Genomic DNA, 57671 nt, shown 5'->3' with positions numbered 1-57671 from the left:
GCTGCATGTATTTGGCTCATCATTCCTGCATTAGGGCAGTTTTTATTTCAAATTAATGATTTTGTATTATCTATATTGATGTCAATTTTAGACATCTTGCAAAATATTGCACCGCATTTATATGGGGTAAGTTATACACCCTTAATGATGGTATCTTTAATCCTTGGTATGCTTATTTTATTTATGCCGAGGGGAACGATTCCTAAAGCTTGGGCATTGATTTGTTTTTTACCTATATGTATAGGTGTAAAGACTCAACCTACGGTTTTAAATATTTTAGATGTTGGACAAGGGCAAGCTGTATTTTTACAACATCCCGAACAAATCTTTATGATTGATACAGGGGGCTCTTACAATGAAAATAAATTTAGTTTAGGAGAGCGGGTTGTTATTCCATTTATACGGCAACAAGGTGTACGCCACATCGACCATGTAATCTTATCTCATCTTGATCAAGACCATAGTGGTGCTTTTCCTATTATTCAAAAAAACTTTGAAATATCCCAAGTTCAGTCAAATGAATATGACCAAAAAATGCAGTTCAAAAACAATTTCTCATTTTGTCAGCAAGGTCAGCATTGGTCATATGAAAATCTAAAAGTTGAAATTCTATCCCCTAAATCAGATGAGCTTATTCATGCAAAGGATCAGCAAAATGAGTATTCCTGTATGGTGTATTTGCAGTTTCTAAATGCCCAACCTTATCAAAAATTTTTAATCATGGGAGATGCAGGTTGGGAGGCTGAATATAAATTAATGCAACAATATCCCGACTTAAAAGTAGATGTTTTGATCTTGGGACATCACGGGAGTAAACATAGTTCTGCTTATGATTTTTTAGCGACTTTAAAACCGAAACTTGCGATTGCTTCGGCAGGGTTTGATAATCGTTATGGACATCCTAGTCAAGAGTTGAAAAATCGTCTACAGGCGCTACAGATTCCATTGTTAACTACGGTTGAAGCAGGAACAATTCGTTTTGTTTTTGAAAATGGTCAGGTTGAGCTCAGACAGCAAAGACAACAAATTAAATGGTTGGAAAGAAAATAACTTAAATATTGTAATATTTTCATATCACAATATTTATAGGATTAAAGTTGAGTATTTTCTTGCCGACGAACTTCAGCAACTTTTGCTAAAGCTTCGTTGACGTCAATATCATAAATTTTGCGTAAGCTAGGGTTCGCACTGAATCGTTTATAACTCCAGTGATAATGCATTGGAAGACGTTGGATTAAATTTTCCAAAGTCTGATGAATAATAAGCGTACCATCTTCGGCATTGCCTTCATAAATTTTAGGATTGATACGCTCGATATGCATGTCGAATCCACCTTGGTCATTCCTCAAAGCATAAAGGAATAAAGTTCGTGCTTTTGTTTTTTGAATTAACTTTGCGCTTAAACTACTCGATGCCAATGGAATACCAAAATACTTAATCATTTCACCACCGTGATCAGGGGTGTGATCAGGTAAAATAACAGTTGTACCACCTTGTTTTAATGCTTTAAAAATCTGACGAACTCCACTTTCATCAGTGGGTACTAAATTCGCTTGATTACGGCTACGTGCATCACGAACAAAACGATCAGCATCAGGATTTTTCACTGGCTTATAAAGGATGGTCATTTGAGTATGTTTGGATAGCCATGCATTCATCACTTCCCAAGTACCCAAATGAGGCATAATCAGGACAAGTCCTTTTTTCTCTGCGAGGGCTTCGTGAAAATAATGCTCATTATGAATTTTGTGAATGCGCTGAATATTTTTCTCATTTGAAGCTCCCCAAATGCTCACAAATTCAAAATAAGAGGTTAGTTCATTTTTAATTGCTTGTTTTTTTAATTGATTTATTTCTTGTTGAGATGCTTCAGGGAATGCGATCTGTAAATTCAATTGTATAATTTTTGAGAGTTTAGAAAGCTGGAAACTATTGAGCAATCGTGCAACAAAACCTGCGATAAAACGACCTAATTGAAGTGGTTGATGACTCAGAAATTGTATGAGACGGTAATTACTATTTGTTGATTTGGGGTGTGCCATATATCAAACATTAAAAAAATTACAAGAGGAGAGTATAACGTATAAAATAATTATAAGTTAAAACAAGTTATTTAAACAGTTTTCTATAAATCAGCGTATATAATAAATTCACTTTACAATACATTGGATTGGAATCTTATGTCCGATTGGCCACCAAAACCACAAAATGAACCTACAAATAGCAATAATGTGACAGGCAAAGAATGGCAGATTTTAGAAAAAGCTGTTTTGGCTTCTGTCGAAGAACAACGCCGTAGTCGACGCTGGAGCATCTTTTTTAAATGCTTAGGTTTTGCGTATTTATTAATCGTACTGATCGCAATGAGCAAAGGCTGCTCAACTTCTGTAGAAAAATCAAATACGAATGTCAGCTCTGATCATTTAGCTGTGATTGATATTGTTGGAACTATTGATTCTTCTAGTGGTCAATCTACTGTCAATAGTGAAGACACCAATAAAGCATTAAATCGTGCATTTGAAGCCACTGGCAGTAAAGCGATTGCATTGAATATTAATTCTCCTGGTGGCTCACCCGTGCAATCTGATGAGATTTGGCAAGAGATTCGCTACCTTAAAAAACAACATCCAGATAAAAAAGTCTATGCCGTGATTGGTGATATGGGTGCATCGGGTGCTTATTATATTGCTTCTGCGGCAGATGAGATCATTGTAAACCCATCAAGTTTGGTTGGTTCAATCGGTGTGATTATGCCGAACTATGGTTTGAGTGGTTTAGCGCAAAAACTTGGTGTTGAAGACCGTACTTTAACTTCTGGTAATAATAAAGACATTCTAAGTATGACTAAGCCAATTAATCCAGCGCAACAAGCACATGTGCAAGCTGTTTTAGATAATGTTCATACACATTTTATTAATGCAGTCAAAGAAGGTCGTGGAAAACGATTAAAGTCAAATGATCCTGCGGTATTTTCTGGTCTATTCTGGACGGGTGAACAGGCAATTGCATTAGGTGTTGCAGATCGTAGTGGTAGTATTACAACATTGATGCGCGATCTTAAATTAGATCAGAAATTAGATTATACTGTTCAACGCAATCCTTTAGAGTCGATTTTAGGACGTATGGGTACAAAGATTGGTGAAGGAATTAGTAGTTCACTTTCTGCACAATTACAAACCCAACAAAATGCAAAAATACAATAATCATCAAGACTAGGCTGTGATCATTCACAGCCTTTTTTATTTTTAAACATAACTGGGCAGTTCTCCCTTTTAAATTGCAAAGCATTTGCAGCGCGAGATAATCGACCAATCAATATATAAATTGAAAGAAACACTTATGAAACCTTTGATTCATTTTGCACATGCTAATGGTGTTCCATCTAAAGTTTATCAGAAGCTATTTGAGCTGTTAAAAGATCAATATGACATTATCTATGTTGCAGAGATTGGCACTGATAAACGTTATCCAATTACACATGGATGGAGGCATTTAGTTGATCAAATCATTGATAGTATCGTGCAACAATCACAAGGTCGAAAAGTAATTGGCTTGGGACACTCGTTAGGTTCTGTATTAACACTAATGGCATCTTATCGTCGTCCTGAGTTGTTTTCTCAAGTGATTATGCTTGACCCACCATTTATTATAGGTAAAGCATCATTTGCTTTTCATCTTGCTAAAGTTTTTCAACCTAAATTGGTCGATAAAATTACGCCAGCAGGTCTATCTGTACGTCGCCGTGATCATTGGGAGTCTCGTGAACAAGCAGCAGAACTTTTGGGCTCTAGAGGATTTTATCAACACTTTGATCCAGATTGCTTCCAAGCTTATATTCAGCATGCTTTGAGCAATGATCCATTGAAGGGTGGAGTGACTTTAACCATTCCGAAAGTGGATGAGGTTGCAATGTTTAGAACCACACCATCAATGTGGTGGTTACCTATGCCAAAACCTAGAGTACCTGTTCATTTGGTTGTTGGTCGTGATAGTGTGTTCTTAAAAGAAAAACTTCCTCAAGTCGCTAAAAGGAAATTGGGTATTCCTTTTTCAATTGTTAATGGTGGACATATGTTCCCATTAGAGCATCCGACTGAAACTGTGGAAAAAATCAGAAGTTTGATTGATAAATAAGCTAAAAAAATACGAAATTCAACCAAGTATCAGGTGATCAAAACTTGGTTGAATTAATGGACAATAAGAAATGCGCTTTATTCAAATAATTTATAAAGAAGAACGATGGAAAACTTATGGTGTAGCTGTATACATGTTAGGTATTCTATTTTTCTATGGGATAGAATATTTTTATTATCAAAATAACCAACAATTGTTATGGCTAAGTTTGAACACCTCTGTTGGGCGCTTGGTTCAACACCCTTACATTTACTTATTCTTAATTGTAGATGTTCTTCCAATCTTAGCCTTATTTTTGCTTTCGCAACAACAATTTGAAAAATATTTTAAGTGGTGTGTTTATTTTTTTATTATTCCGATTGATTTGTATTACTTTTGGGAAATTGGTCTTCCTCTAAACCTATTATGCTTCAATTTATCTTCATTATCCTTATATAGAAAAACAGTGAAAATTTAAAAATTGAATTATAAAAAACACATCCGAAGATGTGTTTTATTTTTAGAATTGAGCAAATTGAATTGGTCGTTCTAAAGGTTTTTTATTGAAATATGCTTGACCATTTGTCCAAGTGAGTTGACCATTACATAACCATTCTGCAACCTGAGGGTAGATGAAGTGTTCAAGCTCATGCACACGTTGTGCTAGGCTTTCTACATTATCATGCAAACTCACTTGAATGGCGGATTGCGCTATACTTTGTCCAGCATCTAGTTCAGCAGTGACAAAATGAACGGTACAACCATGCAAGCGATCTCCAGTATTTAATACACGTTGATGTGTATTAATTCCTTTATAAAAAGGCAGCAGAGAAGGGTGAATATTTAACATTTTACCTTGCCATTGACTGACAAAGTTTGGCGTTAAAATACGCATAAAACCTGCAAGGATAACTAAGTCAATTTCCCAAGCAAGCAATTGCTGATGCATAGCATCGTCAAAGCTTTCTCGATTCGGATAATCTTTATGTGAAATAACAGCGGTTGCAATATTGGCTTTCTCAGCACGCTGCAATGCATATGCATCAGCTTTATTTGATAGGACACCAATGATTTGCCCTGACAGATTTGCATCTATCAGGGCCTGTAAGTTGCTACCGTTGCCTGAGACAAGGACAGCAATTCTCATTATGCAAAGATCACGCGAATTTTTTCGTCTGCGCCTTCAACTGATTCAGCATTTTCTTGGATATGACCAATTTTCCATGCTGTTTCACCTTGCGAGTTAAGTACTTCGATTGTTTTATCAGCATCATCAGCATCAACAGCGATGATCATACCAACGCCACAGTTAAATGTACGATACATTTCAAAGCGTTCTACATTACCTTCACGTTGTAACAACTGGAATAATTCAGACCATTCCCAGCTTGACTCGTCAATTACAGCTTGAGCGCCATTCGGAAGAACACGCGGTAAGTTACCCGGTAACCCACCACCCGTGATGTGAGCCATAGCATGAACATCAACTTGTTTGCAAAGTTCAAGTACTGGTTTTACATAAATACGTGTTGGTTCCATTGCAACATCTGCAAGTGGGCGACCATCAACGATTTGAGTTAAATCAACGTTCTTAACATCTAAAATTTTGCGTAGTAATGAGTAACCATTAGAGTGCGCACCACTTGATGCAACCCCGATCAGTACATCACCAGATTTTACTTTAGTGCCATCAATAATTTTACTATGCTCAACTACACCAACAGCGAAACCAGCAAGATCGTAATCTTCGCCTTCATACATACCTGGCATTTCAGCAGTTTCACCACCAACAAGTGCACAGCCAGCAAGTTCACAACCTTTACCAATACCCGTTACTACATTTGCTGCAACATCAACATTTAAGTGACCTGTAGCGTAATAATCTAGGAAGAATAATGGCTCTGCACCACACACGAGTAGATCGTTTACGCACATTGCGACTAGGTCTTGACCAATTGTGTCATGACGATTTAAGTTAAGCGCTAAACGTAATTTAGTGCCTACGCCATCGGTGCCAGACACCAATACAGGTTCTTCATAACCTTTTGGAATTTTACATAACGCACCAAAACCGCCAAGTCCGCCCATAACTTCAGGACGTGTGGTACGTTTAGCGACTGATTTGATACGATCGACCAGTGCGTCGCCCGCTTCAATGTCGACGCCCGCATCTTTATAGCTTAAACCAGTATTTGGGGTAGAAGTTGAGTTGCTCATAGTGAAGTCTCCGCATTGGCGGCAGATTATAACCTGAATATACGAAACTCTTATGTTATTTATGCTCGAAAATGCTATCTTTATTAAAATTTTTTTCTATTTATAACGATTACACAAAAAAAGGCTGGATTTTATGCAAGATCAGGTATTGCGCCGCATCTTTATCCTCGCTGGACTCGCATTGCTCCTCTGGGTCTTATATCTGTTGAAACCTGTTGTTTTACCTTTTGTAGGTGCATTCTTTATTGCATATTTGTTCAGCCCACTCGTCGATACACTTGTCAAATTTAGATTGCCTCGCTGGTTAGCGATCAGTTTAGTGTTCGTTGGAATTGGTGTTCTGTTAACAGTTGTTTTATGGTTTTTAGCGCCTTTAGTTTGGGAGCAGCTGATTTATGCAAGAGATAGCATACCTGCTGGAATTCATTGGATAAATGCAACATTCTTACCATGGGTATCTCATACATTTAATGTTGTACCTATGGAAATAGATACTGAGCAATTGTCTAAAGCAGTTATGGATTATATCCAGACCAACTATAGTGCAGATAGCATTCAAACTATGGCATTACGCGTAGCGCAGTCAGGTCTTAATTTTATTCAACTCGGTGGTATCGTAATCCTTATTCCAATTATTGCATTTTACTTTTTGCTTGATTGGGAAAGAATGTTAGATAGTTTACGTCGACTTATTCCGCGACCTTATGAAGCTTCTACTTTAACGATTGTTCGTGAATGTCATAGCGTTCTTGGAGCATTTGTTAAAGGGCAATTTCTTGTAATGCTTTTATTAGGGATTGTTTATGCGGTTGGATTACAACTGATTGGATTAGAAGTTGGTTTGATTATCGGTATGGTCGCTGGTCTTGCAAGTATTATTCCATACCTAGGCTTTGGTGTTGGTATTATCGCAGCCGTGATTGCTTCATTATTCCAGTTTGGTCTTGATTGGATGCAGTTACTTTTAGTGGGTATTGTATTTATGATTGGGCAAATGGTGGAAGGATATATTTTGCAGCCTTTCTTACTTGGTGACAAAATTGGTCTATCTCCTGTTGCTGTTGTATTTGCGGTACTAGCTGGTGCTCAACTTGGTGGTTTTTTAGGGATGCTGATTGCTTTGCCTGTAGCGGCTGTTATCGTCGTGTTACTTAAACACGCAAGAGATAATTACGAAAAAAGTCGATTCTACGGATCTCCAATTGAGGTCAGTATTCAACATGGTGAAATTCAACGTATAAATGTAGATGCTGGTGATGTAGAACTTGATATTGAGATTAAAAACTCTCAAGATAGCGAAACTTCACATTCAAATGATCTAAAGTAATTGAGGAACAAATTAACGATATGCGTCAACTACAACTCGATATAGAACCACAGCTCGATGCGCGAATTAGCGATTTTTCGGGGCCAGGGTGGGGTCATGTAGTTGATGCGATACGACAGTTACATACTGGACTGGTAAATCGCTTTTATGTTTATGGCGGTGCTGGTACTGGTAAAAGCCATTTACTCTCTGCAATTTGTGATTCATATTTAGAATTGGGTCGTCGTGCAATAAAAGTCTCATTATTAGAATTATTAGATGCACCAATTGAAGCGATTACTTCATTAGAGTTTTATGATTTAGTGGCATTAGATGATATTGATGCAATTAGTGGCGTACCTCATTGGCAAAAAGCTGTTTTTCATTTAATGAACAATCATGATGGACAACTGGTCTTTTCATCTCGTGTAGCACCGATAGAATTAAAATTAGAATTACCTGACTTACAGTCGAGACTGACTCAAGCGGTCAGTGTCAAAGTGCCAAATGGAAGCTCATATACAGATCGACAGGCTTTATTACACTCTGTTATGACGAGGCGAGGAATTCATTTTGACCAACAAATTATTGATTATTTGTTGAGTAATGGGCCACATCAAGCTTCCATTCTATTACAGACACTTGCTCAACTTGAAAAGATGTTGAAAGGTGAGAAAACAAAGCTCTCAAATACAACGATTAAGCAAATTTTTGCTCTGATTGATGAATATCACTAATCGCATAAAATTTCTTGAGTAATTTTGACAGCTATGACAAAGTACGCACAAAGGAATGTGGTTGCAAATTTGTAGTTTGCAATACTAAGAAAAATGAAAATAGAAGGAGAACGGTATGCTCAAACGGACGCTTGCCTGCGCTTTATTTGCGATTACTGGACATGTATATTCTGCGGATATTCAAGTTACAACATTAGTTGATGAAGACAAAGATGATACCGTTTGTTCATTACGTGAAGCTGTAACATTCTTAAATAATCGTACCCAAAAAGAATTTGAAAATGGTTATCATGGTTGCGGTAATAAAGATGCTTCATCGATTATTATCCTAGATCGTGATAAAGAGTATACTTTGAGTAAAGCACTTGAAGTTAAAGCTGCAATGACAATTAAAACTGCTGCTAGTACAAGCTTTAATGACACAAAGAAAGGTTTAAATAACGCTACTATTAAAATGATAGGCGCAGAAAGCCTATTTATTGTTGATGATAATGATGTTGAAAAAGATCCATTAATTGTTAACTTTAATGAATTAAATTTAAAAGGATCATCCCAAAAAGTAGTTGAAGGTGGTTTGATTTCAAATCGAGAAATATTAACAATTCAATACTCTAGATTGATGGATGGTAATGCAAGTTTAGGCGGTGCTATTTACAATAAAGGTTTACTATCTGACAAGAAAACTGCAGGTGTTGTTAGTGTAAGTAATAGTATTTTTGAAGGTAATAAAGCTGATCAGGGGGCGGTCATTTATAGTGAGGTTCCTCGTTATATTATTACTCAATCAGTGATAAAGAATAATGAAGTAAAAGCAAATGGAAGTATTTTATATGTACAAAATGCTTATAGTGATACTGCGATTTCGAACGCCTTAACATTAACAGCATTTGGAATCAGAAATTCCACCATTTTTAATAATAAGGGAGGCTATGTAGCAAATATTCGAGGGGGAATGGTCATCAATAATATTACGATGATTTATAATGATGCTGGACTATATTTGCAAGCTCCGAAATGGATTTCAACCCCTGCTACTGACACAAAACCCGCTGAATTAGAGAATGGTGCGTTTATTTCAAATAGTATCATAGCTAAAAATAATAAAAACTGTGTTGCAGATAGTAATGATTCTTCAGTTATTCAAAGTAATTTGACAGAGGTGGATTGCAATCGTAATGCACCCGCTGGACTGCCAAATTTTCTATTAAACACTGATTTGATCGCAGGTGGAAAAGTGGAGGGGGATTGTGATTTACCTCAGGACAAAGGATTATTATGTCCTTATACGACTCCCAAAGATCAAATGTTAGGTTTTTTTCAACCAAGATTATTAACTTCTTATAATTCATTGTCTGACTCTCTAATCATTAATAAGGGGAGGATTTTTAGCGATGGAACAAACAAGGGGGCTATTAGTTGTGAAACTTCTGATCAACGAGGTAAAGTGCGCAGTGTTTATAGTGAACTATGTGATCTAGGTGCGATTGAGTTGGTAGTAAATCGTAATGATGTAGAAATTGCTGGGCAAGATATTCTATATGGTCAAATCGCAAAGTTTAGTATTGCGAATAGTTTATTGGATGGTGAATTAGTTGATCCTGAGGCGTGTAAAATAATATTTAAGAGTGATACAGACGCTAACGGATTACCATGGCAATCAGGTTGTCTTAATATTGAACAGACTGAAACAAAGTCAAAAGGTAAATTAACAATAGATTCAAAAGGGAATATTGTCTATGTGCCAAATGGTAATTGGCATGGTGCAGATAAATTTAATATCCGTGTAATCACTACAATCACTAGGCTTAATGACCCTTCAAATTACTATATTGATATTCCTACGACAATTGTCCAAGATCCGCCAAATAATTTTCAAAATAAAACTGTAAATGTTGGCAGCATGGATTTTGGATGGATTTTAATGGTGTTTGGTTTAATTGGATTGAGACGTTTTAAATCATAATCAAGGATGATAAATGAGATGAAAAATTATAAGAAAACCTTATTAACGTTAATGGTTGTTTCAGCTATGCCATTGTTAGCTGCAACAAATAGTGCAACAGCACCAATTAAAGTGACTACCTTTAATGATGAAAATAAAGAAGATTCTCTTTGTTCAATCAGAGAAGCTTTAGAGGTTGCAAAAACGCGTGTATCTGCACATGGTTGTGTTGTTGCGGATATTTATTCTAATACTCAAGATATCCAATTAGAAGCGGGTGAATATACATTAAAAAGTGAATTAACACCTGACTCAGAAGTGAGAATATGGGGAGCAGCTCCAGCTAATTGGAATGAAAAAAATGTTCTAATTAATGATGTTGCGAATCAATATCCTGCACAAGTTGAAATTAAGACGACTATCAAAGCAGAGAATTCTCGAATTTTTAATACAACTGCTGGTAAGAACCCTTTAACTTTAACGAATTTAATACTTGCGAATGGTGTTGCGCCTAATCAGGGAAATGGTGGTGCAATTTATGCTGGTGCAAATATTACCTTGCAAAGTATTAAGGTATTAAACTCTAAAGCAACTACTGGTGCAGGTGGGGCAATTTATCTAGCTGGACTAGCTGCTTCGGCTACAATTTCTAAAAGTTTATTTGAAGGTAATGACGCTACAATTGGTAGTGTAATTGCAATGGCTTGTAAGAATGATAATCTATATTCGCAAAGAAATATAAGTTTTACAGCAAGTAGTCTGATAAAAAATGGATCGGATACTTCATTAAGTATGATGGAGTTCTGTGGCTTGCCTGCAGTGATGTTGGAGGCAAATACAATTGCTAAAAATACAGCTAATTCGACTCACGGCAACTTAATAAAATTTTCTGGTGATACAAAAGCTGGATCGGAAGATCAAAACAATTCAACAATATTAAGTAGCGGTAGTGCATTAGCACTAACAAGTAACACTATTGTAGAAAATAAAGCATATACAACTTTTCTATATGATAAGATTGGTATAAAGACTTTGCTTTTTAATATAATTGCTTATAATTCAGGAGCATATTCTTGTCGTTATTTGTTGGGTGATGCTTCAAAAGAAGAGAATGTGGGAATTGGTGCTATCTATAATGCATTTTCATTATTAAATAATGGCAAATGTGATTTACCCGCAGAGCTAAATAAAGCTAATACAACAAACATTGATTTAACCAATGTTCCTATGGATACTGTATTAAGTTCAATGGCCCCAGCATCTCAATATACTGCTTTTTTACCAATGTATTATCCAAAAAGAATAACACAAGCAGGAGCCGATAAGCAGGATTTAGTGAATGTAAGTGGTGAAGGTACAACTGGTTGTAGTGAATATGATCAACGTGGATTAGCTAGATTCGCTGATAGAGCATTATTTTATCAACCTGACGCAAAAAATACTTGTGATATTGGTTCGGTAGAGTTGATGCGGCTAACAGCTGGTGATATTAATAGCATTACTAATGGATCATTAAGTCAATTAATAAGTGATTATAAGACTCAAAATGATTATTTTGATAATCTAGTTAAGAATCCGAATGATCCAGAATATCTTACTTACTATAAATATCGCTTGGAGCAATATAAAAAATTAGTTGAATATTACGATAAAAAAGAAAATTTGAAATATCGAGCTATTTATATTGATTTGCAATCATTTAAACTTCCATTACCACATGAGGTTGCTTTATCTGATGAAAGTCACCGATTAGATTTTTTTAGTCCGGAATTGTATGATATTGAGGTAGAAACAATAGGCGTCGGTAGTACTATTGAGGGGAAACTAAATTTTCGCAAAGACGAAAATTTAGTTTGTAGTTGGGTACCTGAAATTCAACAAATTATTGTATATAGAAAAGATGATGCAATTACACAGGATGGCGAGCAAGCTTTATGTAGTTACACCATCAAATATAAAACTGATCATACAATTCAGACGAAAGGCTTAATTAAAGCCTCATTTACAAATCAAGCACCTGAAGCTAAAGATACATCTGTGACATTAAAGTATCAGCAAAAAGAAATCGCAAAATTGAATCTTTTAGAACTAGCTAACGATGCAGGTGATACAGGCCCAGGTGGTAAAGGTCCTGAAACAAAACCTAATAAGTCAGACTTTTGGATAAATGAAGATGGGTTAGAATTACCGATAAGATTATCGAACGTCCCAACAAAAAATCTAATAGTTACTGCTGATCGTAAAGGTAAATGTCCTCCGCCTGATCAAAAAGAAACGTGTTATGGTGGAAATATTTATATTCAAGAAGTAAATACTTTTAATCCATTTAATTATTCGTTTAATTATCAAGTTTATGATAATGATGAAACACCAAAACTTTCAAATTTAGCAACTGTAAACGTAATTAGTACAGCAACTACCTCGGATGATACTCGACCTGCGAAAAGCGGCGGAGGAAGTATGGGTATCTTCTCTGCATTAGGTTTGTTGGGTTTACTAGCATATCGTCGTTATAAAAAGTAAGAGTGAATAAAAAGAGCGCTTTTAAAGCGCTCTTTTTTATATGTTCAAATTATAAATTAAATGTATACCACTAAAGAGAAATTCATATAAAAACAATTAGTGTTCAGAATATTTGCTTAAATATTCTTCACGGATGTTCACTTTATCTTCGGCACTGGCATTTTGCATACGTTTACGCAAAGTGTTCCGTTCGTGAGTTCCCAGTTTTTGCCAAACATTACGCATTTTTTGTTTTTCATCTTCTGGAAGCTGAGTAAACCATTCCATTCTTTGTTGAAGCTGAGAGCCCTGATCAGTTGGGATTTCTTTTAAACTTTGATAACGTTGAATAAGAACACGTTGTTCTTCTGGAGATAAATCATCCCAAGCTTCTTCTGTAGTTGGTTTATTTGATTTTGAGAACACCCAAAAACGCTCAGAACCAGCAAAACTTGTTTGAAGTAAGCTGAGTGCACACACAACAATTGCTATTTTCTTAGCTGCCATGTGGAACTTTATCCTCACCAAGTACCATCAACATTTCCATATCTTCAACCATTTGTGGTGAAAGTTTTGGATTTACAACGACCTGACTTTGTGGCTTATCGTTCAGTTGTAGAGAGCTTGGTAATACAACGATACCAGTAAGAGCTGCTGCTAAAGCAAAGCCTCCCATTTTCCACAGACTATAATAAGAGGTTGGTTTCTTTTGAACAGTATCTAGAACATGGTTCATCACTAACATTTTTTTGTGATGTTGCTCTTTTGCTAGTTGATCGAGTTTGGAAGTCACTGATTTAGTGAACTCATCTTTATTCATTTGATGACCCTCCCGTATGTGGATTTAAATGCTCTAAAGCAATTCTAAGCCCTTGGATTGCACGATGATAATGGGTTTTTACACTACCTTCACTGCAATTCATAATTTGAGCGGTGGTTGCTGTATCAAAACCTTCCCAAGCTCTTAACATAAATGCTTGCTGTTGACGTACTGGTAATTGGTTGATGGCAGCCTGAATTTCATCCATTGTGACTTCTTGGTTCAGAAATTCGAATGGATTGGGGGTAGATTCATCTACCACATCAATAATTTCCTCATCATCGTCTAAGCTAATTTTTTTGAATAATGAGAAAGGAGTTGCTCGACGCGCTTCTTTGCGCCTCCAATCCTGTAATTTGTTATTTAAAATGGTATAAAACAATGGATACCATTCTTCAATACTTTTATCTGAATACGATTTATGCAATGAAATAAAGGCTTCTTGTACCAAATCCATTGCAATGCCTTGTTGTCCCTGAGTTGCACTTTCCATCATCACAAGTGCACGACCTGTAACGTCTTGCATAAAAAAACGCAGACGTTGTTCAACAGTACTACAATCAGTACCATTGTCAGTTCGAGCCTGTTTCGGTGCTAAATCCATAGAGATGGAAAATCCTGTCATGGATACCCACCATTATTTCAATTCATTAATCATATAACGTTGAAAATGGTGGATGCGTTGACAACTTAAGCAATTATTTTATGAGTGTAATGGATTTTTCATTTAAAAAATCGTATTTAAAATAATTTAACGTTTTATTGGCGTTGGCGAACCATTTCAAAAAAGCAAATTGATCCAGCGATGGCAACATTTAAAGATTCTTGCCCGCCCGGTTGAGGAATAGTAACAGCCTGAGCATGTTCTAGGGCATAGTCACTTGCACCTTGTCCCTCATTACCTAAAATCCAAACACATGCTTGCTTTAAATCTTTGCTATACAAGCTGGTTGAACGATGTGAACTCGTTACAAACACAGGAATTTGAAACTTGGGAAGAATCTCGGTTAACTGAAAATTCTCAAAACAATGTACGCTAAAATGGGCACCCATTCCTGCGCGTAATACACGTGGGGACCAAAGAGAAGCAGAACCTTGCGTACAAATTACTTGCTTAATGTTGGCTGCGGCAGCCGAACGCAATAGCGTACCAACATTTCCAGGGTCTTGCACATTTTCTAAGATTAAGGTATCAGCTTTAAAATCAATTGTTAATGATGTTTTAGGGAGATCGACAATTGCTAAACAAGGCAGAGTTGTACCTAAAGTACTTAAATCTTTATACAGTACTTCACTAATGACAAAAATATGTCCCTGGTGTAATTCAATCACCTTTTGTAATTCAGGATGATCGAGAGCTTGTTCAGTCGTAAATAATGAAAAGATTTTTTTATGTTGTTGTAGCCATGCTAAACACAGATGAGTACCTTCTAGAACAGTTTGCTGATGTTTCTTTCGAGCACTATTGAGTTCGATCAGCCCACGCAAATGTTTGATTTTTGCATTGTCTTTTGATTCTAGAAAAATAACAGCCATAATATAAAGATCCAAAAGGGCATTATAAGATGATAATAATGCCCTGAATATAAAAGTAATTAGTGGTAGCTTGTTACGCGTTCCACTTCATTTTTAGAGCCAATTATAACAGGAACACGTTGGTGTAATTCTGTTGGTTGAATATCCATAATGCGAACACGTCCTGTCGTAGAGGCACCACCAGCTTGTTCAATTAACATGCTCATTGGATTTGCTTCATACATTAAACGCAAACGACCTGCTTTTTTAGGATCTTTGAGATCATAAGGGTAGAGGAAGATGCCGCCACGACATAAGATACGATGAATATCACCGACCATACATGCAACCCAACGCATATTGAAATCTTTTTCACGGACTGATGTTTTACCCGCTAAAAGCTCGTCAATATAGCGTTTCACTGGGTTTTCCCAATGACGTTGATTTGATGAGTTGATAGCGAATTCTTGTGTATCTGCTAAAACTTGAACTTGATTCGTAGTAAGTAGGAAGGTTTGAGTGGTTGGATCGAAAGTAAAGAATACAACACCTGCACCTACGGTAAGCGCTAACATGGTTGAAGGGCCATAAAGTACATACCCAGCAGCGACTTGCTCAGTACCCGCTTGCATAAAATCTGCAGATTGAGTGACTGCATTTTTAGCGGGAAGAATAGAGAAAATTGTACCGACACACATGTTGATGTCGATGTTGCTTGAACCATCGAGTGGATCGAATAACACTAAATATTTCCCATTTTCTTGGGCAGGTGTGAAATCATCCAATTCTTCAGAAGCTAATCCACCTACTTGCGGATGCGCTTTTAATGCATCAATAAGATAGTCGTTAGAAATGACATCTAATTTCTTTTGAGTTTCACCTTGTACATTTTCGTTGCCAGCACTGCCTAAAATACCAGCTAAAGCGCCTTTTTGTAGTGCTTGGTCAATGGTTTGGCATGTTGCCGCGATTGTTTCAATGACTTGTGCCAATTCTGGTGTCAAATTCCCTTTTTGTTGTTCTAAATATTGGGATAATGTAAGGTTTGACATATTGAATTGCTCCGATTTAGCCGCATCAAAAATTGATAAAAAGAATGTCGCTATTCTAGATGAGATCGCTCGAAAATAAAAATTATCTTACTTTATTTATGTTGCTTTTGTGATTACAAGCATTCTATTACATGCTATGTTGATTGCATACTAGACAGGAAGTTTGGAGAGGAACGATGTCAACCAAAAATTTTGAAGCTACCCCTACGCCAAGTGAATCGATTAGCTTAGATACGATTTCGAAAGAAAGTGTGAAAGATGCTTGGAAAGAGTATGAAGCGAAGCCTGAGTACAAAGAATTTAATAAGCACGATATGATTGAGTCGATGCAACCTCAGTCGAAGCAAAAATCTTCATCTTAATCAAAATAAAAATGCTCACATTGTGAGCATTTTTATTGCAAATCCGAACATTATTTTAATAATGGTGGCACTGCTTCATAATTAATTTCTACGCGACGATTTTCTTTCCACGCTGCTTCGTCATGACCCGGGTTTACAGGTGCTTCTTTACCGTAGCTCACGGCTTCTAACTGCTGTGGGTTGACACCATTGGTAATCAAGAAACTTTCGACCGCTTTTGCACGACGCTCACCTAAAGCCATATTGTATTCACGCGTACCACGTTCATCCGTGTGACCTGTCAATGCCACCCGAGAATTAGCATTTGCAACAAGGAACTGTGCATGCGCTTGAAGTGTTTGGTAGTCATCATTTGATAAATCACTGCTATCGTAATCAAAGTGAACAACACGTTTCGCTAAAAATGCTTTGTTCGCAGCAGTTACCCCTTTTGATGAAGCACCAGCCAAGTTTTGCGCATTGAGTGCAGCATCTTCACTTAGTCCTTCGGTGCTTACGGTGGTTGATGTATTAGGTGCTGTATTGCCTGCTGTTATTTCAGCAGCAGGTTTACGACTCGCACAACCCGTGAAAGCAATCGTCGCAGCTAAGAGTGGAAGTGTTAGATATTTAATATTCATGTGATTCTCCAATCAATCAAATTTATTTTGGTGCCCAAGCGGGTTCACGGACTTCACCTTGTTCGCTTGGTAAATTCATACGGAAACGACCATCTGTAGACATAATAGAGAGTAAGCCGCGGTTACCCTCACGTGTTGCATAAACAACCATCTGCCCATTCGGAGAGAAACTTGGTGACTCATCCAGACTGGTTGGTGTCAATATATTAGTGATCCCTGTATTAATATCTTGTAATGCGACTTTGTAATTACTGCCACTTGGTCGATGAACTAAAGCAATTTTTTTACCGTCAGCACTTAACGTGCCGCGAGCATTAAATGCACCTTTGAAGGTAAGGCGTTTAACTGAACTATCATCAAAACTGTAGCGATAAATTTGAGGAGAACCGCCACGATCTGAGGTGAAAATAAATGATTTTCCATCAGGTGCATAACGTGCTTCGGTATCAATCGCTGAGTCATTGGTCATACGCTGTAGTTGGCGCGTATTTAAATTCATCTGATAAATTTCAGGATTACCATGCATAGATGCTGTGAACAACATAGATTGCCCATCGGGCGAGAAGCTTGGTGCACCATTTAAGCCTTTGAAGCTCGCTAAAACCTCACGTTGACCCGTTGCTAAATCCTGAATGTAAATTGCAGGACGTTTAGTTTCGAAAGAGACATAAGCAATCTTTTTAGCGTCAGGTGTCCATGTTGGAGAAAGGATTGGATCTCGTGATGACAGTACCGTTTTAGGCTGTTCGCCATCCGTATCAGCAATTTGTAATGTATAGCGTTGAGCAGGGGTTTCTGGATTGCGTAATACATAAGCGATACGACCGCTGAAATCTCCCGCAATACCAGTCAGTGCTTGGTATATCGCATCACTGATCATATGCCCAGCTTGACGAACACGAGAGCTTGGTACAGTCAGCACTTCATTTAATAAGTATTGTTGTTTTTGTACATCATAGAGTTGGTAATGGATTTCAAATGTATTCGCATCGATGGTTTTAATTTGACCAACCACCACATATGGCACACCAGCATTTTGCCAATCACCAGCTTGGATTTGGTTGATGCTTGCAGTTGCAGGTAAGTTTTGCGATGCACTTGTAAATCGACCTGAACGATTTAAATCATTTTCAATGATTGGATAAATCGCACTGTCATTTGTAAAAGGGATAATTGCAATTTTAGGCGCTTGTTCAGGTGCTTTTGCAATTTCAAGGTGAAGTTGTGCAAAAGTTGCTGTTGGAACAATTGCGCTAATAGCAGTCAAAACTGCTAAGGAGATGAGATGTGTACGAGTCTTGTCCATAATTACAATAATTTGCATAGTATTGTTGTGGCTGTTGATTATTTAACATAGTTACATGCTTTGTGCTATGACAGGCATGTAACTATTCACGATAAATTACTATTTTGCTGTGAAACTTGAAGTAAAGCTTCTCGCCTCACGACGGGCATCAGGATCTTCTGGCATTGGATAAGGTGCGGCGGCACGAACTGCTGCTTCTACACTGGCTTTTACATCTGGATCGCTTGCTGAAACAATCACTGATAAAACGGCACCGCTGTCACTTAAGGTGACACGGGCAGTTGCCTTTTGACCCGATGAACCTGATGGTATGTCCCAGGCACGTTTAATTTTGCTTTCAAAATCCCGTTTGGCTGTTGAAGCAACTTTCTTGGCATCTGCCTTTTTCTGCGCTGCTTCCTGTTCAGCTTTTTTAGCGGCAGCAGCTTTGGCTTCTTCTGCATCCGCTTTTGCTTTAGCGTCGGCATCGGCTTTTTTCTTGGCATCAGCGTCCGCTTTACGTTTTGCGTCTGCCTCTGCTTTTGCCTTAGCATCCGCATCAGCTTTTTTCTTGGCATCAGCATCGGCTTTACGCTTTTCCTCAGCAGCCTTGGCTTTGGCATCTGTTTCAGCTTTTTTCTTAGCGTCAGCATCGGCTTTACGCTTTTCCTCAGCAGCCTTGGCTTTGGCATCTGTTTCAGCTTTTTTCTTAGCATCAGCATCGGCTTTACGCTTTTCCTCAGCAGCCTTAGCTTTGGCATCCTGTTCAGCTTTTAACTTGGCCGCATTATCTGCTCTGGTTTTAGCTGCCAAATCTGCTTTACGTTTTGCTTCCTGTTCAGCCGCTTTTGTTTTTGCTATGGCATCTGCCTGATGTTTTTCTTCTGCCTGTTTGGCTTTTGCTTCATTTTCAGCTTGTCGTTTTTGCTCCGCAGCTTTTGCTTTCACCTCGGCATCGGCTTTACGTTTTTCTTCGGCAGCCTTGGCTTTGGCATCAGCTTCTGCACGTTGTTTTTGTGCGGCAGCTTCCGCTTGTTTCTGTTGTTCTTCTGCTTTAGCTTTAGCAGTTTCCTCAGCCTTACGTTTTTGTTCAGCTAACTTTGCCTGTTGCGCTTGTTCAGCTTTCTGCTTTTCGGCAGCAAGTTGTTGAGCAGTAGGTGGAGGAGGAGCAACAGGAAGATTCTCAGGCTGAGTTTCATCTACAATTGGACTTAATATTTCTTCTGCCTGATTTTCAGCAGTCGTTTCCTGTTCTACAGGTTTTGCCATCGGTGGTGGTAAATCTTCTGGCTTGATGAGAACAGTCGTCAGTTTTTTCGGTTGCTCAGGCGGTTTACTTAGACCTAAGAAAAGCAAGCCAACAATCGCAATTGCATGTACTCCAAGGGTAAAACCTAGCGCAATTGCATTTTGTTTAAAAGGTGGCTCTTGAAATTTTTTCATAACTTACTTTAATGGCTCTGTCAGTAAACCAACTTGAGTTAAACCGGTTCCTTGTAAACTAGCCATGAGTGATACAACCTCACCATAGGGGCGAGATTTATCACCATTTACTAATACGGTGAGTTGTTTATTTTCTTGTTCCGCTTGCTTTTGAGCATCACTCAAAATAGCTTCAAGCTGCTCAAGTGAAAGAGGTTCACTATCTTTATGATCTTGGTATTGCAAATAAATATTGCCATCTTTGCCAATCGTTACCATTGCAGGCATATCTTTCGATTCGATAGGATTATTATTGGCTTGGGGCAGATCAACTTTGATGCCGCTGGTAATCATAGGTGCAGTGACCATAAAAATGACTAAAAGTACCAACATAACGTCAATATAAGGTACAACGTTCATATCACTTTTCAGTGGTTTTTTAATGCGTTCAAAACGCCCAGATCGTTGAATTGCCATTATGCATCTTCCTGTGTCGATCCAATCGCTTGACGCTGTAAAAGAGCGACCATTTCTTCTGCGAATAACGCACGATCTGAGTAAATAGATTCACCTTTCGCTGTGAAGTGGTTAAAAGCCAGCACAGCAGGGATGGCAGCAAACAAGCCAATCGCAGTTGCAATAAGTGCTTCAGCAATACCCGGTGCTACGGTTGCCAAAGTAACTTGATCAACGGCAGCCAGACCAATAAAGGCATTCATAATGCCCCAAACCGTACCGAATAAGCCGATATAAGGTGCAACAGAACCAATACTTGCAAGCGCTCCTAAACCTTGTTCTAAACCGCCTTGATCACGACTTAGACCGACACGAAGAATACGTTCAGTACCTTCAATGGTTTGATTGGTATCTGCTTTGCGTTTTTGCAGTTTAAAAAACTCACCCAGCCCCTGATAGAAAATATCTTCCAGCCCACGGCGTTTAGAATTGAGTTGAGCATTGTTATATAAGGTATTTAGTTCAGCACCTGACCAAAACATTTTTTGAAAATGCTCATCATCTTGAGCTGCTTTTTTAAAACCCATATGTAATTTGGCAATCAAATACCAGCTAAAAATAGAAGCAAGTAACAGGATCAACATGACCAATTGTACGACAGGACTTGCCTGTAAAATCAGGTCAGAAATGTGCAGGGAAGATTCTAAATTTGTTGCCATAAGTTGAGTGCCGAAAGTTTATTTTTAGTCCTGTGCCAATTCTTTTTGAATCAGATCACGAATTTCATCAGGAAGTCTGCGTGGCATCAAGTCCTTGTTTAAACATGCCAACGTAACCTCACCTGAAGCAAGCAAGATTTCACCACGATAAATATTTTGTTGCAACACAAAAGACGCGGCTTTACACGAAATAACACGTGCTGTAACGGTAATTAAGTCATCCATTAAGATTGGACGTACATATTTCACCTGAATTTGATGTACAACGAAGTTGTAGTCTTGTTGATGCCAGTAGTGATCGACGCCTGCTGCACGTAACCATTCGGTGCGTGTGCGTTCCATAAAACGAATGTGATTGGCATGGTAAACGATACCACCTGCATCTGTATCTTCAATATATACACGAATATTAAATTCAAAATGATTAGCCATACCCTTAACCTATTTCTGCATACTGCGAGCAATTGAGGGAATGATATTGCGTCAATGATAGGATGGGAATAGTAATAAATAACATATTAGACTTCTTTCATAATTGTTTAGATCCTCTTTATTTTCTTCTATTAAGTAGAAAATAAAGAATTTATAAAAGAAACCTAATAATTTCATTCTGGCGGTGTCATACCAAACTGTAAATACGCCATATTGGTTGCAATACGCCCACGCGCAGTACGCATCACATAACCTTGCTGAATTAAATACGGCTCAATCACATCTTCAAGTGTTCCGCTATCTTCAGCCATCGCGGCTGCTAAAGCTTCAACACCTGTTGGACGACCTTCAAAACGCTCAAGTAACATACTGAGATAACGGCGATCTAAAGTATCTAAACCATCTTTATCGACATTAAGCATGTCTAAAGCACGTTGTGCCATCTCTTGTGTCACTTCACCCGTGCCTTTCACTTGTGCATAATCTCGAACACGACGTAATAAACGATTGGCAATACGTGGCGTACCACGTGCACGTCTAGCGATTTCAGTTGAACCTTCTTTGGTAATCGGAACATCCATGAGATTTGCGGAACGAGTGACAATATAGGTTAAATCCTCAACAGAATAGAATTCTAAACGTTGAACAATCCCGAAACGATCACGTAAAGGTGAGGTGAGTAGTCCCGCACGCGTTGTTGCTGCGACTAATGTAAATGGTGGTAGATCTAATTTAATTGAGCGGGCAGCAGGACCCTCACCAATCATGATATCCAGTTGATAATCTTCCATCGCTGGATATAGGATTTCTTCAATCACTGGCGAAAGACGATGGATTTCATCTATGAATAAAACATCACCTTCTTCTAAGTTGGTCAGCATCGCAGCTAAATCACCAGCCCGCTCTAATACAGGACCAGACGTAGACTTTAGATTTCCACCCATTTCGCGAGCAATAATGTTGGCGAGCGTGGTTTTACCTAAACCTGGGGGTCCAAAAATTAGCGTATGATCCAGTGCTTCACCACGCCCACGAGCAGCACCAATGAAAATTTCCATTTGCTCGCGAACCACGGGCTGACCAATATAGTCAGCAAGTGATGTCGGACGAATTGCACGATCAAAGTGATCTTCAGGTTTTTCAATTCCACTAATGAGGCGATCTTGCATAATATTACTTCATCATCGATTTAAGAGCTGCGCGGATAATATCGGCAGATTCTGTATAGTCAGCTTTGACAGCTGCCACAGCTTTTTGTGCTTCAATAGGTTTATAGCCAAGCGATTGTAAAGCAGCCTCAGCCTCAGCAACAGGTGAGTTTGACATGAATTGAATTTGAGAGGAGGTTGTTTGTGAAGTGCTATTCGCTGACTGTGAAAGTGCTTTAAAACGATCACGTAATTCAATCATTAAACGTTCAGCCGTTTTTTTACCAACCCCAGGCACTTTAATCAGTGTATTGATATCATCGTGTTCAATGGTGTGAATTAATAATTCAACACTTAACGTAGATAAAATCCCTAATGCCATTTTGGGTCCTACACCGTTTACTTTGAGTAGGGTGCGGAAAATAATTTTTTCTTGTGCTTCACTGAAGCCATATAATTGTTGAGCATCTTCACGAACGACTAAATGTGTCCATAACGTTACTTTTTGTCCTTTTTGTAATTGGCAAAATGTTGAAAGCGGTGTATCGATTTCATAACCAACCCCATTTACATTAAGTAATACAGTAGGGGCTTCTAAGGCAAACACTTCGCCAATTAAACATCCGATCATAGAAAATTTTTCACTATTTATTTGAAAAGATTTAAACCAAAGTCATTTAAGAAAATAGAGTTTGCATATTCTTTTAAAAGAAGCCAACTTTATTCCCTTGTAGCTCTTGCGCCAAGCTATAAGCCTGATGGTCTGAGAACTTACTAATAATATCTAAGACTTGCATAATATTATTGTAATGGTTGTTTTGAAAATTTGCGCCTGAATGTTGCAAAATCGACATCAAACGTTGTTCTTTAAAGCTTAATGTTTTATGCGGCATGGTCAAAGGCACAAAAGCATCTAAAATAGTCTGTAAGCTTTGATGCGCAATAATTTCTAAACCGGATTTTTGAGGATGTTCAAAAATACGATCACGTGCAAGATTTTTCGCAGTTTGAATCCCTGCTTCAATATCAGGTGAGCAATATTGTAAAAGGCTACCTTTGAGTTGACCTGTGATGATTTCATAGTGGTGTTTTGCAAAAGCCGTCGTGACTTCATCGACTAATCGTTTCATTACACGACCACGCAAGGCTGCAATTTTTTGTTGCCAAGTGGTATGCGGTAAATGCAGCTCTTCAGGAAGACCAAAATCAGCAGTCAAGTTGAGGAAAATAGGTTCAACTTCCTCATAACTCAACATATTAAGAATGATGCCGTCTTCCAAATCAATCAGTGCATAACAAATATCATCAGCAGCTTCTAACAAATAAGTTAGAGGGTGACGACAATAGTGATATTCACCCAGTCTAATTAAGCCAAGCTGTTCAGCAAGCTGTTTTAAAATTTCTTTTTCTGATTGATAGCAACCAAATTTTGCTCTTTGATGTGATGGGGTATCGCCTTGTTGGTCGATGGTTTTTGATAACCAGGGGTATTTTAAATATGCACCCAATGTTGCACAGGTCAGACGCATACCACCATCATCAGGGTGGTAGTCAATACGACTGAGTAAACGAAGACCTTGCGCATTACCTTCAAATTGACGAACGTCTGCTTCTTCTTCGGGAGTGAGTTTGGTCAGAAAGTCACGATGTGAGGCATCATCAAACCATTCACGTATCGCATATTCACCTGCATGACCAAAAGGGGGATTGCCAATATCGTGAGCTAGACATGCCGCTTGAATAATCGCACCGACATCAGCAGGTGAAATCCACATGGGCAATTCATCTTTGATCTTTTCTGCGGCGAGCATACCAAGCGAGCGACCAATACAAGAGACTTCAAGCGAATGAGTTAATCGTGTATGAATTCCATCATGTTGAGTGAGTGGATGAACCTGTGTTTTTCTATTCAGTTGGCGAAAGCTTTGAGAAAATATAATTCTGTCATAATCTTTGTGGAAGGGGCTTCGAGCCAATTCGCTACTGCTTTTTTTACTGCCTAAACGAATTGCAGACAGCAATTCCAACCAACGCATTTGTTCCATTCATCATTATTCACTATGAGTTCATTTTCATCATGCCAAAAAAAAGATTAAAGCACTAGTGCAGGGCGACATGGTTTGGCGTTTAAAATACTTTGCGTCTGAGTTAGGATTGTTGTGTAGCAAATATATGTGTTGAAGTGAAAATAGTAGATTTTTTAAAAGTTAATCAGTTTGGCATTCCACTGCATAACGGCGGAACGAGGCGAGATATAAAATGGCAGATGGGATGAAAGATTATTTAAAAATACTGCTGGAGGTTAATAATGCCATTTTTGAGAAAAGCTGATTTGTTAAATACTATATTAAATGAAATTACATTAGCTGCTCCTTTAGACTGGAGAAAGGTTGTTTACTATACAGAGCGATTGAGAAATGAGCATGGGGAGCTAAGAAATGCTGTAATTTCAGAATGTTGGTTTGGTGATAAAATGTTTAAAGTTAATAGTAGTAGAGGTCCTGTTTTAAAATCATCAATTGAACTATTTGATGCAGTAGATGAGTTGTATGAGTGTGATGAAAATACAAAAGATCAATGGTTTGGTTTAGGTATTAGTCTTACAAGTGATGGAAAATATTTAACAAAGTTTTATTATGAAGGTACTCCTTTACTTAATAAGAATACAATTGATTATACTCAAAGAGTAGATGCTTTAGCTGAGATGAATTAAATATATTATTGCTTCGTTCGATCATTGTTGAGCTGCACCCGAAATTTGGACATATTAGTCTAGATGAAAGGGTGTAATTATGTAGGGCGTAGAAACTGATTGAGGATATGATTTTAACTGAGATTTGTTCAACTCATCCATAAATCAGTTTGTCTCACTTTACTGTTATTCGGTGGAACGAGGAATTTATCAAACTAAATGAATTGTTACGAATATCGTAAAACCTATAAAGCTATAAGAAATTAAGAGAGTTGGGATAGAAAACTCTGATTTTTAAGATGGATATGGCTAGCTGAAAGAAGGCTTTCACAGTAGAATATGCGCTCTCTCATAAGTCACATTGTGGTAGGTTCGTTAGACCCGCCCGTGGAGCCAAAGTCAACATGTTTATCGTGGCCGGTGCATCAGCACATTCTTCTTTTAAGAAAGCTCAACTCTTAAACCGTTTAGCGTCAATGAGTTCTGTTCAATCTTTTGACAGCCAGTGGGTTTATTTGTTTGATCAAGCGCTCAACGAGCAGCAACATCAATCGGCATTACAACTTTTAAACGATGGTCAATCTTTCGAACTTTGCCAAGCTGCAAGTGATGAAATCCAAATTTTAGTAACTCCACGTGTTGGCACAATCTCTCCGTGGTCGTCTAAAGCAACGGATATTTTCCAAAACTGTAATACACCAGTACACCGTCTAGAACGTGGTCTTTTATTCACGTTAAAAGGTGTCACTGAAATTACGAATGAAGTTAAACAAGTACTTCATGACCGTATGACGGAAACAGTTTTTGCTCAAATTGAAGATGCAAAAGCTTTATTCTTAGAAACTGCGCCGAAGCCACTCAACTCAATTGATATCTTGGGTCAAGGTAAAGAAGCATTAGTTAAAGCGAATAATGAGTTCGGCTTTGCTTTATCTGAGCAAGAAATTGATTACTTAACCGAAGCATTTACTAAGCTGGGTCGTAATCCAAATGACATCGAGTTAATGATGTTTGCTCAGGCGAACTCTGAACACTGTCGTCATAAAATCTTTGGTTCTGAATGGACAATTGATGGTGAAAAACAACCATTATCATTGTTCCAAATGATTAAGAATACCTATAAAGAATCTCCAACAGATGTATTGTCGGCGTATAAAGACAATGCCTCTGTGATCGTGGGTTATGACACGATGCGCTTTTATCCAAAAGCGGATGAAAATGGTCACTTTGTTTATAAATATAAGAGCCAAGCTGCTCATATTTTAATGAAGGTGGAAACGCATAACCACCCAACAGCAATTTCTCCATTTGCTGGCGCTGCAACTGGTTCAGGCGGTGAAATCCGTGATGAAGGTGCAACAGGTCGTGGTGGTAAACCAAAAGCAGGTTTAACAGGCTTTACGGTTTCTAACTTGAATATCCCTGGTTTCGAACAGCCTTGGGAAGAAAACTACGGTAAGCCTTCACGTATGGCATCGCCATTACAAATTATGATTGAAGGTCCATTGGGTGGTGCGGCGTTTAACAACGAGTTTGGTCGTCCTGCATTGAATGGTTATTTCCGTACCTTCGAACAGAATGTGAATGGTGAAGTTAAAGGCTTCCATAAGCCAATCATGATCGCGGGTGGTTACGGTAACATCCGTCCTGATCATGTTGAAAAAGATGCGATTCAACCGGGTGACTTACTCATTGTATTGGGTGGCCCTGCAATGTTGATCGGTCTTGGCGGTGGCGCAGCGTCTTCTGTAGACAGCGGTACCATGGGTGAGAGTTTAGACTTTGCTTCGGTGCAACGTGAAAACCCAGAAATGGAACGCCGTTGCCAAGAAGTCATCGATACCTGCTGGCGCTTAGAAGACTTTAACCCAATCGTGTCTGTACATGACGTGGGTGCGGGTGGTCTATCAAATGCGATGCCTGAACTAGTGAATGATCACGAGTTAGGTGCAGTATTGAACCTGCGTAAGATTCCATCTTTAGAGCCAGGCATGAGCCCGATGGAAATCTGGTCAAATGAAGCGCAAGAACGTTATGTGTTAGCGATTCGTCCAGAATCTTTAGAACAGTTTGAAGAAATTTGTGCACGTGAGCGTTGTCCGTTTGCAGTACTTGGTGAAGCGACTGAAGCACGTCATTTGACTGTTGAAGATCCATTATTTGAAAATAATGCAGTCGATATCCCAATGCAAGTCATGTTGGGTGGTACACCACGTATGCAACGTTCGTATGAAACGATTGAGCGTACGGGTAACGACTTTGATGCATCAAAAGTTGATTTGAAAGATGCGATTTTCCGCGTATTGAAAAATCCAACAGTTGCGTCTAAATCATTCCTGATCACAATTGGTGACCGCTCGATTACAGGTATGGTTGCACGTGATCAAATGGTTGGCCGTTGGCAGGTGCCTGTCGCAGATGCAGCGGTAACGACGACAAGCTTGCAAGGTTTCACGGGTGAAGCAATGGCGATGGGTGAACGTCCACCCGTTGCTTTGTTAAATCCAGCCGCATCGGCTCGTTTAGCGGTTGCGGAAGCAATTACTAATATTGCCTGTGCCAACATCGAACAAATTAGTGATATCAAACTTTCTGCGAACTGGATGGCTGCTGCTGGTCAAAAAGGTGAAGATCAAGCCTTGTTTGAAGGTGTGAAAGCGATTGGTATGGAAATGTGTCCTGCATTGGGGATCGCAATTCCTGTCGGTAAAGACTCACTTTCAATGCGTACCACTTGGAACGATGGTGAAGACAAAGCCGTAACTTCTCCAATGACAGGCGTAATCACTGCGTTTGCACCTGTTTTAGATGTACGTAAAACATTAACACCTGAACTCAAGAATTTAGAAGACTCAGTACTTGTACGTATCGATTTATCTAAAGGACAATTCCGTTTAGGTGGTTCGATCCTTGCGCAAGTATATAAAGCAATCGGTTCTGTTACTCCTGATGTTGATAGTTTTGATGACTTCAAAGCGTTCTTTGCTTTGATTCAAGACTGGAACAATCGTGGTGTGATCAAGGCTTACCATGACATCGGTGACGGTGGTCTATTGGCGACTGTTGCTGAAATGATGTTTGCTTCACGCCTAGGTGTTGCTCTAGAAAATCAATCAACTGAAAGTTTATTTGCTGAAGAAATTGGTGCAGTACTTCAAATTACGGCTGCTGATTGGGCGCAGTTAGAAGTTGAAGTTGCAGCATCTAGCTTGAAAGATACAATTGCTGTTGTTGGTCGTGTGAATACAACTGATCAACTCGTTGTAAATGGTTTAACGCTTGAGCGTGCTGAATTACAACAAGCTTGGGCTGAAGTTTCACATCAGATCCAACGTTTACGTGACAACGTTGAAACAGCTGATCAAGAATTTGCCTTAATTGCAGATAAAAACCACAAAGGTTTAATTGCACAAGCAACTTATGACTTAAATGAGCCAGTTGAAGCGCCGTTTATCAATACACGTCGTCCAAATATGGCAATTTTGCGTGAGCAAGGTGTAAATGGTCATGTGGAAATGGCGGCAGCCTTTGACAAAGTAGGCTTCAATACTATCGACGTACACATGAGTGATTTACTTGCAGGCCGTGTCAGCTTGAGCGATTTTGAAGGTTTGGTGGCTTGTGGCGGCTTCTCATACGGTGACGTAATGGGTGCTGGTGGTGGCTGGGCGAAATCAGTATTGTTCAACCCGAAATTACGTGATCAGTTCGAACAGTTCTTCCATCGTGAGAGCACTTTCAGCTTAGGTGTATGTAACGGCTGTCAAATGATGTCACAACTTGCACCATTGATTCCAGGTGCAGAGCATTGGGGTCGTTTCCACCGCAATACGTCAGAAGTATTTGAAGCGCGTGCTGTTAATGTTCGCGTAGAAAAATCGGTTTCTGTATTGCTTGAAGATATGCAAGGTTCGATTTTACCAATCGCAGTGGCGCATGGTGAAGGGCGTTTGGTTGCGACTGAACAGCAAATTGCTGCTTTAAATGCTGAGAATCAAGTGATCTTGCGTTATGTAGATAGTTTGGGTAATCCAACTCAACACTATCCATTGAACCCGAATGGTTCACCTGAAGCAATTACAGGTTTAACCTCTAAAGACGGTCGTGCAACAGTGATGATGCCGCATCCAGAACGTAACTTCCGTGCCTTACAACATTCTTGGAAGCCTGAAGATTGGGCTGAAGATGGTGCTTGGTTGCGTATGTTCCGCAACGCACGTAAGTTCATTGGCTAATATGAAATAAAAAATAAGCCACCGTCAGGTGGCTTATTTTATTCTTGGATTCAATATAAAATAACGATGAATGAACAAGAACAATCAAATCAAAAAGAATATGCTAAAACTTATTTACTATGTACCTGAATCTCACCTTGCAACCACAAAACTTGCTATTTTTGAAGCAGGAGCAGGTGGTATTGGTAATTATGAACATTGTGCTTGGCAAGTGAAAGGAATAGGGCAATTTAAACCTATTAAAGGTGCAAATCCATTTTTAGGACAATTAGACGAACTAGAACAGCTTGAAGAGTGGCGTGTAGAAACTATTGTGCCTGAAGATAAAGCCAGTGTTGTGGCAAAGGTATTAAAGGCAAGCCATCCTTATGAAGAGCCTGCCTTTGAGTTTATTCAAATATTAGATATTGAATAATTATACTTTTTGAATAAATAAATCACGATCAAAACGATACTGCGGGAAGAACACACCATCTGTAGCCCGTTCACCTGCACCAATCACCATGACAGGATGCTGTTGATCATTTAATTTTAAAATTTTACGAACTAAAGGCTCATCAAAGCCTTCCATCATACAACTGTCAAAACCATAGGCACGTAAAGCCAATACCAAATTTTCACATGCTAAAGCAGTGGTTTTAGTTGCCCATAATTTAGCATCGGCAGGGTTAAATGCAGTCACAGGAAGTTGTTTATCAAGTGTGCGGGCTACTTTAAATGCAACTTTTTTGAAGTTACCTAATGCATTGAAATAACCTGTTTTATAGTTGTAGGGGATAAAACGGTAATATTTTTGTACCATTGCAGGGGCTTCAGGAAATGGAAATTCGCTAATATTTCGTTTTGCCATTTCATCAACACGATCTGTTCTAGCGACACATACGATTAATTCGGATGCAGTTTTAGCGGCAAGTTGTCCTAAACACGCTTTAACCAGTTGCTTTTTCTTGGTTGGATTTTGCACCACATAGAATGTCCAAGGCTGTAAGTTTGATGAGTTGGGTGCAAGCAGTGCCAAATCTAAACATTCATCTAAAATCTCACTTGGAATCGGTTTATCCGTGAACTTACGTACTGAACGACGGCTTTCAATGACTTTACGGAAATTGGCAACATCAATATCTTGAGTGGCAGGTTCGTAGTAGCGTTTTTTGTCGGTTTGATTTTGTTCAGACATGAGAATAAATGTTCCTATAAGATTGTTATTCATATTGGGACGTTAAATAAAAAAACCACCCAGTCTTGACTAAGTGGTTTATATAAAAACAGTGTAATGTATTAATTGAACTGTGAGAAGTCAGGCTTACGTTTTTGCATAAATGCTTGTACAGCTTCCATCATTTCAGGTGAACGTACACGCTGCATAAAGATTTCAGCTTCTTCATCGACGCAAGCAATAATTTCAGCTAAGTCTTTTTTCATTAGCGCTTTACTTTGTTTTAGAGACGCTAAAGGTAATGCTGCTAAATGTTGAGCTGTTTGTTGTGTGGTTGCATAAACATCTTCAACGACATCATTCACGAGATTTGCTTTTACTGCTGTTGCAGCATCAAATTTCTTCGCTGTGAATAATAATTCAGCCGCTTTCTGATAGCCTGCTTGTTTGACCAATAAACGGCTCGCAGCACCTTCAGGAGAAAGGCCTAGGCTTACGAATGGAATTTGGAATAGGGCAGTATTGTCTGCAAATACGATATCAGCATGTAATAAGATCGTTACACCGATCCCGATTGCTACGCCTTTCACTCCAATAATCAGTGGTTTAGAAAAACGAGCCGCAGCTTTTAATAACACAAATGGTGGTTGATCGCCTGCTTTGCCTTCATACGGCTTTTGCATAAAGCCCATGAAATCTTTCATGTCATTACCCGCAGTAAAATCTTGTTCTGCACCACGGAAAATAACAACACGTACATCTTTATTTGTATCAGCTTCATCTAATGCTTTTGCAATCCATAGATAAAGTTCGCCGTAAAGTGCATTCTTTGCTTCTGAACGGTTAATGGCTAAGGTGAGTACGCCATCTTCTAAATTTGCTTGCAAATGTTGATGAGGTTGTTGAATACAGCTAAGTGTCATCGTACTATCCTTGCTTTAATCCAGATTGATTTTTTAAGTGTCCTCATTATGTCGCATATTTACCTAAATGGCGCAACTGATGAGTTCACAAAAAGTGAAATTACACCTATGTACACATTTGACTATCTTGTTTTTATTGGACGCTTTCAGCCTTTTCATTTAGCGCATCTACAAACCATTGAAATTGCATTACAACAAAGTCAGAACGTGATCTTGGCATTGGGTTCAGCGCAAGCAGAACGGAATATCAAAAATCCATTTTTAGCCCATGAACGTGAGCAAATGATTCTGTCTAATTTTTCAGAAGATGAGCAGAAACGGATTCATTTCGTGCATGTGGTTGATGTGTATAACGATGAAAAATGGGTCAAACAAGTCAAAACATTGGTCAATCAAGTGGTTCAGCCAAATGCAAAAGTAGGTTTGATTGGTCACTTCAAAGATGAATCTTCGTATTATTTAGCTTTATTTCCAGAATGGCAGATGGTCGAGTTGGATAGTTTAAAAGATTCTATTTCAGCCACGCCTATGCGAGAAGCCTATTATCGGGGAGAGATTCAAACTGAATTTTTCCCAGCAGGAACGATACGCTTTCTGGAAGAATTTCTAAAATCATCTGTTTATCAGAAGTTGCAGCAACATTTTGATAAAGATGATCGTTCCAATATCGATGAATCTTAAGGGTGGGGAAGAGGATTAAGCATCTTTCCAAAACATGATTCGGTCTAAAAATGGATTGGTGATGCTCAGTTCCAGAGTTTACCAGTCTGTTTTTTCAATTTGGGGGTTAGTGAATGTACCAGACTGCATCAGGCTTCCTCTTAACGAACGCCAAAATGAAACTTGCCTTTTGTTACCTAGGCTTACGAAGCTCCTTGCAGTGCTTTCAAATCTTCAAGCAGCTGTTCGGCATGACCAGCAGCTTTAACTTTGCGATAGCTTTTCACTAACTGTTTGTTGTGAAAAATAAAAGTTGAACGCTCAATGCCCATGACTTGTTTGCCATACATATTTTTTTCTTTGATGACATCAAAATGTTTGCATAACACTTCTTCTTTATCGCTAATTAAATCAATTGTGAGCGCTTGTTTTTCCGTGAAATTTTGATGTGCTTTAACAGAATCTCTAGAGACTCCAAAAATTTGACAATTTAATCCTTCAAATTGATCTTTTAAACACGAAAATCCAATGGCTTGAGTCGTACAACCTGGGGTTGAATCTTTAGGGTAGAAATAAATGACAAGCCATTCGCTGCCTAACTCAGCAAGATTGACTTCACCTTGTGTAGTTGAAAAAGTATGATTCGGTAATTCAATATTCTCAGACATTTTTATTCCTTCTATAAAGCTAAGCGTGATCTAGTTCAAGTGGTAAAAAAGCATATTCTTCATGATAAACAATTTCACCGTGACGTATAGGAATTGCTTTGTTAAAACCTTGTCCTGTCAATCACAATGGTATGGAATTTTCCATCCTCTTCAACATAAAGGAAAGTTTAACAGAGCCTACAAAAAAGCCTGCAATTATGCAGGCTTTAATCTGAACAATACAAGCTTACTTTTTAGGAGCTTGTTGCTGAGCAGCTTTCATTGCTTCCTCAGTTAACTTTTCAAGCTTAGACACCAGTGGTGCACCTAGGCAAGCTTGTAATTCTTTATTTTGTTGCTGTACAAATGCTAAAGAACTTGGGCTTTTCTTCGCATTGATTGCGCTTTGAATTTCCCATTTTTGAGCTTCAGTTACTTTCCCTTGAGCATCAATTTGGCAACCACAAAATTTACTCACTTCCGCAGCTGATAACTTGCCACCTTTAGTGGTTTGTTCCTTACAGACGTTAATCAATGCAGATTTTACATTGGTACTTTTATATGCTGCTTGTAATGGATTATCAGCTGCGTGAGTTGCCATTGCAAATAAAGCAGTCGCTGACATCATTGTAGAAAGAATAAGATTTGATTTTAAAAACTTCATATATTGTACCTAATGATTGCCCTAAATCATCTATTGGGTATAGCGTGTAGGGTCCGCAATACCTGCTTCGATAAAACCTTGTTGACGTAAACGGCAACTGTCGCATTTGCCACAGGCACGTCCTTGAGCATCTGCCTGATAGCAGGATACTGTTTGGCTATAGTCTACGCCATGTTCGATACCTAAGCGTATAATATTCGCTTTGGATAAATGTAACAAAGGTGTTTCAATTTTGAGAGGTTTTCCTTCCACGCCTGCCTTTGTTGCCAAACGCGCAAGATTGGCAAAAGCGTCAATAAATTCTGGGCGACAATCTGGATATCCTGAATAATCAACAGCATTGACACCAATCACAATGGCTTGAGCGTCAAAAACTTCCGCTGCTGCAAGGGCATATGAAAGGAAAATGGTGTTACGCGCTGGAACATAAGTTACAGGAATCCCTTCTTGTAATTGTTCAGGTACATCAATGTTATGATCTGTAAGTGCAGAGCCGCCTAAATTGCCTAAATCAATATTAATCACACGATGTTCTACACCTGCACGTTGTGCGAGTGCTTTGGCTGCATCAAGTTCGGTGGTTGAGCGTTGACCATACATAAAGCTTAATGCAATACAATCATAATTTGCTTGTGCCCAAGCAAGACACGTTGTTGAGTCTAAGCCACCAGACAATAATACGATGGCACGAGAATGCATATTATTTTCCATGATTCAACCTAAAAATAAATTTGATAAAAGCCGATCTATTTTGCAGAACGGATATGTTGAGTATTTTAACGACCAGATTCATCATTCCATAACAGCTTATGTAACTGTAATTGGAAGCGAACAGGGAGATGGTCATCTAAAATCCATTGAGCTAAGTCACGCGCCAAGGCGGGCAATCCGACAGCTCTTTTTTCGATAGCAAAGGCTGGTGAAAACCATACTGTACTTACTTTATCTTGCAACTGAAATTGTTCAAGTTGCTGTTTTGACCACTCATAGTCAGCACGATTACAAATCACAAATTTAATCTGGTCATGTGGGGTGAGATGGTCAAGATTACTATATAGATTACGATGCTCTTCTTTTGACGTTGGTGTTTTTAAATCCAACACTTTGGAAACACGAGGGTCAACTTTCGATACATCTAAAGCACCGCTGGTTTCAAGTGAAACTTCAAATCCAAGATCACAAAGACGTTGTAATAAAATCAGACAGTTTGGTTGTGCAAGCGGTTCGCCACCTGTCACACAGATATAAGGTGTTTTATGTTGGCTTGCTGTTTCGATAATCTGTTCAAGGGATAAACGTTCACCACCTTCAAATGAATAAGTCGTATCACAATAACTACAACGTAAAGGACAACCCGTTAAACGAATAAAAACAGTCGGTAAACCAAAAGTATTCGCTTCGCCTTGCAAAGAATAGAAGATCTCGGTAATACGTAAACCAGCCGCAGGATCAGATACAGGAATTGCAGAAGAACGTAAGGAAGCCATAAATAGTTACCACAAACAGTTGCTACATAAGCAGCAAGTACATAAAAAACAAAATCTCTACGACCATAGCTGATCGTAGAGACGAGAAGCGATGAAACTCCGAGAAACGTTATAAATTAGTCTGCACGTAATAAATCGTTCAAGCTAGTTTTTGCACGTGTTTTCGCATCTACTTTTTTCACAATAATTGCAGCATAAAGGCTGTAAGTACCACATTTCGATGGAAGGCTACCTGCAACAACGACTGAACCTGCTGGTACGCGACCATAGTGAATCTCACCTGTTTCACGATCAAAGATTTTAGTTGATTGACCAATGAATACGCCCATTGAAATCACTGAACCTTCTTCAACAATCACGCCTTCAACGATTTCAGAACGGGCACCAATGAAGCAGTTGTCTTCAATAATCGTTGGATTTGCTTGTAATGGTTCGAGTACACCACCGATACCAACACCACCAGATAAATGAACGTTTTTACCGATTTGAGCACATGAACCCACAGTTGCCCATGTATCAACCATGGTACCTTCATCTACATAAGCACCAATATTGACATACGATGGCATCAATACGACATTTTTCGCTTGGAAGCTACCACGACGAGCAACAGCAGGTGGTACAATACGGACACCAGCAGCTTTAAATTGTTCTTCAGTCCAACCTGAATATTTTGTTGCAACCTTGTCATAAAACTGTAGATCACATGCTTCGATTGGCTGGTTGTCATTCAGTTTGAATGAAAGTAAAACAGCTTTTTTTAGCCATTGGTGAACAACCCACTCACCATCGATTTTTTCAGCGACACGAAGTGTACCATTGTCTAAACCTGTTAGCGCCTCTTCAACAGCTTGACGAATTTCAGTAGGGCAATCTGCTGCACTGTAGTTTGCACGGTCTTCAAAGGCTTGTTCAATGATTGTAGAAAGCTGAGACATGATCTTCATTCTTCCAAAAATAAATTTCCGAGATTTTACACTAATTTGATACAAGAATCTTTGAAAAAAGTCGTTACAATAAAGTGTTTTAAAATTAAGCAATAAAATTGTAATAAATTCGGATTTAATTGTTTTTTATCCATTATTTTGAAATATACAATTATCCTTAATTTGTATCAAAAAATAACAGAAAGTAATCAGTTTCTGTATAAAAAGATATCAATCATTCTTTTAAGATTTTACTACAGTAACAACTATACCTTAGATAAAAGTATTTTTTGAGGAGACTTCAATGAAAGCTTTGCGCGTTATTTTGGCTGCAGGTGCATTAACAGCGATTGCAGGTTCTGCTTTAGCAGCAGATGAACAAGTTGTGAAGGAATCAGGTTCTACGTTTCCTTCATACTTAGATCCAGTTTCAGTTCGTGCTGAAGTGGGTACTACAGGTTATGGTGGTGCAATTTCTTATCGTGTTAATCCATATGTAGGTTTAAGCCTTGGTTACAATGGTGGCGATATTTCATGGTCTGACAATTTGAAAATTGACGGTACCAAATATGATATGGATATGGAGAATAACAACACATATTTAAATGCTGAACTTTATCCATGGGGTGCGAGTCAAAATGCGTTCGCTCGTTCACTTTATGTAGCTGCTGGTGTTGCTTACTTGGATAATGAATATGGTTTGACTAAAAATGTTGGTAGCAATAGTTTAGTAAAAGTGAATGGTGAACGATTCACTACAACTTCAACTCAAAGTGCCAAAATTGATGGTACGATGAACTACGATAATAATATCTCACCATATTTAGGCTTTGGTTTAAATGCACCAGTATATAAAAATATTGGTTTATTTGGTGAGGTAGGTGCTTATTATACAGGCAATCCAACAGTTAGCTTAAAAACATCTGGTGATAATCAAATCATTGGTAGCAATGGTAATACATTAGAAAGTGCTGTTGAAAAAGAGCAACGTAATATTGAAAACAAAAGTAAGTATGAGTGGATGCCAGTGGCTAAAGTGGGTGTGAGCTTTAAGTTCTAATGCACCAACTCTGCATAAAAAAACGAGCTTAAAGCTCGTTTTTTTATGCTCAGATTTTAGGTAAAAATAAATGGCTAATAGTAGTAAGGCCATTCATTTTGTTAGATTTATTCTTCTGGATAAGCCACTTTTTTAAGTTCTTTGATGTTTGTTTTTGGAGAACATAAAGAAATAAATTCATAACCATAGCCACGTAAAAGATGTCCTTTACGTACCGCGATCCATGTGGTATTGGCACCAAAAATATCGGTTTTGATCTGTTGTAGACGATAATCTCGCTCAGCATCATAGGCGACATCATTGACAATACCCACACCCATATTCAGTTCAACATAGGTTTTGATGACATCGGCATCAAGGGCGGACATGACAATGTTGGCATGCAGTTGTGCATCGTCAAAGGCCTTGTCAATCTTGGAGCGTCCAGTAAAGCCGCCATGATATGTAATCAATGGATATTTGGCTAATACATCTAAACTAATTTTATCTAATTTAGTCAACGGGTGGTCTTTAGGTGTAATGATACTATGATGCCATTCATAATAAGGTACGCTTGCTAAGTTCTCTTCCGTCGTCAAAGATTCAGTTGCGATACCAATATCTGCTTCACCTTGGAGTAGCATTTCTGAGATTTCAACAGGACTCGCTTGTTGTAAAACCAAATGTACTTTTGGGAATAATTTTTTAAACTGATTCACAATCGGTGGAAGAACATACCGTGCTTGGGTATGCGTTGTTGCAATCGTTAATGTCCCCTCATCAACTTTATTAAAATCATCTGCGAGACGTTTAATATTGTCAGCATCAACTAACATACGCTCCACAATGCTTAATAACGATTGACCTGGTTCAGTCAAACCAAGTAAACGTTTACCTTTACGTACAAAGAGTTGTACACCTAACTCATCTTCTAAATCTTTAATGTGCTTACTGACACCAGATTGGGAGGTATAAAGTGCCGCAGAAGCTTCAGTTAAATTAAAGTTTTGGCGAACAGTTTCTCGAATAATTCTGAGTTGTTGAAAGTTCATAATAATTTTTCCACATAAAAGATGAGGAACGATCAAATTTATTTAATCACCCTCAAGATATTATTCTAAGCAACTTGAGTCGTTTGGTCTGCAAATAAATGAAGTTGAGCTGCACTAATCCAGACGGTTTGGTTTGGTCTGAATTGATGCAAATTAGCTTCTTCTACACTTAGTAAAATTTCGATAGTACGCCCACTGCGATCTTGTAACTCCGCAATCACTTTACCAGCAATCCAGACTTCACGTAGAAACGTTGCCTCAATGGTATTGGGCTGTGGTTGTGCATGAATATGTAGTTCATTTGGTCGTGCAAAGGCGATCACTTTGCCTTGCGGTGCATCAATAGCAGTCGGTAACTGAATACGGTCATCACCGAGGCGGATGATACCGCTAGTATGTTCGCCTTCAAAACGATTTGCTTGACCTAAGAAATCAAAAACAAAGGGGGTTGCTGGTTTTTCATAAACTTCACGAGGTGAACCAATTTGTTCAACATCACCTTTATTCATGACAATAATTTGGTCTGCGACTTCCAAAGCCTCTTCTTGGTCATGTGTAACAAAAATAGATGTGATATGTAGTTCATCATGTAAGGTTCGTAACCAACGGCGTAATTCTTTACGAACTTTGGCATCTAGTGCACCGAAAGGCTCATCGAGTAACAAAACACGTGGTTCTACTGCAAGAGCGCGTGCTAGTGCAATACGTTGACGTTGTCCACCTGAAAGTTGAGCAGGGTAACGATCAGCTAAGAATCCAAGTTGAACCAAATCTAATAAGCGCGTGACACGTTTTTTAATTTCGGCTTCTGATGGACGAGTTGCACGTGGGCGAACGCGTAAACCAAAAGCAATATTATCAAACACCGTCATATGGCGGAATAAGGCATAGTGCTGAAATACAAAACCGACTTGACGTTCACGAACATGGATATTGGTGGCATCTTCGCCTTCAAGTAAAACTTGACCATGATCAGCAGATTCTAAACCCGCGATGATGCGTAATAATGTTGTTTTTCCACAGCCTGAAGGACCAAGCAAAGCGACTAATTCACCTTCAGGAAAGTCTAAAGAGATATTTTTGAGTGCATGGAATGCACCGAAGTGTTTTTCAATATTTTTAACTTGAATACTCATGTGTTCATTCCTTAGTGATTCGGTTGATGTTCATTTGCTTGGTCTTGCCGTATTTCTAACCAAGTTTTCAAGATCAATGTGATAATCGCTAAAAATGCCAGTAACGAAGACACAGCAAATGCAGCACTAAAGGTATATTCGTTATAAAGAATCTCGACGTGTAACGGCAGGGTATTGGTTTCACCGCGGATGTGTCCTGAAACCACAGACACCGCACCAAATTCTCCCATTGCACGGGCATTACACAGAATCACACCGTAAATCAAACCCCATTTAATATTTGGTAGGGTCACTTTCCAAAAGGTTTGCCACCCTGAAGCACCGAGTACAATCGCAGCTTCTTCTTCTTCGGTCCCTTGTGCTTCCATGAGTGGAATTAATTCACGAGCAACAAAAGGAACAGTAATAAAAATTGTGGCTAAAACAATGGCAGGTACGGCATAAAGGATTTTAATATCGTGATCCATTAACCAACCGCCAACCCAACCTTGTGAACCAAAAATCAGAACCAACATTAAACCTGCAATTACAGGGGAGACTGAAAATGGCATATCAATAATGGTGGTCAAGATGGCTTTGCCACGGAACTGGAATTTAGCCACAGCCCAAGCAGCCGCGACACCAAAAACTACATTAATCGGTACAGCAATCGCTGCTGTCAATAAGGTTAGTTTGACTGCCGACAGGGTGTCAGAATCAGTTAAGGCATTGATGTAAACTGAAAGACCTTGTTTAAATGCTTCAACAAAAACCAAAATGAGCGGTAGTATTAAGCAACTTAAGAAGAAAATCAGTGCAATACTAATTAATGTATAACGGACCCATGTTGGTTCACGGGTTGAATCACGAGATTGCAACTTTATGGCTAAAGCATTGCTATTGGTATTTAAACTCATTGCGCAGTTCTCCCTGTACGACGGCTCGCCCATGCTTGTACTAAATTAATTAAAAATAAGATGACAAAAGAGAGAACAAGCATCACGACAGCAATCGTAGTCGCTCCAGCATAATCATATTCCTCTAAACGAGAGATGATCATGAGGGGGGCAATTTCGGTCTTATAGGGTTGATTCCCTGCAATAAAAATAACTGAGCCATATTCACCGACACCACGAGCAAATGCCAAAGCAAAGCCTGTTAATAGTGCAGGGAATAGGATGGGTAAAATGATTTTAGTAATGGTTTGCCAGCGATTTGCACCGAGTGCAGAAGCCGCTTCTTCAAGTTCAGTTTCAATGTCACTCAAAACAGGTTGCACGGTACGTACTACAAACGGTAAACCAATAAAAATTAATGCAAGGGTAATACCAATCGGAGTGTACGCCACTTGAATTCCTAGAGGTTCAAGATATTGACCAATCCAACCTGTAGGTGCATATAACGAGGTTAATGCAATCCCAGCCACTGCGGTAGGCAAAGCAAAAGGTAAATCGACCAAAGCATCGACGACTCTTTTACCTGGGAAATTATAACGAACCAAGCACCAAGCCAGCAGTATGCCAAAGATTATATTGACTAAAGAAGCAATCAATGCAGTACTAAAGCTGAGTTGTAACGATTTTAAAATTCGTTCTGAAGTAAGAATTTCCCATAATCCATCCCATCCAATCCCTAAAGATTTGATAAATACAGCTGATAAAGGAATAAGTACGATAAAAGATACATAAGCGAGGGTGAAGCCCAAAGACAGACCAAACCCAGGCAGCACTCGGGAACGCTGCGACATGATATTTCCTCAAAGAGAAATATTTGCTAAAACCAGCAAATAAATAACACTAAAACCAAAAAATACTGAGATCGGAATCTAGGCAAATTTCAAATTAAAATTTGCCTGACTCATTCGAATTACAGGTTGCAGTTTTTTTTCAGGCAACATGTAATTAAGGATGTCCGGAAAAGGGCCGAATCCAGATGCCACATTGATGTGACCTACTTGCCCCAAATTGATTGGTGTCAGTTTCCAAGCCTGTGCCAGTTGTAAAGCATCGAAATAACCTAACCAAGGATCATTTTCACTGATTAATAAAGTCGTTGGCACATCAATATTAAGCTGATGGAAATACTTTTTGTAATCAGTCAAGCTGTGACGAGCAAAGCCCGCTTCGCCAAATCGTGCAGGATTTGCAGGTGCAACCAAAATTAATTTTTTTACTTTTGTTTGTAACTCTGGATGTTCAGCTAAAGCAGCAACACTGGTTAAACAGCCAAAGCTATGAGCAACAATTTGTATTGGTGCTTCTATAGTCGCAACGGTTTTAACAAATTGAGCAACCCATTCGTTTAAAACGGGTCGGTCCCAATGTTTCTGTTGAACGCGGGAGCTAGACACGAGTTGTTGTTGTAACCAAGATTGCCAATGTTGAGCTTCGCTACCCCCAACACCAGGAACAATTACGGTATGAATCATGTCCGCTCTCCTTATTTACCTAATTAGTAAATTATTTTGTGGTGCTGTTGATCTTGACGATTTGATCGAAAATACCGCCATTATCAAAATGAGTTTTTTGTACTTTGGTCCAACCACCAAACTCTTTATCGATCGTGACAAGCTTCAGAGGTTTAAAAGTGGCGCTATATTTCTTTAAAACAGCTGCATTACGAGGACGATAGAAGTTACGTGCTGCAATTTCCTGACCCGCTGGAGAATATAAGTAGTTCAAATAGCCACGAGCGATTTGTAAATTACCTTTTTTCTCAGCATTTTTTTCTACAACCGCCACTGGAGGTTCAGCCAAAATTGAAAGTGACGGTGTAACGATCTCAAATTTACCTGGTTGTTCACGTACTGCTAGGAATGCTTCATTTTCCCAAGCCAGTAAAACATCACCGATGCCGCGTTCAGCAAATGTAGTAGTTGCGCCACGTGCACCTGAATCAAGTACTTTAGTTTGTTTGTAAATTTGGCGAACAAATTCTTGTGCCTTGGCATCGTTACCACCTTTTTGGTGTTTTGCCCATGCCCAAGCACCTAAATAGTTCCAACGTGCGCCACCTGATGTTTTTGGATTTGGTGTAATAATTTCTACACCTGGTTTAACCAGATCACCCCAATCTTTAATTTGTTTTGGGTTGCCTTTACGCACAAGGAAAACAATCGTTGAGGTGTAAGGCGTGGAGTTATTTGGTAGTTTCTTCTGCCAATCAGCTGGAAGCAGTTTTGCATTTTCAGCAATTTCATCAATATCTGCTGCAAGGGCAAGTGTTACGACATCAGCATTTAAGCCATCAATCACGGCACGTGCCTGTTTGCCTGAACCCCCATGGGATTGTTTGAAATCAATGTCCTGTCCTGTACGCTGTTTCCAGAAAGCACCAAACTGCTTGTTGAAATCGGTATAAAGCTCGCGAGTTGGATCATAAGAGACATTTAAAAACTCTTGTGCCGCGAAAGATGAAACGGAGAGTAATGCGGCAATAACACCGACTTTTAACTGAGATAAACGCATGAAAAACCCCTTGAAATTAAATCTTGATTTGGAATATGGATGCAGCATAACGCCAGTTTTTTTGCAAAAAAAATAATTAAAAACGAATTTGATATGAGGAAAAAAGAAATATAAAAAAGACATAACTTATGCTGAATTTCTGATAATTGTTTCGTATATAGCTATAAAACAAGATGTTGAATTTGATTCATATTGAATGTTTATTTAAAAATGAGTTTCGGTAGATTAAGCCTGAATATATTTAGAGAGTCCGTGCTAATTCGAGTTGTTAATAAACGATTGGATTCTAGATCATGATGAATGAGGCATGGATTGTGTACATGCTTTTGCCAAACTTAGGTTTCAGGGTATGATGACGATGTGTTGGAGACTGAATTTTTGATCATGCAGTGTTATAAAAATGGACAATTGATTGATTCGATTCCGTTGTTAGATCGAGCCTTTCATTATGGAGATGGTTGCTTTACCACTGCGCGAATTTTTCAAGATACGTTTGAACTAAAACAATTACACTTTGCTCGTTTGGCATTGGCTTGCCAAAGATTAAGTCTTGATGTGGATTTATCGGTCATAGATAGATCCTTAGTACAACTACAACAACAGCATTTTACCTTGAATGGTACCTTAAAAATCGTGATTAGTCGAGGCGAGGGAGATCGAGGATATAGCTTACCTTTACATGCTGCTGATGTTTATGTTTGGTATTACCCTAAAGTCATGCAAGTTTTTCAACCAGAGTGGATTGAGAGTGGAGTACTCAATCATGCTCTAGGTTTGAATATGCCGCATTTAGTGGGTTTAAAAACATTAAACCGTTTAGAACAAGTGTTATTAAAGCAGGAAGCTGACCATCAGGGGTGGCTTGAAGCATTGGTAACTGATGTACAAGGTTATATTGTAGAAGGGGTGAGCAGTAATTGTTTTATTCGTATAAATGACCGATGGATTACACCAGAACTTCGTTATAATGGCGTTCACGGCGTCATGCGAGCCAAGATTCTATCTCGTATGAAGCAACAGAATATTGAATGTGAGCAAAGTTGTGTAGAGATTAATGATATTGAACGTATTCAAAGTCTATTTTTCTGCAACGCTTTACATCCGATGAAAGCAGTTATTCGATTTAATGGTCGGGCTTTTGAGCAGCAACCCTACCTTGATTTATTTGAAACATTGAAACTTAGCCAGATTGATTAATATGCCAAAGCCACCAACAACCCAAGCCAAAACAAAGAAAAAGCCAAAAGCTCAACCGAAGTCTAAGTTTTCTATCAAAGCCTTATTGATTGTAATCATCGTCTTTTTTTTGCTCGTACTTGGTGTGCTTTGGGCAAGTTTATTTAAGAACTATCCAGTCGAAGGGAAAAAGCAGGTTCTGGTCATTTCTTCGGGAGACACTTACTCAAAATTTATTGATCATCTAGCCAAAGAAAACAAAGTTAATTTCCCTATTATTTTAAAGATTTATCAAAAATTTATGATTCACGACAGTTTGAAAGCTGGTGTGTATGAAATCAATAAAGGGATGAGTGTTCGTCAAGTACTTGATATGCTATCTGATGCTGAAAATGCACAAATGAATCGTATTTTGGTGATTGAAGGGACAACTTTTAAACAATTGCTACAGAATTTAAAGAAAGATCCGAATGTTAGCAAGACTATTTTAGATCTACCACAAGACCAATTATTAAAAGCTTTAGATATTCCTTATTCACACCCTGAAGGTTTATTTGCACCAGATACTTATTTCTTTGCCAAGGGCGAAACAGATAAGAAAATCTTAACGGATTTATATCGCCGTCAAATGAAATCATTAGATGAAGCTTGGGCAAAAAAAGCACCGAACTTACCCTATAATGATAAATATCAAGCTCTAATTATGGCTTCGATTATTGAAAAAGAAACCAGTTTAGATAGTGAACTAGAACAAGTTTCAGGTGTATTTGTACGTCGTTTAAAAATCGGTATGCGTCTACAAACTGATCCAACCGTAATTTATGGTATGGGGGATAATTATAAGGGCAATATCACTCGCAATGATTTACGGACACCAACGCCTTATAATACATACACGATCAATGGTTTGCCGCCAACTCCGATTGCATTGCCAAGTAAAAAAGCGATTGAAGCAGCAATGCATCCAGACGATGCTAAAAATATTTACTTTGTTGCTACAGGTAATGGTGGGCATAAATTTACAGCTTCTTTAGAAGATCATAATCGTGCAGTTCAAGAATATTTAACTGCGTTACGCGCAAAGCAAAAGTAGGATGAATGATGTTTATTAGTTTTGAAGGTACGGAAGGTGTAGGTAAGACGACACTCATCCGTAAAATTCATCAGTACTTTGAACAGCAAGGTAAAGAAGTCGTTTTGACGCGTGAACCGGGTGGAACGCCGTTAGCTGAACAGATTCGCTCTTTATTATTAGCGGTGAATCACGAAGAGCAAATGAGTCATGATACTGAGTTGTTATTGATTTATGCAGCACGTGCGCAACATTTACAACAAGTGATTTTACCTGCATTAGAGGCAGGCAAGATTGTGTTGAGTGATCGTTTTACTGATGCCAGCTTTGCATATCAATGTTCTGGACGTGGTTTAAGTCAGGAAAAGTTGCAATTATTAAATCAAACTTTTGTGGCGAAAATGCCGAATATTACCTTTTGGTTGGATGCGCCGATTGAGTTGGGCATGACTCGTGCACGAGAGCGTGGCGCCCTAGATCGTTTTGAACAAGAGAAACTAAGTTTTTTTGCCAAAGTGCGTGCGGGTTATGAGACCTTGTGGCAAGCAGAGCCTGAACGGATGAAGCGTTTAGATGCAATGCAGAATGCGGATGTGGTGTTTGAAGAAGCTTTGCAATATTTGAAATAAAATAGCTATATTCTCAATCTTTATTGTTGAAAAAGTTTGAAATCACGCTTTGAACTCTATTACTTATGCCTTACTTTTCAAGGATGAAAAGTAACAAAAATCCTTTGTTGAGCTGACGGTACATCCTTGATACCGCAGCTCAACGGGCGACATCCATGTCGCCTACCTCGATAGTAAATAATAGCCTTAAGTTGTCTTGAAAGCTCCAAAAAACTTAAAAGTATTACTCATTCACCAACAACTGTTCCACCTTAAAATTCGGTGGAGTCAACACTGTCTTGCGAATTTCATTAGAAAGCTCAGGATAATCCAACGTGTAATGCAAACCACGAGATTCCTTACGTTCCATCGCACAACGTACTATCATTTCGGAAACTAAAACGAGGTTACGCAATTCGATCAGGTTCTTACTGACGCGGTAATCTTGATAGTATTCGTTGATTTCACGCTTCAACATCTCAATACGATGTAACGCACGTTGTAGACGTTTAGTGGTGCGAACAATACCCACATAGTTCCACATGGTTGAACGCAATTCATCCCAATTTTGTAAGATCACAACATCTTCATCGGCATCAGTCACTTGAGACTCATCCCAAGACGGTACATCTGGAAATTCAAAGCTAATATTATGTTTGTTTTGAATATCTTCCGCTGCACTCATGCCATAAACGAAACATTCAAGCAGTGAGTTACTTGCCATACGGTTAGCACCGTGTAAGCCAGTATATGAAGTTTCGCCAATCGCATATAAACCATCTAAGTCAGTTTGGCTATGCTCATCTACAACGACACCACCACAGGTATAGTGCGCTGCTGGAACAACAGGAATCATATCTTTGGTAATATCAATCCCAAGTTCGAGCAAGCGTGCGTAAAGCGTAGGGAAGTGCTCGGTGATAAATTCAGGTGATTTATGTGTGATATCTAACCAAACATGACGAATACCTAAACGTTTGATTTCATAATCAATCGCACGTGCAACAATATCGCGTGGCGCAAGTTCAGCACGTTCGTCAAGACGCAACATAAAACGTTCACCATCAGGCAAACGTAAATAAGCACCTTCACCACGCATGGCTTCAGTAATAAGGAAAGAACGCGCTTTCGGGTGATACAAACACGTTGGATGGAATTGGTTAAATTCCATATTGGCAACACGACAACCAGCTCGATAAGCCATCGCGATACCATCACCTGTTGCAATGTCTGGGTTAGAGGTATAGAGATAAGCTTTCATTGCGCCACCACAGGCCAAAGCTGTGAAAGGGGCTAAAAATGTATGAACTTGTTCTGTTTTTTCATTTAATGCATATAAACCAATCGCACGATTATTTTTGTCTTGATGACCAAGTTTATGTAATGTGATGAGGTCAATCGCAATATAATTTTCAAAAATTGTAATATTTTTACGTTCTTTAGCACGTTCAACAAGCGTGGTTGAAATTGCCTTACCTGTTGCATCAGCAGAATGAATGATACGGCGTTGTGAATGACCACCTTCACGAGTGAGGTGTAATTGCTCATCATCATCTAAAGTGAATTGAACACCTTGCTTCAATAAGAAATCAACAGAAGGCTTGCCACCTTCGACTGTATGTTTCACGGCGTCCAACTCACAAAGATGTCCGCCTGCAATCATAGTGTCATTAATATGTTGTTGAATTGAATCAGTCTCGTCTAAGACAGCAGCAACACCACCTTGAGCATAAAAAGTACTGGCTTCTGTGAGCTCAGCTTTTGCTAAAATGGCAATGTTGTAATGACTCGGTAAAGAGAGTGCAAGACTTAAACCTGCACCGCCACTGCCCACAATTATCACGTCAAAATGGTGAATTGTTTTTAAATCAGGCATGTCGATCTGCTTCAGTTTTAAACGTTCACTAATGACAACGCTTTTTAACAAAAAAGGCAAGTGCCAATCTGCCTAGAATTGAACGATTTTTTAGCGAATGTAAACAATTTTCACTGATATGAATTGTCAATCACCTTAAAGTCTAATAAGGATAATTATTCAATACATCATTTTAATCTAATATTAAGTTGCCCACGATAAAAAGTTAATAAGCTTATAAATCATGGAGACTTTCTCCATAATTTATTCACATTTCAATATGCTACATCGTTGTATGCATTGAAAATATCAACATATTTTTACGAAGATTACAGTTGGGTTATGATACAAACATAATCTTAATATTCTATAGATCATTAGTACGTAGGTTCTCACTTCATGAAAAGTCGCTATTTACAACAAGGAATGTATGCTGCGGTATTTACAGTTGCTGCAGTACAGGTTAATGCTGCTTCACCAGTAGATTTTTCAAACCTCGTTGAGCAGGTGAGTCCTGCAGTTGTCAGTGTCAATGTTGTAAAAAAGATGACTCAGGAAGAGTTGTTACAGCAACAAGTGCCTGAAATTTTACGACGTTTTTTTGGCAATCAAATCATTATACCTCAGCAACAAGGGCCACAAGAAAAAACTGCATACGGTAGTGCGTTTTTTATTAGTAAAGATGGTTATCTCGTTACAAACCACCATGTGGTTGAAAATGCGTCTCGTATCAGTATTACTTTAAACGATCGACGTGAACTTGATGCAACTTTGGTGGGGAGTGATGAGCGCACTGATGTTGCTGTGCTTAAAGTAAATGGTGCAAATTTCCCAGAATTAAAAATTGGTAACGTAAACCAGTTAAAAGTTGGTGAGCCTGTTTTAGCAATTGGTTCACCTTTTGGCTTTGACTATTCTGCTTCAGCAGGGATTGTGAGTGCTAAATCTCGAAATATGAGTGGTGAAACGTCAGTTCCATTCATTCAAACAGATGCTGCATTAAACCCTGGTAACTCTGGTGGTCCGTTATTTAACCAACATGGTGAGGTGGTTGGTGTTAACTCGCGTATCTTTAGTGGTACTGGGGGTTATATGGGCTTGTCATTCTCTATTCCTATTGATGTCGCGATGGATGTAGTTCAACAGCTTAAAACCAATGGTAAAGTAACTCGTTCATACCTTGGCGTGATGTTGCAAGATATTGATCGTAACCTTGCAGAAGCATACAAATTACCAAAACCAGAAGGCTCGTTGATTAATCAAGTTACACCGAAGTCACCGGCTGAAAAAGCAGGTTTAAAGTCTGGGGACGTGATTTTAAAAATTAATGGTTCTTCTATTTCCCGTACGAGCGATTTGTTAAATGTATTAAATCGCGTAGCACCTAGTCAGACTGTTCAATTAGAAGTATTACGTGATGATAAAGTCCGCACTATTTCTGCAACTTTAGGTACTGCACCAGACGATACGCCAGCCGCTGAGGATAAAAATAATCCAACCAGTGGTCTTGGAATGAGCATTCGTAATTTAACGCCTGAAGAGCAAGCAAAATTGGATGTCCGTGGTGGGATATTGGTGCAGGATGTTAAACGCGGTAGCTTAGCATCATTGTCAAACATTGTTGCAGGTGATGTTATCCTTCAGGTGAATGGTACACCTATTTTAAATAGTCAAATGTTTGTAAAAACAATGGCGGCTCTACCAAAAAATAGTGTTGCTCGAGTAGCTATTATTCGCCAAGGTCAGCGTGCAATTTTAGGTTTACGTTTACCTTAAGCTATTGTCAGTTTTTTTAAAACCACCCTGAAATAGGGTGGTTTTTATTTTGTAATGTATAAGTGTTTAGATTAGTGTATGCGACTGAGCTTGGATTGACGAAATAAGTAGGTTTATGAGTACTATTTTTGATTTGAGAATAACTGTACAGCCTGAACATATTGATGTTTTAGGTCATGTCAATAACGTCATGTATATTCAGTGGATGCAAGATGTCGCAGCAGCGCATATTGAAAAATTAGGTTTAGGTCTAGCTCAATATTTAGAACTCAAACATGCAATGGTGGCGGTAGAGCATCATGTTCAATATCGGAAAGCAGCACTTGAAGGTGAAGAAATCATCTTACGGACATGGTTAGATGATATTAATGCGCTCTATTCCTTTCGTCAGTACGCATTTTACCGTCCAAAGGATCAAAGTATTTTATTCGTGGGGAATACCAAATGGGCGTGTATTGAAATTATAACAGGTCGTCCAAAGCGTATGTCAACGAGTTTTACTCATGCCTACCAGCCAATTGGATCAGGTTTAAATCCGATGGATTTTTCAACTTTATATGAGTAAATCGAAGGACTGAAATCACCATCTAGAGGCTTTGATGGGATAATTATTTTGAATACTTTGAAATGCTGTTCTGCTATAATCCCCAACAATTTTGTTAAACCGCTTTGGCTCATGACTTGTTATAAGTTTCGAGCATTCTATTTTGTTAAGGTAACCCATGGCGCAAGCTAAAAAATCCGTAGATATCAAAAATATACGTAATTTCTCGATTATTGCTCACATTGACCATGGTAAATCAACCTTGGCAGATCGATTCATTCAAATGTGTGGTGGTTTACAAGATCGCGAGATGCAAGCTCAAGTATTAGACTCTATGGAGCTTGAGCGTGAGCGTGGGATTACCATTAAAGCTGCATCGGTAACCTTGTATTACACCCATCCAAATGGTCAAGAGTATCAATTGAACTTTATTGATACACCAGGGCACGTCGACTTTTCTTATGAAGTGTCACGCTCTTTGGCCGCATGTGAAGGTGCGCTTTTAGTCGTCGATGCTGCGCAAGGTGTTGAGGCACAGTCAGTAGCAAACTGCTATACGGCAATTGAGCAAGGGTTAGAAGTTTTACCCATCTTAAATAAGATTGATTTACCTCAAGCTGAACCTGAGCGTGTCATTCACGAAATTGAAGAAATTATCGGGATTGAAGCAACAGATGCACCGACGTGTTCAGCAAAAACTGGTTTGGGGGTTGAAGGTGTTTTAGAGCGCCTAGTTGATGTGATTCCAGCACCAGAAGGTGATCGCGATGCACCTTTACAAGCATTAATTATCGACTCATGGTTTGATAACTATTTAGGAGTTGTTTCTCTCGTTCGAATCAAACAAGGTCGTATCCGCAAGGGCGACAAAATGTTGGTGAAATCAACGGGGCAAACTCACCCAGTTACATCTGTTGGCGTATTCAATCCTAAACATACTGAAACAGATATTCTCGAAGCGGGTGAAGTTGGCTTCGTGATCGCTGGTATTAAAGATATTTTTGGTGCGCCTGTGGGCGATACAATTACTTTGTCGAACACACCAGATGTTGCTATTTTACCAGGTTTTAAAAAGGTTAAACCGCAGGTCTATGCGGGTCTTTTCCCAATTGATGCTAGTGACTTTGAACCATTCCGTGAAGCGCTACAAAAATTACAAATTAATGACTCAGCGCTGTTCTTTGAACCAGAAAGTTCAGATGCTTTAGGTTTTGGTTTCCGTTGTGGCTTCCTAGGCATGCTTCATATGGAAATTGTACAAGAGCGTTTAGAGCGTGAATACGATCTTGATCTAATCAGTTCTGCGCCGACAGTAATTTATGAAGCATTGACTAAAAAAGGCGATATTATTTATATCGACAGCCCATCAAAAATGCCTGATGGTTCAACAGTTGAAGATTTGCGTGAGCCGATTGCAGAGTGTCATATCCTTGTGCCACAGGAATATCTGGGTAATGTCATGACGCTATGTATTGAGCGCCGTGGTGTGCAAAAAGATATGAAATTCTTAGGTAATCAAGTTTCAATCACTTTTGAAATTCCTATGGCAGAAGTGGTCATGGATTTCTTTGATAAGTTGAAATCTTGTTCACGTGGTTTTGCATCTTTAGATTACAACTTCGTGCGTTTTGAGAGTTCAGCTTTAGTTAAGGTTGACGTGTTAATTAATAGCGAAAAGGTGGATGCTCTGGCAATGATTTGCCACCGTCAAGATGCGCGTCATCGCGGTATTGCCTTGGTTGAGAAGATGAAAGATTTGATTCCACGCCAAATGTATGATGTTGCAATTCAAGCGGCAATTGGTGCACAAATCATTGCACGCTCTACCGTAAAAGCCATGCGTAAGAATGTATTGGCAAAATGTTATGGTGGTGACGTTTCACGTAAGAAGAAACTTCTTGCGAAACAAAAGGAAGGTAAGAAACGTATGAAACAAGTAGGAAGTGTTGAAATTCCTCAAGAAGCATTCTTAGCCGTATTGAAAGTGGATAGATAAAGAAAAGATGAGCGAGGTGGTTTTTCGAACCTCGCTACAAGACGAGCAGCTGTGCTGTGAGAGAGGGCGTGTGGATTTTGATTTTAATTTGATTCTGGTACCAGTTACACTAATTTTTTTTCTAGTGTGGTTACTCGATAAATTTGTACTAAAACAACGTGCAAATAAAGGGCGTGATCAGGAAAATTTTGTTATAACGTGGGCATATGATTTTTGGCCCGTGTTAGCACTAGTCTTAATCCTTCGTTCTTTCTTATATGAACCATTTAATATCCCATCTGATTCTATGGTACCTACCTTAGAAACAGGTGATTTTATTTTAGTAAATAAATTTGATTATGGTGTGCGTTTACCGATTGTAAATGCAAAAGTAATTGATGTAGGTGAGCCAAAACGTGGTGAAGTGATCGTATTTCGTTATCCACCACAACCAACCATTAGCTATATTAAGCGTGTGGTGGGTTTGCCAGGCGACCATATTCAGTTTAAAGCTGGACAATTAATTATTAACGGAAAGCAAATTGCTAAAGTCGCAACTGAATTTAAACGTGATAAAGATCAATTAGAAACTCCTACAGTTTATTACTTTAAAGAAACATTAGGTGAACACCAGCATTTAATTCGTTATTTAGATGGTCGTAATCCTTTAGCAGAACAATTTCAATTTGCAAAGTTACGTGGAGCTGACGCACTCGTTCCATTTGTTGCCAAAGAAAATAATGTTTTTATTCAAAGTAATGGGCAGGATTGGGAAGTAACTGTGCCGAAAGGACAGTATTTTGCAATGGGTGATAATAGAGATCAAAGTGCAGACAGTCGTTTTTGGGGATTTGTCCCTGAAGCGAATTTAACTGGTCGCGCTTTTTATATTTGGATGCATAAAGAACCTGGTTTTAACCTGCCAAGTTTCAATCGCAATGGTAAGATTAACTAATAAAAATACATAGGAAGTATGCAGATGCGTAAATCTCAACAAGGGGCATCTTATATCGCAATATTGTTTGGAGTGATTTTATTTGCGATGGCTGTGAAAGCAGCAGTCGCAATTTGGCCAGCTTATTGGGATGATAAAATTATTGATACGCAGATTCAGGAATTATTAAAAGAGAGCCCTGATAATGTGACTCCAGCAAAATTTACTGCTCAAATGGAGCAAAGAATGGAAATGAACAATGTGAGAGACTTACGTTTTCCAAATATTGCTCAAGTGACTTATAAGGACGATTTAGTTGTAAAGAAAAAGTATGAAGTGCGTAAACCCTTCGTATTGAATATTAGTTTAGTTATGAATTTTGAGAAGACTTTTGACCAAAAATCTGCAAAACAAGCTCAATGATACACGGCTGCAAGGTCGAATAGGTTACCAGTTTAAACAGTTTGAATTGTTAAAACTGGCTTTGACCCATCGTTCGGTCAGCCATAAACATAATTATGAACGCCTAGAATTTCTAGGCGATGCATTATTAGGAATGATCGTTGCAAATTATTTGTACAATACCTATCCGTCGGAAAATGAAGGTCGTTTAACGCGAATGCGTGCGACTTTGGTTCGACAAGAAGCATTAGGAAAAATCGCAAATGATTTGCAACTCAGTCGGTCATTAATTTTAAGCACAGGCGAGTTAAAATCAGGTGGACACCACCGAGAGTCAATTCTGGCTGATACGGTTGAAGCCATTATTGGTGCTATTTATTTAGACAGTAATGATCTCAACTTGCTCGAACGCATTGTGTTAAAATGGTATGAACCATATCTTGATCATATCGAACCGACAGATCAGCTGAAAGACCCTAAATCACGTTTGCAAGAGTATTTACAAGCACGTAAAAAACCTCTCCCAGTTTACGAGGTTGTAGATATTCAGGGTGATGCCCCGAATCAACATTTCAAAGTGGAATGTGATGTAGCGGGATTGCCAAAAATTATAGGCGAGGGCTCAAGTCGTCGTTTTGCCGAACAAACGGCAGCGGCAGAGATTTTAAAATTATTGGAGCAATAACCTGATGTCTCATTCAGAAGAAAATAAGCCGGAAGCAACTGAACAGCAAGATGGCAATAATCTAGTTGATCAATTTTTTAGTTCTCAAGGAACGACCATTCCTTCAGATTTCAAAAGCGGTTTTGTTGCAATCGTTGGACGTCCAAACGTGGGTAAGTCAACTTTGATGAACCACATCTTGGGTCAAAAACTATCTATTACTTCACGTAAGCCACAAACCACACGTCATAAGATTGTGGGTATTGACTCGCGTGAGAAATCACAGGCTGTATTCGTAGATACGCCTGGGATGCATAAGAAAGAAGTACGTGCGATCAATAAGATGATGAACCGTGCTGCACATTCTGCATTGCGTGATGTGAATTTGGTTTTATTTGTGGTTGATGCACAAAAGTGGACTCAAAACGATGAATTGGTTTTGGAAAAGCTTAAAAATGCCGATATGCCAGTGATCCTCGTGATCAATAAGCTGGATACATTTGAAAATAAAAATGAGGCTTTACCGCTGATTCGAGAGCGTGCCAAGCTCATGAATTTTGCTGAAATTGTTCCAGTCTCAGCATTACGTGGTGCAAATCTAGATCATTTGCGTGACACGATTGAAAAATATTTGCCATATCAGCCACCTTTGTATTCATTAGATCAAATTACTGATCGTTCTGAGCGTTTCCTTGCGAGTGAGATCATTCGTGAGAAAATAATGCGCCAGTTAGGTGAAGAGCTTCCATATGATTTAACGGTTCAAATTGAATCATTTAAAACCGAAGAAGTAGCAGTAAATGAAAAAACAGGTCGTTTAAAGCCGCCATGTACGTATATTGATGCGACCATTTTTGTAGAACGCCAAGGGCAAAAAGCTATTGTGATTGGCGATAAAGGTGCGAAGCTGAAAAGCATCGGCATGGATGCACGTACAGATATGGAAAAAATGTTTGAGCAAAAAATTATGCTAACGCTTTGGGTAAAAGTCAAAGGTGGTTGGTCTGATGATGAGCGTGCGTTAAAAAGCTTAGGTTATAGCGATATTTAATCGTATTTAAGATAACGGAAACAGGTATGAAAACAACAATCCGTATACTCGCGATTGTGACATGTGTATTCATGTTGCAAGGCTGTATTCACAAGCTTGTGACTGTACCTGTTAAAGTTGCTTATAAGACCACTAAAGGTGTTGTTAAAGGAACTGCTGCGGTTGTTGGCGCAGTGATTCCCGATGGCGATGATGAAGAAAAGGATGAGAAAAAGAAGGACTAGTCTCGTACTATGATGCGCAATGAAGTCCTACATGGTTATTTGATTCATCATCGTAAATATCGTGAAAAAAGCCATATTGTGCATTTATTTACACAAGAATATGGTCGGGTGGATGGGATTCTAAGACAGACCCCACCGCCACAATATCAGCCAATTCGTCTGCAAGCCACGGGCAAATCTGAACTAAAAAACTTCACAAAACTGGAAATTCTGAATCAACCTGTATTCTTTCATGGTGATGCATTTTTTGCTGGTTTTTATTTAAATGAAATTCTATTGCGACTATGTCCCTTAGAAGAGATGATGCCGCAAACATTTGAACAATATCAGTTAATTTTAGTGCTGTTACAGCAATTGGCGACACACGAACAAGCTGCTGTATTTCTTAGGCAGATTTTGCGTCAATTTGAGCATGTACTATTGGTGGAACTTGGCTACGCCATTGATTTCTCAACAGATGCGAGTCAACAAGACATTCAGGTCAACCAGCATTATCAATTTCAGCTCAATGATGGTTTTTTACCAGTTTCGCAAGCTTCGCGTTCAACACTTGATGGTAGATTGATTACATCTATGCAAAGTTATGAAGATGGGCAGGATTTTTCTCACGAACAATTGCAATTATTGGGTAAACTATACCGTCAAATGATTAGCGCCTTGTTGGGTGATCGACCGCTGAAAAGCCGTCAACTTTGGATTCAAAGTACACAAACTTGATATTCCTGATGTATTGAAAATAATGATTCAGGGCTAAACCGATAGGATATTTTTATGGCTGCAATCTTAGGTGTAAACATTGATCATGTTGCGACATTAAGACAAGCACGTGGTACAACTTACCCTGATCCAGTTCAGGCTGCTTTGTTGTGTGAACAGGCTGGTGCTGAGGGGATTACTTTACATTTGCGTGAAGATCGCCGTCATATACAAGATGATGATGTACGTCGTATGCGTCCATTATTAAAAACCCGCATGAATTTGGAATTGGCGGTAACTGATGAAATGGTTGCGTTTGCCAAAGAGATTCAACCCCAGCATGTGTGTTTCGTGCCTGAACGCCGTCAGGAAGTGACCACCGAAGGTGGATTGGACGTGATTGGGCATTTTGAAAAAGTGAAGGCGGCAACTGAAGCACTGAAAGCGATTGGTAGTGATGTGTCTTTGTTTATCGATGCAGATTTTGCACAAATTGACGCAGCCGTCGCATGTGGTGCACCAACCATTGAAATCCATACGGGTGCTTATGCTGATGCCGAGACAGCTGAGCAGCAACAAGCAGAATTAGCTCGTATTATCAAAGGTGCTGAATATGCAGCAGCTAAAGGTTTGGTTGTGAATGCCGGGCATGGTTTGAATTTGGATAATGTGGCAGCAATTGCAGCAATTCCACAAATTTATGAACTCAATATTGGTCATTCGATTATTGCCGATAGTGTATTCGTTGGTTTGACTCAAGCAGTAACAGATATGAAAGCAGCGATTCAGGCTGCTGCGAGATAAGTTGATGAGTAGTGTAAATTATGATGAGTTAATGCAACCTGTCATTGCATTTTTAGGTTGTACCACTCCTCAGGCGTGGCTAGATGAAGCGGTGAATAACCTTGACATCTTAATGCAAGACCATGCCAACTGTGAGAAAAAAGCGGCAAGTACAGCAATGAACCTGATGTTCCGCTATAGCTTTTTTACAGATCTGCAAGTGAAATTGGCGCAATTGGTGCGTGAAGAAATGCTGCATTATGAGCAGGTTTTGGAATTCATGAACAAACGTGGCCAAGAGTGGAAGGGTTTGAGTGCAGGGCGCTATGCAGGTGGATTACGTAAAGAAATCCGTACTTATGAACCTGAAGCATTGATTGATGTGATGATTATTGGCGCATTTGTCGAAGCACGCTCGTGTGAGCGCTTCTATGCGCTGGCACCTGTTGTAGACGATGAACTTGGACGTTACTATCGTTACTTACTTAAATCGGAATCTCGTCATTTTGAGGATTATCTGGCACTGGCATTGGATGTTGCAAAAACTGCCAAACTTAAAGATCCAGAAGAAAATATTCAGCAGCGGATTGAACATATCCGTGAAGTGGAAAAGAATCTAATTTTAACGCCAGATGATACGTTCCGTTTCCATAGCGGTGTGCCTAGTCGCTAAACACACCATTTTTGCATAAATCAATTAAACACGAGGTGTTGTAGACTACTTAGGGTTCTGATCAGCATTTAAAAATTTATAAATATTTTCAAATGGAATGTGGTCGCTAGCATCAGAACCGTAATATGTTTCAATAATATAACCTTGCTCATCAATTAAAAAATCTGCTGGCATAATATCACTTGGATTTTGTAGATTCTTTTTTAAACCCTCAGCCCCAATTATTTTGATGCCTAAAACCCATGAGACGAAATGTCGAAAAACGCTATAAGCAGAGCGTGTCATTGATCGTTCAATACCATAAGCTTTATAGGCGATATTTTCAGGATCGGCGACGATCGTAAAAGGGCGAGGGCGTTTTCTTACAAATTCATTGACTTCTTCATGTGTTGATGAAAAAAATGCAATGATTTCTAAGCCTTCATCCGAAAGTTTTTTATAATGTTGTGTTAATTGGAAAATTCTAAAATTACAAAAAGGACAGTTTGTATCACGGAAAAATGCAAGTAAAGTGCGTTTACCTGAGT

Annotated in this window: 60 protein-coding genes and 2 pseudogenes (2 of these 62 cut by a window edge); 28 read left to right on the top strand and 34 right to left on the bottom strand. The window is 38.9% G+C overall.

Features of this window, described 5'->3' with window-relative positions; all coding sequences use genetic code 11:
• Window positions 1-1050 carry the 3' end of a DNA internalization-related competence protein ComEC/Rec2 gene (locus NO346_RS06365; protein ID WP_256414631.1) on the top strand. The gene continues 1377 nt to the left of window position 1, outside the view, so only the last 1050 of its 2427 coding nucleotides appear in the window; its start codon lies off the left edge, out of view; it ends in the stop codon at window positions 1048-1050.
• Window positions 1051-1091: 41 nt separating this feature from the next.
• Here the strand turns inward: NO346_RS06365 and NO346_RS06360 are convergent, their stop codons facing one another.
• Window positions 1092-2042 carry a lysophospholipid acyltransferase family protein gene (locus tag NO346_RS06360; RefSeq protein WP_256414630.1) on the bottom strand — a complete coding sequence of 317 codons (951 nt, stop codon included), beginning with the start codon at window positions 2040-2042 and terminating at the stop codon, window positions 1092-1094.
• A 138-nt stretch (window positions 2043-2180) separates the two neighbouring features.
• On the opposite strand from NO346_RS06360, the gene sppA reads away from it, so the two are divergent.
• The 3 genes from sppA (at window position 2181) to NO346_RS06345 (ending at window position 4591) form a co-directional block, all read left to right on the top strand.
• Window positions 2181-3203: a signal peptide peptidase SppA gene (gene sppA / locus NO346_RS06355; RefSeq protein WP_087536395.1), complete on the top strand. Its 1023-nt coding sequence runs from the start codon at window positions 2181-2183 to the stop codon at window positions 3201-3203.
• A 136-nt stretch (window positions 3204-3339) separates the two neighbouring features.
• On the top strand, window positions 3340-4134 hold the full coding sequence (locus tag NO346_RS06350) for an alpha/beta fold hydrolase (protein ID WP_256414629.1): 795 nt from the start codon (window positions 3340-3342) through the stop codon (window positions 4132-4134).
• Window positions 4135-4204: 70 nt separating this feature from the next.
• Window positions 4205-4591 carry a hypothetical protein gene (locus NO346_RS06345; protein ID WP_256414628.1) on the top strand — a complete coding sequence of 129 codons (387 nt, stop codon included), beginning with the start codon at window positions 4205-4207 and terminating at the stop codon, window positions 4589-4591.
• A gap of 42 nt (window positions 4592-4633) precedes the next feature.
• On the opposite strand, the gene purN is transcribed toward NO346_RS06345, so the two are convergent.
• Complete coding sequence (gene purN / locus NO346_RS06340) at window positions 4634-5263, bottom strand: phosphoribosylglycinamide formyltransferase (protein ID WP_171063585.1); 630 nt, start codon at window positions 5261-5263, stop codon at window positions 4634-4636.
• Window positions 5260-6330, bottom strand: a complete 1071-nt coding sequence (purM, locus tag NO346_RS06335; protein WP_256414627.1) for a phosphoribosylformylglycinamidine cyclo-ligase — start codon at window positions 6328-6330, stop codon at window positions 5260-5262. Before purM ends, purN begins: the two co-directional genes overlap by 4 nt.
• Before the next feature lie 133 nt (window positions 6331-6463).
• On the opposite strand from purM, the gene cxpE reads away from it, so the two are divergent.
• The 4 genes from cxpE (at window position 6464) to NO346_RS06315 (ending at window position 12838) form a co-directional block, all read left to right on the top strand.
• The gene (cxpE, locus tag NO346_RS06330) at window positions 6464-7657 is read left to right on the top strand and encodes a chloramphenicol efflux transporter CxpE (RefSeq protein WP_256414626.1); all 1194 of its coding nucleotides are present in this window, start codon (window positions 6464-6466) and stop codon (window positions 7655-7657) included.
• A gap of 20 nt (window positions 7658-7677) precedes the next feature.
• Window positions 7678-8373, top strand: coding sequence for a DnaA regulatory inactivator Hda (gene hda / locus NO346_RS06325; protein ID WP_087536399.1), 696 nt, complete (start codon window positions 7678-7680; stop codon window positions 8371-8373).
• A 115-nt stretch (window positions 8374-8488) separates the two neighbouring features.
• Window positions 8489-10336, top strand: a complete 1848-nt coding sequence (rbtA, locus tag NO346_RS06320; protein WP_087546828.1) for a rhombotarget A — start codon at window positions 8489-8491, stop codon at window positions 10334-10336.
• A gap of 18 nt (window positions 10337-10354) precedes the next feature.
• Window positions 10355-12838, top strand: a complete 2484-nt coding sequence (locus NO346_RS06315; protein WP_087546827.1) for a hypothetical protein — start codon at window positions 10355-10357, stop codon at window positions 12836-12838.
• A 96-nt stretch (window positions 12839-12934) separates the two neighbouring features.
• Here the strand turns inward: NO346_RS06315 and NO346_RS06310 are convergent, their stop codons facing one another.
• The 5 genes from NO346_RS06310 to NO346_RS06290 all read right to left on the bottom strand — a co-directional run bounded on the left by NO346_RS06310 (window position 12935) and on the right by NO346_RS06290 (window position 16204).
• Window positions 12935-13324, bottom strand: a complete 390-nt coding sequence (locus NO346_RS06310) for a DUF3106 domain-containing protein (RefSeq protein ID WP_087546826.1) — start codon at window positions 13322-13324, stop codon at window positions 12935-12937.
• A complete protein-coding gene (locus NO346_RS06305) occupies window positions 13314-13637 on the bottom strand; it encodes a hypothetical protein (RefSeq protein ID WP_005161264.1) in 324 nt (107 codons plus the stop codon). Before NO346_RS06305 ends, NO346_RS06310 begins: the two co-directional genes overlap by 11 nt.
• Entirely contained in the window at window positions 13630-14241 is a 612-nt protein-coding gene (locus tag NO346_RS06300) for an RNA polymerase sigma factor (RefSeq protein WP_256414660.1), read from the bottom strand. The genes NO346_RS06305 and NO346_RS06300 overlap by 8 nt, the downstream gene beginning before the upstream one ends.
• 155 nt (window positions 14242-14396) lie before the next feature.
• Window positions 14397-15173 (bottom strand): RNA methyltransferase, encoded by a 777-nt coding sequence (locus tag NO346_RS06295; protein ID WP_256414625.1) that lies wholly within the window; start codon window positions 15171-15173, stop codon window positions 14397-14399.
• 59 nt (window positions 15174-15232) lie between these two features.
• A complete protein-coding gene (locus tag NO346_RS06290) occupies window positions 15233-16204 on the bottom strand; it encodes a class 1 fructose-bisphosphatase (RefSeq protein ID WP_087536405.1) in 972 nt (323 codons plus the stop codon).
• Window positions 16205-16380: 176 nt separating this feature from the next.
• Between NO346_RS06290 and NO346_RS06285 the strand changes: the two genes are divergently transcribed.
• Window positions 16381-16566, top strand: a complete 186-nt coding sequence (locus tag NO346_RS06285; RefSeq protein ID WP_005161254.1) for an NF038105 family protein — start codon at window positions 16381-16383, stop codon at window positions 16564-16566.
• 50 nt (window positions 16567-16616) lie between these two features.
• Here the strand turns inward: NO346_RS06285 and pal are convergent, their stop codons facing one another.
• The 9 genes from pal to NO346_RS06240 form a co-directional block, all read right to left on the bottom strand.
• Entirely contained in the window at window positions 16617-17186 is a 570-nt protein-coding gene (pal, locus tag NO346_RS06280; protein WP_087544814.1) for a peptidoglycan-associated lipoprotein Pal, read from the bottom strand.
• A gap of 22 nt (window positions 17187-17208) precedes the next feature.
• Window positions 17209-18492: a Tol-Pal system beta propeller repeat protein TolB gene (gene tolB, locus NO346_RS06275; protein ID WP_256414659.1), complete on the bottom strand. Its 1284-nt coding sequence runs from the start codon at window positions 18490-18492 to the stop codon at window positions 17209-17211.
• Window positions 18493-18591: 99 nt separating this feature from the next.
• Window positions 18592-19914: a cell envelope integrity protein TolA gene (gene tolA, locus NO346_RS06270; RefSeq protein WP_256414624.1), complete on the bottom strand. Its 1323-nt coding sequence runs from the start codon at window positions 19912-19914 to the stop codon at window positions 18592-18594.
• A gap of 3 nt (window positions 19915-19917) precedes the next feature.
• The gene (gene tolR / locus NO346_RS06265) at window positions 19918-20370 is read right to left on the bottom strand and encodes a protein TolR (protein WP_256414623.1); all 453 of its coding nucleotides are present in this window, start codon (window positions 20368-20370) and stop codon (window positions 19918-19920) included.
• Window positions 20370-21068: a protein TolQ gene (gene tolQ, locus NO346_RS06260; RefSeq protein WP_256414622.1), complete on the bottom strand. Its 699-nt coding sequence runs from the start codon at window positions 21066-21068 to the stop codon at window positions 20370-20372. The genes tolR and tolQ overlap by 1 nt, the downstream gene beginning before the upstream one ends.
• Before the next feature lie 24 nt (window positions 21069-21092).
• Window positions 21093-21500, bottom strand: a complete 408-nt coding sequence (ybgC, locus tag NO346_RS06255; RefSeq protein WP_256414621.1) for a tol-pal system-associated acyl-CoA thioesterase — start codon at window positions 21498-21500, stop codon at window positions 21093-21095.
• A 173-nt stretch (window positions 21501-21673) separates the two neighbouring features.
• Window positions 21674-22669 (bottom strand): Holliday junction branch migration DNA helicase RuvB, encoded by a 996-nt coding sequence (ruvB, locus tag NO346_RS06250; protein ID WP_256414620.1) that lies wholly within the window; start codon window positions 22667-22669, stop codon window positions 21674-21676.
• A 4-nt stretch (window positions 22670-22673) separates the two neighbouring features.
• A complete protein-coding gene (gene ruvA, locus NO346_RS06245) occupies window positions 22674-23279 on the bottom strand; it encodes a Holliday junction branch migration protein RuvA (protein WP_004952990.1) in 606 nt (201 codons plus the stop codon).
• A 73-nt stretch (window positions 23280-23352) separates the two neighbouring features.
• Complete coding sequence (locus NO346_RS06240; RefSeq protein ID WP_256414619.1) at window positions 23353-24693, bottom strand: deoxyguanosinetriphosphate triphosphohydrolase; 1341 nt, start codon at window positions 24691-24693, stop codon at window positions 23353-23355.
• Between the two features lie 263 nt (window positions 24694-24956).
• On the opposite strand from NO346_RS06240, the gene NO346_RS06235 reads away from it, so the two are divergent.
• From NO346_RS06235 to NO346_RS06225, 3 genes are all read left to right on the top strand, one after another.
• Window positions 24957-25361: a hypothetical protein gene (locus NO346_RS06235; protein ID WP_256414618.1), complete on the top strand. Its 405-nt coding sequence runs from the start codon at window positions 24957-24959 to the stop codon at window positions 25359-25361.
• Between the two features lie 383 nt (window positions 25362-25744).
• The gene (gene purL, locus NO346_RS06230) at window positions 25745-29575 is read left to right on the top strand and encodes a phosphoribosylformylglycinamidine synthase (protein ID WP_256414617.1); all 3831 of its coding nucleotides are present in this window, start codon (window positions 25745-25747) and stop codon (window positions 29573-29575) included.
• 100 nt (window positions 29576-29675) lie between these two features.
• The gene (locus tag NO346_RS06225; RefSeq protein ID WP_256414616.1) at window positions 29676-29990 is read left to right on the top strand and encodes an NGG1p interacting factor NIF3; all 315 of its coding nucleotides are present in this window, start codon (window positions 29676-29678) and stop codon (window positions 29988-29990) included.
• On the opposite strand, the gene NO346_RS06220 is transcribed toward NO346_RS06225, so the two are convergent.
• A complete protein-coding gene (locus NO346_RS06220; RefSeq protein WP_256414615.1) occupies window positions 29991-30752 on the bottom strand; it encodes a nitroreductase family protein in 762 nt (253 codons plus the stop codon).
• A 101-nt stretch (window positions 30753-30853) separates the two neighbouring features.
• Window positions 30854-31654 (bottom strand): enoyl-CoA hydratase-related protein, encoded by an 801-nt coding sequence (locus NO346_RS06215; RefSeq protein WP_256414614.1) that lies wholly within the window; start codon window positions 31652-31654, stop codon window positions 30854-30856.
• A 108-nt stretch (window positions 31655-31762) separates the two neighbouring features.
• On the opposite strand from NO346_RS06215, the gene NO346_RS06210 reads away from it, so the two are divergent.
• A complete protein-coding gene (locus NO346_RS06210; RefSeq protein WP_256414658.1) occupies window positions 31763-32335 on the top strand; it encodes a nicotinate-nicotinamide nucleotide adenylyltransferase in 573 nt (190 codons plus the stop codon).
• Window positions 32336-32350: 15 nt separating this feature from the next.
• Here the strand turns inward: NO346_RS06210 and NO346_RS14850 are convergent.
• The 7 genes and pseudogenes from NO346_RS14850 to dapD all read right to left on the bottom strand — a co-directional run.
• Window positions 32351-32449: pseudogene (locus NO346_RS14850) on the bottom strand (glyoxalase/bleomycin resistance/extradiol dioxygenase family protein); the annotation flags it as partial.
• A 68-nt stretch (window positions 32450-32517) separates the two neighbouring features.
• Window positions 32518-32982 (bottom strand): peroxiredoxin, encoded by a 465-nt coding sequence (locus tag NO346_RS06205; protein ID WP_256414613.1) that lies wholly within the window; start codon window positions 32980-32982, stop codon window positions 32518-32520.
• Window positions 32983-33001: 19 nt separating this feature from the next.
• Window positions 33002-33131: pseudogene (locus tag NO346_RS06200) on the bottom strand (ATPase); the annotation flags it as partial.
• Between the two features lie 77 nt (window positions 33132-33208).
• Window positions 33209-33625 (bottom strand): hypothetical protein, encoded by a 417-nt coding sequence (locus tag NO346_RS06195; RefSeq protein ID WP_004777277.1) that lies wholly within the window; start codon window positions 33623-33625, stop codon window positions 33209-33211.
• 30 nt (window positions 33626-33655) lie between these two features.
• Window positions 33656-34324 (bottom strand): 7-cyano-7-deazaguanine synthase QueC, encoded by a 669-nt coding sequence (queC, locus tag NO346_RS06190; protein ID WP_256414657.1) that lies wholly within the window; start codon window positions 34322-34324, stop codon window positions 33656-33658.
• A 77-nt stretch (window positions 34325-34401) separates the two neighbouring features.
• The gene (queE, locus tag NO346_RS06185) at window positions 34402-35112 is read right to left on the bottom strand and encodes a 7-carboxy-7-deazaguanine synthase QueE (RefSeq protein WP_256414612.1); all 711 of its coding nucleotides are present in this window, start codon (window positions 35110-35112) and stop codon (window positions 34402-34404) included.
• A 116-nt stretch (window positions 35113-35228) separates the two neighbouring features.
• Window positions 35229-36050 carry a 2,3,4,5-tetrahydropyridine-2,6-dicarboxylate N-succinyltransferase gene (gene dapD / locus NO346_RS06180; RefSeq protein WP_256414611.1) on the bottom strand — a complete coding sequence of 274 codons (822 nt, stop codon included), beginning with the start codon at window positions 36048-36050 and terminating at the stop codon, window positions 35229-35231.
• Window positions 36051-36342: 292 nt separating this feature from the next.
• On the opposite strand from dapD, the gene carO reads away from it, so the two are divergent.
• Window positions 36343-37098, top strand: coding sequence for an ornithine uptake porin CarO type 5 (gene carO, locus NO346_RS06175; RefSeq protein ID WP_256414610.1), 756 nt, complete (start codon window positions 36343-36345; stop codon window positions 37096-37098).
• Between the two features lie 107 nt (window positions 37099-37205).
• On the opposite strand, the gene NO346_RS06170 is transcribed toward carO, so the two are convergent.
• The 6 genes from NO346_RS06170 to NO346_RS06145 form a co-directional block, all read right to left on the bottom strand.
• Window positions 37206-38129 carry a CysB family HTH-type transcriptional regulator gene (locus tag NO346_RS06170; RefSeq protein ID WP_256414609.1) on the bottom strand — a complete coding sequence of 308 codons (924 nt, stop codon included), beginning with the start codon at window positions 38127-38129 and terminating at the stop codon, window positions 37206-37208.
• A gap of 65 nt (window positions 38130-38194) precedes the next feature.
• Complete coding sequence (locus tag NO346_RS06165) at window positions 38195-39265, bottom strand: sulfate/molybdate ABC transporter ATP-binding protein (protein ID WP_256414608.1); 1071 nt, start codon at window positions 39263-39265, stop codon at window positions 38195-38197.
• An 11-nt stretch (window positions 39266-39276) separates the two neighbouring features.
• Window positions 39277-40161, bottom strand: a complete 885-nt coding sequence (cysW, locus tag NO346_RS06160) for a sulfate ABC transporter permease subunit CysW (protein WP_050041906.1) — start codon at window positions 40159-40161, stop codon at window positions 39277-39279.
• A complete protein-coding gene (gene cysT / locus NO346_RS06155) occupies window positions 40158-40991 on the bottom strand; it encodes a sulfate ABC transporter permease subunit CysT (RefSeq protein WP_256414607.1) in 834 nt (277 codons plus the stop codon). The genes cysW and cysT overlap by 4 nt, the downstream gene beginning before the upstream one ends.
• A 78-nt stretch (window positions 40992-41069) precedes the next feature.
• Window positions 41070-41672, bottom strand: a complete 603-nt coding sequence (locus NO346_RS06150) for an alpha/beta hydrolase (protein ID WP_256414606.1) — start codon at window positions 41670-41672, stop codon at window positions 41070-41072.
• Between the two features lie 31 nt (window positions 41673-41703).
• A complete protein-coding gene (locus NO346_RS06145; RefSeq protein WP_256414605.1) occupies window positions 41704-42711 on the bottom strand; it encodes a sulfate ABC transporter substrate-binding protein in 1008 nt (335 codons plus the stop codon).
• Between the two features lie 384 nt (window positions 42712-43095).
• Between NO346_RS06145 and pabC the strand changes: the two genes are divergently transcribed.
• From pabC to tmk, 3 genes are read left to right on the top strand one after another with little or no spacing between them, the layout of a single operon-like run.
• Window positions 43096-43908, top strand: coding sequence for an aminodeoxychorismate lyase (pabC, locus tag NO346_RS06140; protein ID WP_256414604.1), 813 nt, complete (start codon window positions 43096-43098; stop codon window positions 43906-43908).
• A 1-nt stretch (window position 43909) separates the two neighbouring features.
• Window positions 43910-44980, top strand: a complete 1071-nt coding sequence (gene mltG / locus NO346_RS06135; protein ID WP_256414603.1) for an endolytic transglycosylase MltG — start codon at window positions 43910-43912, stop codon at window positions 44978-44980.
• Window positions 44981-44988: 8 nt separating this feature from the next.
• On the top strand, window positions 44989-45588 hold the full coding sequence (gene tmk, locus NO346_RS06130) for a dTMP kinase (protein ID WP_256414656.1): 600 nt from the start codon (window positions 44989-44991) through the stop codon (window positions 45586-45588).
• A 223-nt stretch (window positions 45589-45811) separates the two neighbouring features.
• On the opposite strand, the gene nadB is transcribed toward tmk, so the two are convergent.
• Entirely contained in the window at window positions 45812-47449 is a 1638-nt protein-coding gene (nadB, locus tag NO346_RS06125; protein ID WP_256414654.1) for an L-aspartate oxidase, read from the bottom strand.
• Window positions 47450-47821: 372 nt separating this feature from the next.
• Here nadB and NO346_RS06120 point away from each other — a divergent pair, with 372 nt between their 5' ends.
• From NO346_RS06120 to NO346_RS06070, 11 genes are all read left to right on the top strand, one after another.
• Complete coding sequence (locus NO346_RS06120; protein WP_256414602.1) at window positions 47822-49198, top strand: Do family serine endopeptidase; 1377 nt, start codon at window positions 47822-47824, stop codon at window positions 49196-49198.
• A 115-nt stretch (window positions 49199-49313) separates the two neighbouring features.
• Complete coding sequence (locus tag NO346_RS06115) at window positions 49314-49763, top strand: thioesterase family protein (protein ID WP_256414601.1); 450 nt, start codon at window positions 49314-49316, stop codon at window positions 49761-49763.
• 157 nt (window positions 49764-49920) lie between these two features.
• Window positions 49921-51738 carry a translation elongation factor 4 gene (lepA, locus tag NO346_RS06110; RefSeq protein WP_087536433.1) on the top strand — a complete coding sequence of 606 codons (1818 nt, stop codon included), beginning with the start codon at window positions 49921-49923 and terminating at the stop codon, window positions 51736-51738.
• 70 nt (window positions 51739-51808) lie between these two features.
• Window positions 51809-52672, top strand: a complete 864-nt coding sequence (gene lepB / locus NO346_RS06105) for a signal peptidase I (protein WP_256414653.1) — start codon at window positions 51809-51811, stop codon at window positions 52670-52672.
• 24 nt (window positions 52673-52696) lie between these two features.
• Window positions 52697-53074, top strand: a complete 378-nt coding sequence (locus NO346_RS06100) for a DUF4845 domain-containing protein (protein WP_004661247.1) — start codon at window positions 52697-52699, stop codon at window positions 53072-53074.
• Window positions 53043-53738 (top strand): ribonuclease III, encoded by a 696-nt coding sequence (gene rnc, locus NO346_RS06095; protein WP_256414600.1) that lies wholly within the window; start codon window positions 53043-53045, stop codon window positions 53736-53738. The genes NO346_RS06100 and rnc overlap by 32 nt, the downstream gene beginning before the upstream one ends.
• Before the next feature lie 4 nt (window positions 53739-53742).
• Complete coding sequence (era, locus tag NO346_RS06090; RefSeq protein ID WP_256414599.1) at window positions 53743-54768, top strand: GTPase Era; 1026 nt, start codon at window positions 53743-53745, stop codon at window positions 54766-54768.
• 26 nt (window positions 54769-54794) lie between these two features.
• The gene (locus NO346_RS06085) at window positions 54795-54992 is read left to right on the top strand and encodes an NF038104 family lipoprotein (protein ID WP_005292893.1); all 198 of its coding nucleotides are present in this window, start codon (window positions 54795-54797) and stop codon (window positions 54990-54992) included.
• Between the two features lie 9 nt (window positions 54993-55001).
• Window positions 55002-55709, top strand: coding sequence for a DNA repair protein RecO (locus NO346_RS06080; protein ID WP_256414598.1), 708 nt, complete (start codon window positions 55002-55004; stop codon window positions 55707-55709).
• A 54-nt stretch (window positions 55710-55763) separates the two neighbouring features.
• Window positions 55764-56492, top strand: a complete 729-nt coding sequence (gene pdxJ, locus NO346_RS06075; RefSeq protein WP_256414597.1) for a pyridoxine 5'-phosphate synthase — start codon at window positions 55764-55766, stop codon at window positions 56490-56492.
• A 4-nt stretch (window positions 56493-56496) separates the two neighbouring features.
• Window positions 56497-57144: a tRNA-(ms[2]io[6]A)-hydroxylase gene (locus tag NO346_RS06070; protein WP_249569885.1), complete on the top strand. Its 648-nt coding sequence runs from the start codon at window positions 56497-56499 to the stop codon at window positions 57142-57144.
• 45 nt (window positions 57145-57189) lie between these two features.
• On the opposite strand, the gene NO346_RS06065 is transcribed toward NO346_RS06070, so the two are convergent.
• A protein-coding gene (locus tag NO346_RS06065) for a peroxiredoxin (RefSeq protein WP_256414596.1) crosses the window boundary here: on the bottom strand, window positions 57190-57671 show its 3' portion. The gene runs 73 nt beyond the window's last position; only the last 482 of its 555 coding nucleotides appear in the window; its start codon lies beyond the right edge, outside the window — the gene reads right to left on this strand; it ends in the stop codon at window positions 57190-57192.

Origin of the sequence: Acinetobacter sp. 5862 (genome assembly GCF_024494585.1) — a bacterium.
Classification (GTDB): domain Bacteria; phylum Pseudomonadota; class Gammaproteobacteria; order Pseudomonadales; family Moraxellaceae; genus Acinetobacter.
Note: the sequence above shows the minus strand (reverse complement) of the source record. Positions and strands in the feature narration are given on the sequence as shown.

What these genes read in the sequence shown, in the direction of transcription:
- NO346_RS06360 (WP_256414630.1), bottom strand. Translation starts at nt 2,042, where the DNA reads ATGGCACACCCCAAATCAACAAATAGTAATTACCGTCTCATACAATTT.
- sppA (WP_087536395.1), top strand. Translation starts at nt 2,181, where the DNA reads ATGTCCGATTGGCCACCAAAACCACAAAATGAACCTACAAATAGCAAT.
- NO346_RS06350 (WP_256414629.1), top strand. Translation starts at nt 3,340, where the DNA reads ATGAAACCTTTGATTCATTTTGCACATGCTAATGGTGTTCCATCTAAA.
- NO346_RS06345 (WP_256414628.1), top strand. Translation starts at nt 4,205, where the DNA reads ATGCGCTTTATTCAAATAATTTATAAAGAAGAACGATGGAAAACTTAT.
- purM (WP_256414627.1), bottom strand. Translation starts at nt 6,330, where the DNA reads ATGAGCAACTCAACTTCTACCCCAAATACTGGTTTAAGCTATAAAGAT.
- cxpE (WP_256414626.1), top strand. Translation starts at nt 6,464, where the DNA reads ATGCAAGATCAGGTATTGCGCCGCATCTTTATCCTCGCTGGACTCGCA.
- hda (WP_087536399.1), top strand. Translation starts at nt 7,678, where the DNA reads ATGCGTCAACTACAACTCGATATAGAACCACAGCTCGATGCGCGAATT.
- rbtA (WP_087546828.1), top strand. Translation starts at nt 8,489, where the DNA reads ATGCTCAAACGGACGCTTGCCTGCGCTTTATTTGCGATTACTGGACAT.
- NO346_RS06315 (WP_087546827.1), top strand. Translation starts at nt 10,355, where the DNA reads ATGAAAAATTATAAGAAAACCTTATTAACGTTAATGGTTGTTTCAGCT.
- NO346_RS06310 (WP_087546826.1), bottom strand. Translation starts at nt 13,324, where the DNA reads ATGGCAGCTAAGAAAATAGCAATTGTTGTGTGTGCACTCAGCTTACTT.
- NO346_RS06305 (WP_005161264.1), bottom strand. Translation starts at nt 13,637, where the DNA reads ATGAATAAAGATGAGTTCACTAAATCAGTGACTTCCAAACTCGATCAA.
- NO346_RS06300 (WP_256414660.1), bottom strand. Translation starts at nt 14,241, where the DNA reads ATGGATTTAGCACCGAAACAGGCTCGAACTGACAATGGTACTGATTGT.
- NO346_RS06295 (WP_256414625.1), bottom strand. Translation starts at nt 15,173, where the DNA reads ATGGCTGTTATTTTTCTAGAATCAAAAGACAATGCAAAAATCAAACAT.
- NO346_RS06290 (WP_087536405.1), bottom strand. Translation starts at nt 16,204, where the DNA reads ATGTCAAACCTTACATTATCCCAATATTTAGAACAACAAAAAGGGAAT.
- NO346_RS06285 (WP_005161254.1), top strand. Translation starts at nt 16,381, where the DNA reads ATGTCAACCAAAAATTTTGAAGCTACCCCTACGCCAAGTGAATCGATT.
- pal (WP_087544814.1), bottom strand. Translation starts at nt 17,186, where the DNA reads ATGAATATTAAATATCTAACACTTCCACTCTTAGCTGCGACGATTGCT.
- tolB (WP_256414659.1), bottom strand. Translation starts at nt 18,492, where the DNA reads ATGGACAAGACTCGTACACATCTCATCTCCTTAGCAGTTTTGACTGCT.
- tolA (WP_256414624.1), bottom strand. Translation starts at nt 19,914, where the DNA reads ATGAAAAAATTTCAAGAGCCACCTTTTAAACAAAATGCAATTGCGCTA.
- tolR (WP_256414623.1), bottom strand. Translation starts at nt 20,370, where the DNA reads ATGGCAATTCAACGATCTGGGCGTTTTGAACGCATTAAAAAACCACTG.
- tolQ (WP_256414622.1), bottom strand. Translation starts at nt 21,068, where the DNA reads ATGGCAACAAATTTAGAATCTTCCCTGCACATTTCTGACCTGATTTTA.
- ybgC (WP_256414621.1), bottom strand. Translation starts at nt 21,500, where the DNA reads ATGGCTAATCATTTTGAATTTAATATTCGTGTATATATTGAAGATACA.
- ruvB (WP_256414620.1), bottom strand. Translation starts at nt 22,669, where the DNA reads ATGCAAGATCGCCTCATTAGTGGAATTGAAAAACCTGAAGATCACTTT.
- ruvA (WP_004952990.1), bottom strand. Translation starts at nt 23,279, where the DNA reads ATGATCGGATGTTTAATTGGCGAAGTGTTTGCCTTAGAAGCCCCTACT.
- NO346_RS06240 (WP_256414619.1), bottom strand. Translation starts at nt 24,693, where the DNA reads ATGGAACAAATGCGTTGGTTGGAATTGCTGTCTGCAATTCGTTTAGGC.
- NO346_RS06235 (WP_256414618.1), top strand. Translation starts at nt 24,957, where the DNA reads ATGCCATTTTTGAGAAAAGCTGATTTGTTAAATACTATATTAAATGAA.
- purL (WP_256414617.1), top strand. Translation starts at nt 25,745, where the DNA reads ATGTTTATCGTGGCCGGTGCATCAGCACATTCTTCTTTTAAGAAAGCT.
- NO346_RS06225 (WP_256414616.1), top strand. Translation starts at nt 29,676, where the DNA reads ATGCTAAAACTTATTTACTATGTACCTGAATCTCACCTTGCAACCACA.
- NO346_RS06220 (WP_256414615.1), bottom strand. Translation starts at nt 30,752, where the DNA reads ATGTCTGAACAAAATCAAACCGACAAAAAACGCTACTACGAACCTGCC.
- NO346_RS06215 (WP_256414614.1), bottom strand. Translation starts at nt 31,654, where the DNA reads ATGACACTTAGCTGTATTCAACAACCTCATCAACATTTGCAAGCAAAT.
- NO346_RS06210 (WP_256414658.1), top strand. Translation starts at nt 31,763, where the DNA reads ATGTACACATTTGACTATCTTGTTTTTATTGGACGCTTTCAGCCTTTT.
- NO346_RS06205 (WP_256414613.1), bottom strand. Translation starts at nt 32,982, where the DNA reads ATGTCTGAGAATATTGAATTACCGAATCATACTTTTTCAACTACACAA.
- NO346_RS06195 (WP_004777277.1), bottom strand. Translation starts at nt 33,625, where the DNA reads ATGAAGTTTTTAAAATCAAATCTTATTCTTTCTACAATGATGTCAGCG.
- queC (WP_256414657.1), bottom strand. Translation starts at nt 34,324, where the DNA reads ATGCATTCTCGTGCCATCGTATTATTGTCTGGTGGCTTAGACTCAACA.
- queE (WP_256414612.1), bottom strand. Translation starts at nt 35,112, where the DNA reads ATGGCTTCCTTACGTTCTTCTGCAATTCCTGTATCTGATCCTGCGGCT.
- dapD (WP_256414611.1), bottom strand. Translation starts at nt 36,050, where the DNA reads ATGTCTCAGCTTTCTACAATCATTGAACAAGCCTTTGAAGACCGTGCA.
- carO (WP_256414610.1), top strand. Translation starts at nt 36,343, where the DNA reads ATGAAAGCTTTGCGCGTTATTTTGGCTGCAGGTGCATTAACAGCGATT.
- NO346_RS06170 (WP_256414609.1), bottom strand. Translation starts at nt 38,129, where the DNA reads ATGAACTTTCAACAACTCAGAATTATTCGAGAAACTGTTCGCCAAAAC.
- NO346_RS06165 (WP_256414608.1), bottom strand. Translation starts at nt 39,265, where the DNA reads ATGAGTATTCAAGTTAAAAATATTGAAAAACACTTCGGTGCATTCCAT.
- cysW (WP_050041906.1), bottom strand. Translation starts at nt 40,161, where the DNA reads ATGAGTTTAAATACCAATAGCAATGCTTTAGCCATAAAGTTGCAATCT.
- cysT (WP_256414607.1), bottom strand. Translation starts at nt 40,991, where the DNA reads ATGTCGCAGCGTTCCCGAGTGCTGCCTGGGTTTGGTCTGTCTTTGGGC.
- NO346_RS06150 (WP_256414606.1), bottom strand. Translation starts at nt 41,672, where the DNA reads ATGATTCATACCGTAATTGTTCCTGGTGTTGGGGGTAGCGAAGCTCAA.
- NO346_RS06145 (WP_256414605.1), bottom strand. Translation starts at nt 42,711, where the DNA reads ATGCGTTTATCTCAGTTAAAAGTCGGTGTTATTGCCGCATTACTCTCC.
- pabC (WP_256414604.1), top strand. Translation starts at nt 43,096, where the DNA reads ATGCAGTGTTATAAAAATGGACAATTGATTGATTCGATTCCGTTGTTA.
- mltG (WP_256414603.1), top strand. Translation starts at nt 43,910, where the DNA reads ATGCCAAAGCCACCAACAACCCAAGCCAAAACAAAGAAAAAGCCAAAA.
- tmk (WP_256414656.1), top strand. Translation starts at nt 44,989, where the DNA reads ATGTTTATTAGTTTTGAAGGTACGGAAGGTGTAGGTAAGACGACACTC.
- NO346_RS06120 (WP_256414602.1), top strand. Translation starts at nt 47,822, where the DNA reads ATGAAAAGTCGCTATTTACAACAAGGAATGTATGCTGCGGTATTTACA.
- NO346_RS06115 (WP_256414601.1), top strand. Translation starts at nt 49,314, where the DNA reads ATGAGTACTATTTTTGATTTGAGAATAACTGTACAGCCTGAACATATT.
- lepA (WP_087536433.1), top strand. Translation starts at nt 49,921, where the DNA reads ATGGCGCAAGCTAAAAAATCCGTAGATATCAAAAATATACGTAATTTC.
- NO346_RS06100 (WP_004661247.1), top strand. Translation starts at nt 52,697, where the DNA reads ATGCGTAAATCTCAACAAGGGGCATCTTATATCGCAATATTGTTTGGA.
- era (WP_256414599.1), top strand. Translation starts at nt 53,743, where the DNA reads ATGTCTCATTCAGAAGAAAATAAGCCGGAAGCAACTGAACAGCAAGAT.
- NO346_RS06085 (WP_005292893.1), top strand. Translation starts at nt 54,795, where the DNA reads ATGAAAACAACAATCCGTATACTCGCGATTGTGACATGTGTATTCATG.
- NO346_RS06080 (WP_256414598.1), top strand. Translation starts at nt 55,002, where the DNA reads ATGATGCGCAATGAAGTCCTACATGGTTATTTGATTCATCATCGTAAA.
- pdxJ (WP_256414597.1), top strand. Translation starts at nt 55,764, where the DNA reads ATGGCTGCAATCTTAGGTGTAAACATTGATCATGTTGCGACATTAAGA.
- NO346_RS06070 (WP_249569885.1), top strand. Translation starts at nt 56,497, where the DNA reads ATGAGTAGTGTAAATTATGATGAGTTAATGCAACCTGTCATTGCATTT.